Genomic DNA, 57290 nt, shown 5'->3' with positions numbered 1-57290 from the left:
GCAGCTTCGACGGGGCGGACGTGACGATCACGGACGCGAGCCGGATCGTGACCGCGGACCGCTACGGGACGCTCACCGAGACGGTCTTCGCGCTCGGACTCGGCGACAACGTGGTCGGGCGGGACATCGCCTCCGAGTTCCCGGCCGCACAGGACGTGCCGGTGGTGACACCGGGCGGGCAGTCCCTCAACGCCGAGGCCATCCTCGACCTGGCGCCGACGGTGATCCTCACCGACACCAGCATCGGACCACAGGCCGTGCAGGATCAGCTGCGGGCCGCCAGTATTCCGGTCGTCTTCTTCGATCCGACGCGGACCCTCGAGGGCGTGCCCGATCAGATCACGGCGGTGGCGAATGCGCTCGGCGTGCCCGAGCAGGGCCGCGAACTCGCGGCCCGCACCGAGAGTGAGATCGCGGCCGCCCGGAGCCGCGCCCCCCAGGGCGACGATCCCCTGAAGATCGCATTCCTCTATCTGCGCGGCACCGCGATCACCATGATCGGCGGCCCGGGCTCGGGCGCCGACTCGCTGATCGACGCGCTCGGCGCCGTCGACGCCGGCACCGCATCGGGGATCACGCAGCAGTTCGCGCCGATCACCAGCGAGGCCCTGATCGCCGCCGCTCCCGACGTCCTCCTGATGATGACGGGCGGGCTGGAATCGATCGGCGGCATCGAGGGGCTCGAGAAGATCCCCGGGGTGGCGCAGACCCCGGCGGGCCGGAACCAGCGCGTCGTCGACATGCAGGACGGGGTGCTGCTCAGCTTCGGCCCCAACACGGGCCGTGTTCTCGGCGCGTTGGCCGACGCCGTCTACCCGACCGACAATCCATGACCGTCGAAGACCTCCACGCTCCGGGTAAGCCTTCCTCACGCACTCGAACCGGTGCCGTCCTCGTCGGTCTGCTGATCGCCCTTGCCGTCGCCGCCGTCTTCTCGGCCTGCATCGGACAGGTGCCGACCGGCCCCGGGGAGGTTCTCGGCAGCATCCTGCACCGCATCGGACTGGATCTCGGGCCGATGCCCGCGCACCCCAGCGGCGAGGTGACGCTGTGGGAGGTCCGGTTCCCTCGGGTGGTCCTCGCCATCCTGGTCGGGGCGGCGCTCGGATGCGCGGGTGCGCTGCTGCAGGGTGTGTTCGCGAACCCGCTCGCCGAACCCGGTGTCATCGGGGTGTCGGCCGGTGCCGCGGTCGGCGCCAGCGCCGCGATCGTGGTCGGCGGCGCGTTCGCGGCCGGGTGGACGGTGGCCGCGGCCGCATTCGTCGCCGGACTGATCACCACCGTCGCCGTCTACGTCCTCGCCCGGCACGAGGGCCGCACCGAGGTGGTCACCCTCGTCCTCACCGGTGTGGCGGTCAACGCATTCGCCGGCGGCCTCATCGCCTTCTTCACGTTCGTCGCGTCCCCCGCGGCGCGCGATCAGATCGTCTTCTGGCAACTGGGCAGCCTCAACGGGGCCACCTGGAACGCGGTCGCGGTGGTGGCACCGATGACCGTCGCCGGGATCGCCGCCACGATGATGATCGCCGGGAAACTCGACCTGCTGTCCCTCGGCGAGAGCGCGGCCCGGCACCTCGGCCTCGACGTCGAGCGGCTGCGTCAGATCGCGGTGCTGATCGTCGCCCTGCTCGTCTCGTCCAGCGTGGCGTTCACCGGCATCATCCTGTTCGTCGGACTGGTGGTCCCGCACCTGATGCGCATCGCCGTCGGGCCGGGTCACCGGGCCCTGATCCCGGCGAGCGCGCTGTGCGGCTCGCTCGTGCTGCTCCTCGCCGACCTGGGCGCCCGGTCGCTCGTGGCGAACGCGGACCTCCCGCTCGGCATGCTGACGGCCCTCGTCGGCGGGCCGTTCTTCTTCTGGTTGCTGCGTCGCACCCGGGCCAGTCAGGGTGGGTGGGCATGAGTCCGGCATTCCACCCGCTCCGCACCCGAGTCGGCGAGGCGATCGAGCAGAGCCTGTTCCGGCGGACCGACCCGGTGCCCCCGCCGCGCCCGTCGGGGTCCGTGACGCTGCGGGCGCACGGGATCGCGGTCACCCGGGGTGGCAGGCCCGTGCTCGACGACGTGTCCGTGGACGTGCGGATCGGCGAGGTCCTCGTTCTCGTCGGCCCCAACGGGGCGGGCAAGTCGACGCTCCTCGCGGCGCTGTCGGGCGATCAGGATGTGCACGCGGGCAGCGTGCACCTCGACGACCGGGACCTCGGCGAGTGGACGGCGCTCGAGATGGCCCAGCGCCGGGCGGTCCTCCCCCAGCAGAACACGGTCGGGTTCTCGTTCACCGCACGTCAGGTCATCACGATGGGCCGGTCCCCGTGGGCACGCACGCCGCGCTCCGACGACGACGCCGCCGCCATCGCCGAGGCCATGCGCATCTGCGATGTCGTGGCGTTCGCCGACCGGCCGTTCACCGCGTTGTCGGGCGGCGAACGTGCCCGGGTGGCTCTGGCGCGGGTGCTGGCGCAGCGCACCGAGACGATCCTGCTCGACGAACCCACTGCCGCCCTCGACCTCGGGCACCAGGAGACCGTGATGCGTCTCGCCCGCTCCCGCGCGGAGCAGGGAACCGCGGTGGTGGTCGTCCTCCACGACCTCGCGCTCGCCGCCGCGTACGCGGACCGGATCGTGGTCCTCGAGCAGGGCCGCGTCGCCGCCGACGGGCCTCCCGCAGACGTCCTGTCCGAGGACCTGCTGACTCGGGTGTACGGGCACCCCGTCGAGGTCATCGAGCACCCGGTGACCGGCGCGACCCTCGTCCTCCCCCGCCGCGATCGGCGTTAGACCGCCGCGGTCACAGTCCGTCGATGACCGCCCCGAGACGGCTGAGGACCGCCCGCACGGTGATCCCGTCCTCCGGCGGCCCTGCCCCCTGCGAATCGGGGTCGGACACGGCATCTCGCACGACGGCGACGATGCTGCGTTCATCGGTCAGGTCGATCTCCCGGACCGAGCGCCGCGCCGACGCCACGATGTCGTCCGGAGCAGGGACCTCGGTTTCCACGTCGGCGCGGTAGACCTCGACGTGCATGGTGCTCTTGCGCACCCGGAATGCGTAGGAGTTACCTTCTGCGGTCCGGCCGAAGCCGTGTGCGTGCGGTCCGACCGAGATGTCTTCGACGGTGAACGTCGGTGTTTCGGGTGTTTCCACGGTCTTCTCCTCGATGACCTGGGCCGGCGGTCGGAAGACCGCCGGGCGCGGGGTCGATGTTTCTCACGGTATCGCCTCGGCACCCGCTGGGCACCGACCGCATTCGTGGGCGTTTCGCGGATCAGGGATGCTTGTAGGCAGTTGTGCAGGTGTAGGTCGATGAGAGAACCCCGAGGAGCAGCACATGGGTAGACCGGGAGCGCGCGTCGTCGCCTCGTGTATCGGAGTGGCATTTCTACTGGTCACCGGCTGTTCGTCGAACTCCGACGAGGATCAGGCGATCACGATCGCCCCCGCGAGTGCCGCGCAGTCCCCGGCCCAGAACATCACGCCCGCCGGTGTCGTTCACCCTGTCGGCCTGCCGATCGAGTCCACCACATTCGACCCCGAGACCCGCACGACAGTCGTCCTGGGAGGCGGAGGCAACCAGATCCTGCTGTTCCCGGCCGGGGATTTCACGGCGGTTCCGCGGGTGGTTCCGCTGGACGACACCGTCGCCCAGGTCGCCCTCGCCCCCGGCGGTGTGGCGTTACTCGCGATGAACACGCAGGTAGGACGCCTGGACCTGCGCACGGGCGAGGTGACGTTCGTACCGGCCGGCGGTGACGTCCGGTCGGTCGCCCCACTGCCCGACGGGCGGCTGGCGATGGGCCTGGGCAATGGCGAGATTCACATCGTGAACACCGAGACGAACGAGTCACAGGTGATCGGCGGACTCACGTCCGTCGACGGGCTTGCCGTCGTCGGCGACTCGCTCACCGCTCTCGACCGTGGTCAGACGTCCGTGACCGCCATCGACGTCCCCGGTTCCGCGCTCGGTGTCGCACTGCGCGCCGGTGAAGGCGCCACACAACTCACGACCGACCACTACGGGCGGATCCTCGTCACCGACACCACCGGCGACGAACTGCTCGCCTACACCACCGACACACTGATGCTCCGCCAACGGTTCCCCGCCGGGCTCGCGCCGTACGCCGTCGCCTACGACGACACCGCCGACCGGGCGTGGGTCACGCTGACCGAGACCAACGAAGTGGTCGGATTCGACCTGTCGAGTGGAGTGGGCGTGGAAACGGCACGGTATCCCACCGTCCGGCAGCCGAACTCTGTCACTGTGGATACCGTGAACGGTGACCTCCTGATCGGTTCCGCGACGGGAGACGGCCTGCAGCAGATCCCGACGAGGAGTTCGTAGATGGCATCGCATTCACGTCGACTCCCCTCCGGGTGGGAGATCGAATCCGAGGACTTCGAGTACGTGCCGCTTCGGCTGCCCCCCGACGTCACCCGCATCAGCGCCTCGATGAGGTTGGCCATCCAGGCGGAGTTCGGTGGCTGGGAGCTGTCCCGAGTCCGCCTGTACTCCGACGGAAGCCGCCGTGTGCTGCTCAAACGAAGGAAAACCGCTCACCATGTCCCCGACCCCGCAATCTAGGGAGACCTCCTTGTACCACCTGCTGTTACAGGTGATGTTCCGCGTTCCTCCGGAGCGGATTCATCACCTGGCCTTCGCTGCGATGCGCCTGGTCACGCGGTTCTCGCCGCTGCGTCAGCTCGTCGGCAAGGTTCTCGTCGTGGACGATCCGGCTCTGCGGAACACCGTGTTCGGACTCGACTTCCCGGCGCCGCTCGGACTGGCCGCCGGGTTCGACAAGGATGCGACCGGCGTCGACGCGTGGGGTCCCCTCGGCTTCGGGTTCGCCGAGGTGGGCACCGTCACTGCCCAGGCGCAGCCCGGAAACCCGGCTCCCCGCCTGTTCCGGCTGCCCGCGGACCGCGCCCTGGTCAACCGGATGGGTTTCAACAATCACGGCGCAGGCAATGCCGCCAACCATCTCCGTCAGCGCCGGGCCGGTGTCCCGATCGGCGCGAACATCGGCAAGACGAAGATCGTCGACGCCGCGGACGCCCCGGCCGATTACACGGCGAGCGCGCAACTGCTCGGCCCGCTGGCCGATTTCATGGTGGTCAACGTCAGCTCACCGAACACCCCGGGACTGCGGGACCTGCAGGCCGTCGAGTCTCTCCGCCCTCTCCTGCGTGCGGTTCTCGACTGCGTGACCGTCCCGGTTCTGGTGAAGATCGCCCCCGACCTGTCCGACGACGACGTCGACGCGGTCGCGGATCTCGCGCTCGAACTCGGCCTGGCCGGCATCGTCGCGACCAACACCACCATCCGCCGGGACGGGCTGAACACCCCGGACGACGAAGTGGCGGCGATCGGTGCGGGCGGGTTGTCGGGTCCTCCGGTCGCCGAACGATCCCTCGAGGTCCTCCGCCGCCTGCACGCGCGGGTGGGTGATCGCCTGGTGCTGATCTCCGTCGGCGGCATCGAGACGGTCGACCAGGCGTGGGAACGGATCCTGGCCGGGGCGTCCCTCGTGCAGGGTTACACCGGCTTCATCTACGGCGGGCCGTTCTGGGCGCGCCGCATCCACAAGGGGCTGGCCCGGAAGGTGCGCGCGGCCGGCTATTCCTCCGTCGCCGATGCGGTCGGCGCAGGCGCCGTGCGCTGACACGGACCGCACACAGACCGGTGGCCGGCGAATCCCGCGGATTCGCCGGCCACTCGTGTCTTCCGGAGCTATCGAGCTACTGCTCGTACGTTCCCTGGATCTTCGCGCGAGCGATCGCATGCGAGAACAGGTTGAAACCCAGGAACGCCGGCGTCGAGTCGGCGGTGACCCCGTCGAGGGTCTCCACGTCGAGCGCGTGGACCACGAAGATGTAGCGGTGCGGCCCGTGTCCTTCCGGCGGGGCCGCGCCGAGGAAGCGACGCAGTCCGGCGTCGTTCTTCAGCGTGATCGCACCGCTCGGCAGCCCGGTTCCGTCGTCGTCGCCTGCCCCGCTCACCAGCGTGGTGGTGTCGGCCGGAATGTTGGCGACCGCCCAGTGCCAGAATCCGGACGCCGTCGGCGCGTCGGGGTCGTACACCGTCACCGCGAAGCTCTTGGTCTCGGCGGGGAACCCCGACCACGACAGCTGCGGTGAGTTGTCGTAGCCGCCGGCGCCGAAGATTCCGCTGACCTGTTCCTTGTTCAGCGGCTGCCCGTCGGTGACGTCGGTGGAGGTCAGCTCGAAACTCGGCAGGTCGGGAAGGGCCTCGTACGGGTCGTGTGACATGCGGTTCCTCTCTTGTCGCGTATCGGTTCTCGGATCAGCTGTGGAGCAGAAAATGTTCCAGCACGCGTGTACCGAACAGTAGTGCGTCGACCGGTACCCGTTCGTCGACACCGTGGAACAGCGCGCTGAAATCCAGGTCGGCGGGCAGCTGCAGCGGAGCGAACCCGAAGCACCGGATGCCGAGCTTCGCGAACGCCTTGGCGTCGGTTCCACCCGACAGCATGTAGGGCACCGTCCGGGCACCGGGATCGTGCGCGAGGATCGCGTCGTTCATGGCGTCCACGAGATGTCCGTCGAACGTCGTCTCGTAGGAGTCGAGTTTCGTGATCCATTCGCGCTGGACGTCCGGCCCGATCATCTCGTCGACCGTCGCCTCGAACTCGGCCTGCCTGCCGGGCAGGATCCGGCAGTCGACGACGGCCTCCGCGGTCTGCGGGATGACGTTGGCCTTGTAACCGGCCGAGAGCATGGTCGGGTTCGCGGTGTCCCGGAGGGTGGCGCCGATGATGTTGGCGATGGTGCCGAGTTTCGCGAGGGTGCCGTCGAGGTCGGGCGACTTCGGGTCGAAGTCGAGTCCGGTCTCCTCACCCGCCGCTTCGAGGAATTCGGCCACCGAATCGGGGATGACCAACGGGAACGTGTGCGCACCCAGCCGGGCGACCGCCTGCGCCAGGATGGTGACGGCGTTGTCGGTGTGCAGGAACGAACCGTGCCCGGCCCGGCCCTTGGCCGTCAGCCGCATCCATCCGAGACCCTTCTCCGCGGTCTCGACGAGATAGAGCCTGCGGTCGGTGCCGTCCGGTCGGGGAACGGTCAGGGAGAAGCCGCCGACCTCGCCGACAGCTTCCGTCACACCCTCGAACAGATCGGGACGATTCTCGACCAGCCACTGGCAGCCGTACTTGCCACCGGCCTCCTCGTCGGCGACGAAGGCGAACACGAGGTCGCGAGGAGGAACGATTCCCTCGGCCTTGAACTGGCGGGCGACCGCCAGGATCATCCCGACCATGTCCTTCATGTCGACGGCACCGCGTCCCCACACGTAACCGTCCTCGACAGCTCCGGAGAACGGGTGGACGCGCCAGTCGGCCGGCTCGGCGGGAACGACGTCGAGGTGGCCGTGCAGCATGAGGGCGCCGCGGTCGGGGTTCGAGCCCTTCAGCCGCGCGAACACGTTGCCGCGGCCAGGTGCACCCGACTCCACGTACTCGGTCTCGTAGCCCACTTCCTGCAGCTGGGCCGCCACCCACTCCGCACACTCGCGTTCGCCCTTCGTCGTGGCGAGCTCTCCGGTGTTGGACGTGTCGAAGCGGATCAGCGAACTGACGAGATCCACGACTTCGGCTTCGGCGCGACCCTGGCCTGGGGTTTCCTGTGTAGTTGGCACTCCACTTTCCTACCACCGCAGCAGCGGAAACGCTCAGGTGAGAGGGGCGATTTGGGCCGTGGCGGTTCATCGGTTAATCTTTTGCAGCACCCAGGAAATGGGGGCAAGCAAGTCCGAGTGGCGGAATGGCAGACGCGCTAGCTTGAGGTGCTAGTGTCCTATTAACGGACGTGGGGGTTCAAGTCCCCCCTCGGACACTCTGAGTTGAGACAGACGAAAAGGCCCCGGTTCATCGAACCGGGGCCTTCTTCGTGAGAGGGCGAAGTTCGATGGGTGAAACAACGACGACGATCGATCCGGCAGATCTCGAGATCTGCCTGAAGGTTCTCGATCAGGCGGCGGAACTCGACGATGCGGATCCCGATTCCGTCACGGTCCAGCGCGCTGTCGGTCACCTCTTCAAGAAGTTGAAGAAGCGCCGGCGGATCGCGGCCCGCGACGCCGTCTCCGAGGCCGACCGTCAGGTCGTCGCCGCGACCGCGACGGGTTCCCCCGATCGGATCGACGACGAGACCGCGGGCATCCCGCTCACGTCGAACGCCGACGGCGCGTCCGCGGGCACCCTGATCCGGCCCCGCCCGTGCTACATCTGCAAGCAGCGCTACACCCGGGTCGACGCGTTCTACCACCAGCTGTGCCCCGACTGCGCGGCAAAGAGCCGCGCCAAGCGGGACGCACGCGCCGACCTCACCGGCCGCCGGGCGCTGCTGACCGGTGGTCGCGCCAAGATCGGGATGTACATCGCCCTGCGGTTGCTCCGCGACGGAGCCCACACCACGATCACGACGCGTTTCCCCAACGACGCCATCCGCCGGTTCAAGGCCATGGAGGACAGCAGCGAGTGGATTCACCGGCTGCGCGTCGTCGGCATCGATCTGCGCGACCCGGCGCAGGTCGTCGCGCTGGCCGACTCCGTTGCCGCACAGGGCCCGCTGGACATCCTGATCAACAACGCCGCACAGACGGTGCGACGCTCCCCCGGCGCCTACAGCGCGCTCGCGGATGCCGAGTCCGGCGCCCTTCCCTCCGGCGACCTGCCCGACGTCCTGACGTTCGGCAAGACCAGCGACGCCCACCCGGCAGCACTCGCCGGTTCGCTGTCAGACGTGTCCGCGATGGCGGGCGCCGCACTGTCCCCCGACGCGGTGAGCTCACTCGCACTGGTCGCAAAGTCGGCTTCCCCCGATCGCATCGACCAGGGTCTGGCGATCGACGCCGGCGGACTCCTGCCCGACCTCGCGCACACGAACAGCTGGGTCCAGACGGTCGAGGAAGTCGACCCGATCGAGCTGCTCGAGGTGCAGTTGTGCAACTCGGTCGCCCCGTTCATCCTCGTGTCCCGGCTGCGGCCCGCGATGGCGGCGGCAGGCGCCCGCCGCAAATACGTGGTGAACGTCTCCGCGATGGAGGGCCAGTTCAGCCGCGCCTACAAGGGTCCGGGGCATCCGCACACCAACATGGCGAAGGCCGCACTGAACATGCTCACCCGCACCAGCGCCAAGGAGATGCTCGACGACGGCATCCTCATGACCGCGGTGGATACCGGGTGGATCACCGACGAGCGGCCGCATTACACCAAGATGCGCCTGGCCGACGAGGGTTTCCACGCCCCCCTCGACCTCGTCGACGGCGCCGCCCGCGTCTACGACCCCATCGTCCAGGGCGAGCAGGGCGTCGATCTGCACGGCTGCTTCCTGAAGGACTACGAGCCCTCACCCTGGTGATCGAGCACCGCTCGGATCCACCTACGAGAGCATCGACACAGCCGGAGCACTCTCCGGCGCGGGGATAATAGGGGTCGTACCGATACCTGAAAATGGAGGCGCTTCATGGCGATAGCCGTTGTCCACCGAGACAGCCCGGAAGGCCGGGCGGCCATCGTCCACGCCGCCCGCGAGGCTGTGCAACGACGGGAACAGCTGCTCGTCCTCCACGTCCTCGACGACGACCCCGGGCAGGACGCCGAGTCCGACCGCTCCGCCCTCCGCGCCGAGATCCAGGCGACGCTCGAGAGCGGCGGAGTCGGCGAGTCGTCGTGGGAACTGCGCACCAACGAACACGACGGCGATCAGGTGAGCGCGCTGCGCGCGCTGGTCGACAGCAGCGGTGCGGATCTGCTGGTCGTGGGGACCCGGCGCATGTCCCCGATCGGCAAGTTCCTCCTGGAACGATGGCTGCAGCGCCTCCTCCTCGAGGTCGACATTCCGATCCTGGTGGTCAAGGAAAACGTGCGCGGCACCGCCTGAGCCCGTTACCCGGCGGACCCGGCCGAGCGACGCCTACGATGGCGTATGGGGGAACTTCGGATGTCAGGGGTGCATCGATGGGGAGCGTCTTCTACGAGGTCGTCGCCGACGCCACTGCCGTCGCGCACTTGATCTTCATCCTCTACGTCGTCTGTGGCGGGTTCCTCGCCTGGCGCTGGCCTCGCACGATCGCACTCCACCTCGCTGCGGTGGCCTGGGGATTCACTGGCCTGCTGGTCGGCATCGACTGCCCGCTGACACACGTGGAGAGCTGGGCCCGCGTCCGCGCCGGGCAGGACCCGCTCCCCTCGTCCGGGTTCATCTCCCACTACCTCACCGGCGCCGTCTACCCGGAATCCGCCGCGGGAGCGATGCAAACTCTCGTCGCGCTCGGCATCGTCACCTCGTGGGTCGGCTACGTCGTCCTGCGGGTCCGCACCCGGGTACCCCTCGCTCCGACCCACCCCGGCGGTACCGGAGTCTGAGCCCGTCCTTCCCTACCGCCGAGTAGGGTCGTGCCATGACAGACAGCGCACGTGAATTGGATCTCGTCGTCTACGGGGCCACCGGCTTCGTCGGCAAACTTCTCGCCGACTATCTCGCACAGCACGCCCCGGACGGCGTGCGGATCGCGCTCGCGGGGCGCACAGCCGCCAAGCTCGAAGCGGTGCGGTCCGCACTCGGACCGCGGGCGGCGCAGTGGCCCCTCATCGTCGCGAACTCCGACGACGCCGCTTCGCTCGCAGCCCTCGCGGGACGCACCCGCGTGGTCGCGACGACGGTCGGCCCCTATGCCAAGTACGGACACGCCCTCGCAGCGGCCTGCGCCGAGGCGGGCACCGACTACGTCGACCTCACCGGTGAGGTGCTGTTCGCCCGCGAGAGCATCGACGCCAACCACGACCGGGCCCGCGAGACCGGCGCCCGGATCGTCCACTCCTGCGGGTTCGACTCCATTCCGTCCGACCTCGGGGTGCACGTCCTACACGAGAAGGTCCGGGAGGACGGCGCCGGCGAACTCACCGACACCACCCTGGTGGTCACGTCCGTGCGCGGCGGCGTCAGCGGCGGCACGATCGATTCGCTGCGCACGCAGGTGGACGTGTCGAAGAAGAATCCGGCGTCGCGGCATCTCGCGGCTTCGCCGTACTCGCTGAGCCCCGACCGCTCGAAGGAACCGGACCTCGGCAAGCAGTCCGACATGAGCGTGGTCAACGGCGAGGACATCGCACCCGGCCTGAAGGGGTGGAAGGCGCCCTTCTTCATGGGGCCCTACAACACCCGGGTCGTGCGGCGCAGCAACGCGCTCCGCGACTGGGCCTACGGTCGGGAATTCAAGTACCGCGAGGTCATGAACGTCGGAAGCTCCCCGATCACACCGGTGATCGCGGGTGCGGTGGCGGCCGGCCTCGGCGGAATGATCGTCGGAATGGCCCTCCCGCCCACCCGGTACATCCTCGACCGCGTTCTGCCCTCACCAGGCGACGGCCCCAGCGAAGAGGCGCAACGCAAGGGTCACTTCACCATCGACGTGTACACGACCACCACCACGGGCGCGCGCTACACGTCGCGAGTGAAGGCGAAGGGCGATCCCGGATACCGCGCCACCGCGGTGATGCTCGGCGAATCCGCGCTGAGCCTCGTCCTCGGCGGCGATGCGCTGCCGGATTCGGCCGGCGTCCTCACCCCCGCGACGGCACTCGGCGACGTCCTGGTGACACGTCTGCGCGACGCGGGCTTCGAGATCTCTGCGCGAAAACTGTGAGCGGTTGGGCGCGTGTGAAGATGACACGCGCCCACCCCTCCCGCTACTGTCGAACCTTGTGCGCGGACGGCCGCGCACGCGACGAGAGATGTGGGAGTTCGAGTGAACGGCACGAGCGCGCAGGCAGGCCCCGCGGCCTCGCTCGCCCTCATGCCCTTCTGGCCCTCCCGCCGAGGCCATGCCTTCGACCAGGGATGTTGCTGACCAGCCTGCTCGCTGGTCTTTGCTGCCCTGACGGTTCGCTCTCTCGGTCGGAGTCTCGATGTTCAAGCTCTTGATTTTCACGCTGGTCGGCGTGGGTGCCCAGTTGGTCGACGGCGCTCTCGGCATGGCCTTCGGCGTGACTGCGACCACCCTGCTCGTGTTCAGCGGCGTCGGACCGGCACACGCCAGCGCAGCAGTGCATTTCGCCGAGGTCGGTACGACGCTCGCCTCCGGTGCGTCGCATTGGCGGTTCCGCAACATCGACTGGGCCCTCGTCCTGCGCCTGGGCGTCCCCGGCGCCATCGGCGCGTTCCTCGGTGCGACGGTGCTGTCCCAGTTGTCGACGGCCGCCGCCGTCCCCGTGACGTCGACGATCCTGCTGGCGATCGGTGTCTACGTGCTGCTCCGCTTCTCGATCCGCCCTCCCGCCGTCAACGACGCCCGGACGTCGCCGCACACGGCGAAGTTCCTGTCACCGCTCGGACTGTTCGGTGGATTCATCGACGCGAGCGGCGGCGGCGGCTGGGGGCCGATCACCACCAGCACGCTGCTCTCGCGCGGCAAGACCGCACCGCGCACCGTCATCGGTTCGGTCAGCGCGTCGGAGTTCCTGGTGTCCGCCGCGGCCAGCATCGGGTTCATCTTCGGTCTCGGCAGCGACTTCTTCGACAACATCCCGATCATCGCGGGGCTGGCTCTCGGCGGCATCATCGCCGCACCGCTCGCCGCCTGGCTCGTCAGCCGGGTGCCCGCGACCCTTCTGGGAACCGGTGTCGGCGGCATCATCATCATCACCAACGCGCAGAAGCTGTTCAAGACGTTCGACGTGACCGGTGTCGCTGCGACCCTCGGGTACCTCGCTCTCGTCGCGGTGTGGGCCGGACTGCTCGTCGTCGCCTGGCGTCGGTCGCGTCTCAGCGCTGCCGAGGCCGCAGGCGATCTGCACCGGATCGACGCCGAGAACGACACACCGATCGAGTCGGAAGCCCCGTCGCTCGAGCCGTCCACCGGTGAGAAGGCCTGACCTCACCTCCCGCCCTCACCGTGGGAGCGAGCCCTCACGACATCCGCCACACCGCATCCTTACCAGCGGGTAACATTGGGTGCGGTTCATGGCACCCCTGCGGTGCTCCGAGAGCGGAACAGTGAGGCATTTCATGACTGAGCGTGTTGAGGTCGGCGGTCTGCAGGTCGCGAAGGTGCTCTACGACTTCGTGAACGAGGAGGCACTGCCCGGGACCGGGGTGTCGGTGGACGGGTTCTGGTCGGGTGCGGCCAAGGTGATCGGGGATCTGGCGCCGAAGAACCAGGCGCTGCTCGCCACCCGCGACGACCTGCAGGCCCGGATCGACGCCTGGCACCGGGACCGGGCCGGCACCGCGATCGACCCGGCCGAGTACACGGCGTTCCTCACCGAGATCGGGTACCTGGTGCCCGAACCGGCCCCGTTCGCGGTGTCCACGGCGAACGTGGACACCGAGATCACCGCCACCGCCGGCCCGCAGCTGGTGGTCCCGGTCCTCAACGCCCGCTTCGCGCTGAACGCCTCCAACGCCCGCTGGGGGTCGCTGTACGACGCCCTGTACGGCACCAACGCCATCCCCGACGACGGCGGCGCGGAGGCGGGCGACACCTACAACAAGGTCCGCGGCGACAGGGTCATCGCCTGGGCCCGGCAGTTCCTCGACACCGCCGCCCCCCTCACCACCGGCTCGCACGCCGACGCCGCCCGCTACACCGTCGACGGCACCACCCTGCGGGTGCAGCTCGCCGACGGCACCATCACCGGCCTCGCCGAGCCGGGCAAGTTCGTCGGCTACCTCGGCACCCCCGACGCCCCGACCGGTGTGCTGCTGCGCAATCACGGATTGCACGCGGAAATCCAGATCGACCCCACCTCCCCGATCGGCCGAACGGACGCGGCCGGGGTCAAGGATGTGGTGCTCGAGTCCGCGGTCACCACCATCATGGACTTCGAGGACTCCGTCGCCGCCGTCGACGCCGACGACAAGGTGATCGGCTACCGCAACTGGCTCGGGCTGAACCGCGGCGACCTGGCCGAGGAGATGACCAAGGGCGGGACGGCGTTCACCCGCCGCCTCAACGGCGACCGCACCTACACCGCCCCGGACGGGTCCGAACTGACCCTGCACGGGCGGTCGCTGCTGTTCGTCCGCAACGTCGGCCATCTGATGACCACCCCGGCGATCCTGCACCCGGACGGCACCGAAATCCCCGAGGGCATCCTCGACGCCCTGATCACGTCCCTGTGCGCCGTCCACGGGCTCGGCACCTCCGAGGCGACCGGCCCGCTGGTCAACTCCCGCACCGGGTCGATCTACATCGTCAAACCCAAGCAGCACGGCCCCGACGAGGTCGCGTTCACCACCGAACTGTTCGGCCGCGTCGAGCAGGTGTTGGGCCTGCCCGGCAACACCCTCAAGGTCGGCATCATGGACGAGGAACGCCGCACCACCGTCAACCTCGCCGCCTGCATCCGGGAGGCGTCGGAGCGGGTGGTGTTCATCAACACCGGGTTCCTCGACCGCACCGGCGACGAGATCCACACCTCGATGGAGGCCGGGCCGATGATCCGCAAGGCCGAGATGAAGAAGCAGACCTGGATCACCGCCTACGAGGACTGGAACGTCGACGTCGGCCTGGCGTGCGGGTTGCAGGGGCGGGCGCAGATCGGCAAGGGCATGTGGGCGATGACCGAGCTGATGGCCGAGATGCTCGAGCAGAAGATCGGCCACCCCAAGGCCGGCGCGAACACCGCGTGGGTGCCGTCCCCGACCGGGGCCACCCTGCACGCCACCCACTACCACCAGGTCGACGTGGTCGCCGTCCAGAACCGGCTGACCGGCACCCGGCGGGCCACCCTCGACGAGATCCTCACCATCCCCCTCGCCCCGAACACCGACTGGTCCGAGGCCGAGAAGCAGGAAGAACTCGACAACAACTGCCAGTCCATCCTCGGGTACGTGGTCCGGTGGATCGACGCCGGCGTCGGCTGCTCCAAGGTCCCCGACATCCACGACGTCGCCCTGATGGAGGACCGCGCCACCCTCCGCATCTCCTCCCAGCTGCTGGCGAACTGGATCCGGCACGGCGTCGTCACCGCCGACCAGGTGGTGCAGTCGCTGCAACGGATGGCCCCGGTCGTGGACCGGCAGAACCAGAACGACCCCACCTACCGGCCGCTGGCCCCGGACTTCGACACCAACATCGCCTTCCAAGCCGCCAAGGAACTCATCCTCGACGGCACCCACCAGCCGTCCGGCTACACCGAACCGATCCTGCACCGCCGCCGCCGCGAATACAAAGCCGCCAACGCCTGACCGAAAGCCCCCCACGTGAGTGGCGAAGCGTGCCCCGGCACACTTCGCCACTCACGTGTCAGGCGAGGTGATCCTGCGCATCACTACACTGCGAGGGTCAACGTCAACTCGTCGGACAGGGGCTGGAAAGCACGTGGGGCAGCATCGCGGCGAATCGCGCGCCAGGGGTATCAGCAGAGGGCCTTTGATCGTGCTCGGTCTCGTCGTCGTGATCGTGCTGGGTGTGTTCGGCTGGTTCCAGTTGCGTGACCGGATCAACGATCAGGGAGTGGCAGCCGCGGGCGCCTGCGTCGAAGGCGAATCCGTGCTCGCGGTCGCGGCGGATCCCGACATCGCACCCCAGCTCCAGACTCTCGCCGACCATTTCACGGAGACGGCGCCGGTGATCCGCGATCAGTGCGTGTCGGTGACGGTCACTGCCGTCGCGTCCGACACCGTGCGCGACGCCTTGTCCGCGGGGCCGGACGGCCCTTGGGACGCAGCGGCACTCGGTCCCCGCCCCGCCCTGTGGATTCCGTCCAGTTCGCACTCCGTCAAGCAGGTTTCGGCAACCGGCGTCATCAGCGGCGAAGCCCGGCCCCTGGCGACCAGCCCCGTGGTGCTCGCCGTCCGGACGGCGTTCGCGAACGCACCGGGCACGACGGCCATCGACTGGAAGGATCTGCCGTCGCTGCAGACCGGCCGCGACTCCCTCGCGACGCTCGGCCTGCCGGGCTGGGGCAGCCTGGGCGTGCCGCTCCCCGTCGGCCCCGGCGCCGAGAGCACGGAGATGGCAGTCGAGGCGGTCGCGGCCGCGGTCACGGGAAGCAGCACGGGGCCGGTGACGGAGGAGCAGGCACGTTCCGTACCCGTCACGTCGGCGCTCACCGCTCTGGCGCTCGGCTACGAGGCGTCGTCGGGGACGAAACCCGCGACGACGCGGGAGGCACTCACCGCGCTGGCCGAGCAGGGCGATCCCGCCACCTCCGGCATCCACGCGGTCGCGGCCACCGAACAGCAGGTCTACCAGGCCCTGCGCGACGCACCCGGAGCCGACATCACCACCTCGATGCCGAAGGGTCCGACACCCGTGGCAGATCACCCGGCGGCCGTCCTGGCCGGCCCGTCCGTCGACGAGACGCAGAGCCGCGCCGCCGCGCAGTTCGCGGAGTTCGTCCGTCGGCCCGAACAGGCACAGGTCCTGGCCGACGCCGGGTTCCGAGTCGAAGGACTCGCCCGGCCCGACGACACCCCGTTGGCCTTTCCCGGTTTCGAATCCACCCTGGTTCCCGCGGATGCAGCCGCTGCGGCCGAGCTGATGCAGGTGATCCGGAATCCGATCACGCCACGCACCTCCACCGTCCTGCTCGACCTGTCCAGCTCGATGGGCGAGCGTGAGGGGACGGCGACGCGCCTGGCGAACACGACGGCAGCGCTCGCAGCCCACGTGGACCGTTCTCCGGACTCGTCGAATCTCGGGCTGTGGGAGTACAGCACCGCGCTCGACGGGTCCCGGCCGTATACGACCGTGGTCGCGACCGGTCCCCTCTCGGCGGGCGGTTTCACCGAGGGCACCCGCAGGCAGGCGCTCGACGCCCGGCTCGCCAAGGCGACACCCGCCACGGGGTCCTCGACCTACACGTCCCTCGAAGCTGCCTACACGAGCGCGGTCGACGGATACACGCCCGGCCGCACCAACTCGGTGCTGCTCGTCACCGACGGCGCCAACGACGACTCCGTGGCGCGCGCTGATCTGCTGTCCGCCATCGCCGCGGCCTCGAGCACGTCGAAGCCGGTGCGCATCGACGTGGTGACGATCGGCGAGAACTCCGACCTCAACACGTTGCAGGCGCTGGCCGATCGCACCGGCGGGTCGCTGGAGAAGGTCGCGTCCTCGGACGGAGCGGCATTGCCGACCGCGATCAGCAAGCTGCTGTCGTGACAAGGCTCCTGGTCTTCGCGGTCTTCCTCGCAGTCGTCACCTGGTGGCTCCACCGGCGACTCGTCCGGGCCACCGGACTCGGTCGCCCCTGGTCGGTGGTCGTCGACGTGACTCTCGTGGTCCTGTGGGTGCTCGCCGTCATCGGAGTCGGCAGCGGCGAAGCCTTCGACCCGGGATGGGCGCGTCCCCCCGGGTGGGTGGGCTGGGTGTGGCTCGGCGCGATGTTCTATCTGGTGCTCGGGCTTCTCCTGGTTGCGTTGATGTCGCTGCTGACGCGGCTGTTCGGCCGCCTGCGCGGCACCGCGAACGGCGAACGGGTCGACCTGTCGCGGCGGCGAAGCCTGCGCATCGCCACCACCGTCGTCGTGGTGGGTGCCGTCGCCGCCGCCGGCTACGGGGTGTCGGAGGCCGCGCGGCCGCGGATCGTGCGGGTTCGGGTGCCGCTGACACGTCTCCCCGCCGAGTTCGACGGTGTGCGGGTGGCGCTCGTGTCCGACCTCCACGTCGGCCCGGCGCGAGGAGTCGATTTCACCCGTCGCGTCGTCGACCTGGTGAACGCGGAGCAGCCGGATCTCGTCGCGATCGCGGGCGATCTGGTCGACGGGACCGTCGCGAAGGTATCGCCCGATCTGCAACCGCTCGCCGACCTCGAGGCCCCACTCGGGGTGTTCGGTGTCAGCGGCAACCACGAGTTCTACGCCGACGACGGTGGCCGGTGGCTGGACGTGTGGGACCGACTGGGCATCCGGACGCTGCGCAACGAGCGCGCGACGATCACCCGCGGCGGCGCCACCATCGACATCGCGGGCATCCACGACTATTCCTCGCCGGCCCCCTACGAACCCGATCTTCCCGCCGCGCTCGCCGGACACGATCCGTCGACGTTCGTCGTGCTGCTCGCGCACGAACCGCGGCAGGCACTGGAAGCGTCCGACCTCGGTGTCGACCTGCAACTGTCGGGGCACACGCACGGCGGGCAGATGTGGCCGCTGGGTTATCTGGTGCCGCTGCAGCAGCCGTCGGTGACGGGACTGGACCGCATCGGGAACACCGTCCTGTACACGACCCGCGGTGTGGGCACGTGGGGTCCGCCCGTGCGTGTGGGCGCCCCGCCGGAGATCACGATCCTCGAGCTGGTGCGCGAGGACTGAGCGAGCGATGCCCGCCCCGCGTGAGCGGGACGGGCATCGTCTGTGTCAGGCGCCTTCGAACGCGGAGATCGGCGGGCAGGAGCACACGAGGTTGCGGTCGCCGTGCGCACCGTCGATGCGCCGGACGGCCGGCCACACCTTCGGCCGTGCCTTGCCGCGGGGGAACACCGCCGTCTCACGGGTGTACGGGTGGTTCCATTCCGCTGCCAGGCAACCGGCCGTGTGCGGGGCACCGCGCAGCGGGTTGTCGTCCACCGGCCACTCCCCCGCGCCCACCCGGTCGATCTCGGCGCGGATCGCGATCATCGCCTCGCAGAACGCGTCGATCTCTTCGAGGTTCTCGCTCTCGGTGGGCTCCACCATCAGCGTGCCCGCCACCGGGAAGCTCATCGTCGGTGCGTGGAATCCGTAGTCGGCGAGGCGCTTTGCGACGTCGTCCACGGTCACACCGGTGTCCTTGGTGATCGGCCGGAGGTCGAGGATGCACTCGTGGGCGACCATTCCACCCTCGCCGGTGTAGAGGACGGGGAAGTACTCGTCCAGGCGGCGGGCGATGTAGTTGGCCGACGCGATCGCGGTCAGGCTTGCCCGGCGCAGTCCGACGGCGCCCATCATCCGGATGTACGCCCACGTGATCGGGAGGATCGACGCGCTGCCGTAGGGGGCCGCGGAGATCGGTCCGCCGGTGCCGAGTTCCGGTGCGAGCGGATGTCCGGGCAGGAACGGCGTCAGATGGGACCGCACACCGATCGGACCGACACCGGGGCCACCACCACCGTGCGGGATACAGAACGTCTTGTGCAGGTTGAGGTGGCTCACGTCGCCGCCGAACCGGCCGGGACGGGCCAGGCCGACCAGGGCGTTGAGGTTGGCGCCGTCGACGTACACCTGGCCGCCGGCGTCGTGGACGGCGGCGCAGATGTCGGCGATCTCGTGCTCGTACACACCGTGCGTGGACGGGTAGGTGATCATGATCGCCGCGAGGCGCTCGGCATGGTCGGCGATCTTCGCCCGCAGGTCGTCCAGGTCCACGTCACCGTTCGGGCGGCAGGCGACGACCTCGACGCGCATCCCGGCCATCACCGCGGATGCGGCGTTGGTGCCATGGGCGCTCGACGGGATGAGGCAGGTGTCGCGGTGGTCGTCTCCGCGGCCTAGGTGGTAGTTGCGGATCGCGAGCAGTCCCGCGTACTCGCCCTGGCTACCGGCATTCGGCTGCAGGCTGACCGCGTCGTAGCCGGTGACCGCCACGAGCCAGTTCTCGAGGTCCTTGATGATGCGGAGAATTCCCGGTGTGTCCCCGGTCGGAGCGAACGGGTGCAGCCCGGCGAACGCGGGCCAGGTGATCGCTTCCATCTCGGCGGTGGCATTGAGCTTCATCGTGCAGGAACCGAGCGGGATCATGCTGCGGTCGAGTGCGATGTCCTTGTCGGACAACGCCCGCAGGTAGCGCAGCATCGCCGTCTCGGTGCGGTACCGGGTGAAGGCCTCGTGCTGCAGGTAGTCGGATCCGCGGAGCTGCGCGTCGGGGACGGACGTGCCCGCTTCGTCGGTCACCGGGCCTTCGCCGCCGAACGCCGCCAGCACGTGCGTGACGTCGTCGGTGGTGGTGGCCTCGTCGCACGCGATGGCGACGTGATCGGCGTCGACGAGCCGCAGGTTGATGCCGGCGTCCTTCGCCTTCGCCACCACGTCCGCCGCCCGGCCGTCGACACGCACGAGAATCGTGTCGAAGAAGTGCTCGTGGACGACGACTGCCCCGGTCTTGCGGAGCGCCGCAGCCAGGGAGCGCGCCGTGTTCGCCACGCGCAGGGCGATCGCCTTCAGTCCTTCGGCACCGTGGTAGCTGGCGTACATGGCCGCCAGAATCGCCAGCAGCACCTGAGCGGTGCAGATGTTCGACGTCGCCTTCTCGCGGCGGATGTGCTGCTCGCGGGTCTGCAGCGCCAGTCGGTAGGCCTTGTCACCGTCGGCGTCGACGGAGACGCCCACCAGACGGCCGGGGAGTTGGCGTGCGTGCTTGGTGTGCACGGCGAGGTAGCCGGCGTGCGGGCCACCGAAGCCCATCGGGACACCGAACCGCTGCGTGGTGCCGAAGCAGGCGTCGGCCCCGATCTCGCCGGGCGGGGTGAGGAGAGTGAGCGCCAGCAGATCCGCCCCGACCGCGACCAGTGCGCCGCGCTCGTGGGCGGCGGCGATCACGTCGGTGTAGTCGACGATGCGACCGGACCCGCCGGGCATCTGCGCGAGGACACCGAAGAAGTCACCGTCCGGGAGGCCGGCGGACAGGTCGGCCACCACGATCTCGATGCCGAGCGGCTCGGCCCGGGTCTCGACGACGGCCAGCGTCTGCGGGAACAGGTCGGAGTCGACGACGAACCGCGGGGACTTGCTCTTGCTCGCCCGGCGCAGCAGCGTCATCGCCTCGGCGGCGGCGGTGGCCTCGTCGAGCATCGACGAGTTGGCGACCTCCATGCCGGTCAGGTCGGCGACCATCGTCTGGAAGTTGAGGAGGGCTTCGAGGCGGCCCTGGCTGATCTCGGGCTGGTACGGCGTGTAGGCCGTGTACCAGGCCGGGTTCTCGATGATGTTCCGGATCAGGACCGGCGGGGTGAGGGTGTCGTAGTAGCCGAGACCGATCATGGACGTCGCCACGGTGTTCTGCGCGGCGAGTGCGGACAGTTCGGCGAGCGCCTCGTGCTCGGATACCGGTGCGGGCAGTGCGTCGAGGCCGTCGGCGATGCCGCCCGTGACCCCGTCCAGGATGACGGCGGGGACGGCCTTCGACGCGAGGTCGTCGAGCGAATCGGCTCCGACCAGTTCGAGAATGTGCGCGAGTTCCGCAGCGTTCGGGCCGACATGACGATCGGCGAATGTACGGCTTCCAGCGTCGATCACGACAACTCCCAAGCAGTTCGGAGGATCAGGACACGCCCCGCGTAGCGGAACGTCCCTCCCCCTCTGTCGCCTGCTCGAGTCGAGCGCCTGAGAGATTCGGTACCGTCGTTCGCGTGTGAAGACGGCCCTTTCCCCGTGGGCGGGTGGGTGCTCCCACCGCTTTCCAGAGACGTCGGAGCCCGCACGGTCCTGTCTGCCTGAGAGATTGACGGGGAGGTGTTGCTCCTTCGGCGCCCGAACTCCCGCACACACGATGTTTCTGTGCTTGCAGTGCCCGGAACTCTCCCGCACGGCGTCGACGCACCGCCCAGTCTATGTCACGGCTGCAGATGGCGGCGCAGGCAGCGCCGCCGCCGACGGATACGGGCTAGCCTGTCTTGCGGCTCGCTCGGTTCTTGCGCCGCGACGCCAGTTCGTCCTCGGGGCTCTGCTCGCTCTCGCCGCCGTCGGCGCGCTCTGCCGGGAAATCGGCGATGGTGCCGGTCAGTTCGCGCATCGCACCGCTCACCGCGATACCGAAGACACCCTGCCCGCCCTGGAGCAGATCGACGACCTCTTCCGGGGACGTGCACTCGTAGACCGTGGTCCCGTCCGAGAAAAGTGTGATCTTGGCCAAGTCCCGCACTCCGCGCTTACGGAGGTGGTCGACGGCCACTCGGATGTTCTGCAGGGATATTCCGGTGTCGAGCAGTCGCTTGACGATTTTGAGGACGAGGATGTCTTTGAACGAGTACAGCCGTTGGCTGCCCGAGCCTGCTGCGCCACGAATGGACGGCACGACGAGGGATGTGCGAGCCCAGTAATCGAGCTGGCGGTAGGTGATTCCCGCGATCTGGCAGGCGATGGGGACGCGGTATCCGACGAGGTCGTCGGGCACGGAATCGTCCGGGAAGAGGCCCGGTTGGATCTCCTCGGAGCTGAATTCGGACTCGGCAACGTTGTCGCCGGGCGCAAGATTCAGCGCATTCTCCTGCGGCCGATCTCCCACTGACTACTCCCTCTCGCATGTTGCACTGAACCCGACGATCAGTGCGCCTGTGACGCGCGTCGCCAGTGTCCGCGGCACAGCCGCAGCACATCGGGCGGCGCAAGCGCCACCAGTGACATCGAGCTAGTCCGTACCCTGAACCTACTCAGCGTACGCCCGATACAATCTGCAGGGCAGAAAATCACTGCACCGAACGCTATGACTCCGAAGAGACCGGGTCAACGCAACGCGCCGGGAGAACGTCAACCGTTACCGCGCCCGAGGCTTTTCTGCAGGTGCACATCAGCCGTCAGTGGCCTTGAAATCGTCCGGCGACACGGACTCGAGGAATTCCTTGAACTTCTCGACCTCGTCCTCGCGCTCGTCGGGCATGACCAGACCGGCCTCCGTGAGCACCGCTTCCTCGGCGAAGATCGGAACCCCGATCCGGAGTGCGATGGCGATCGAGTCGGACGGGCGAGCCGAGACGCGGGTGTTCTGGTCGAATACGAGGTCGGCGTAGAACGTGCCCTCGCGGAGGTCGACGATGCGGACTTCCTTCAGGGTGCGGCCGAAGGCTTCGATCAGGTTCTTGATCAGGTCGTGGGTCAGTGGACGCGCCGGCTCGACGCCCTGCTGTTCGAGTGCGATAGCGGTGGCCTCGGTCTGGCCGATCCAGATGGGCAGGTACCGCTCGCCGTCGGTTTCCCGCAACAGCAGAACAGGTTGATTTTGGGGCTGCTCGACACGAACTCCGATCACGTGCATTTCGCTCATCGCGTCTGCCTCCACCCTGCAATGGTCCGTCCGCGGCACACAATGCCGTACCAGGATTCTATTCGATTCGTGTCTGCTCTTCGACCGTACAGCCGTTCGAGCGCAGCGTCGTTGGGAACTTCCGAGGTGGGACGGTCGGCGAACGCACGTCACCGATCGAGCGCACCCCGGACTGCCGACTTCACCAGGCAGGTGTGCAACGTGAGGGACAACGCGGCCAGTTCGCGCACCATCTCCTCGGCGCGATCACGTGCGCCGGCGTCACGGCCCTTGGCGACGGGCCCGGCGATCTGCGCGACCAACCCTGCCTCGCGGTCGGCCGCCAGCTTGAACGCCCTCAGGTGCCGGACCTCGAGTCCGAACTCGGACATCGCCCTCGCTGTGCGCGCCAGTGTCACCGCGTCCTCGTCGAAGAACCCCGCCGGTCCGGGAACGACCAGGCCCCCACGGGTCAGTTCGCCGAGGAACTTCTCGTCGATTCCCGCCCGGGAGATCAGGTCGTCGCGGCTGATCCGCACCTCACGGTCGGTGAGGAACTCCTCGGGAGACACCTCACCCGGGGCCACGGTGAGCGCGCGCGGCCGGCGCGGCGAAGAATCGCCTGCGCCGACCGTGGCCACACCTCTGTCGATGGCCTCGAGCTGCTCCTTGATGACCTTCAGCGGCAGATACTGATCGCGCTGCGCAGTGAGGACATAGCGCAGTCGTTCACAGTCGGCGATCGAGAATCGCCGATACCCCGAGGGAGTGCGCTGGGGGCTGATGAGACCCTCGGCTTCGAGGAATCGGATCTTCGAGATCGTCACATCAGGAAAATCGGGGCGGAGTCGATCCAGCACGGAGCCGATCGACATCCCCGATTGCGCCTGCTGCTGCCGCACCGCGGTCATTGGCTACCCGCACCAGCTGACGTCTCACCGATCTGCGAGCCACCGGCCGTGGTCCGGGGTCCGGTCAGGAAGACCAGCCGGAACTTGCCGATCTGGACCTCGTCACCGTTGGCCAGGACAGCCGAGTCGACCGGCTCGCGGTTGACGTAGGTGCCGTTGAGGCTGCCGACGTCGACCACCTGGAACTCGTCGTCCTCCTGGCGGAACTCCGCATGACGACGGCTGACGGTCACGTCGTCCAGGAAGATGTCGCTGTCGGGATGCCGTCCCGCGGACGTCGTCGGCTGGTCGAGCAGGAAGCGCGACCCTGCGTTCGGTCCACGCTTGACGACGAGCAGAGCAGAGCCCGCGGGCAGTCCCTCCACACCCGACACCGGAGCTTCCGGGGCCTGGGTTGCAGAGGAGTTGTCGAGCTCATTGAGAAAGTCCGCGCGGAAGACCGACGTGGTTTCCGCCGGCGTCTCCCCATAGACCGCGTCGTTGCCGTTCTCGCTCACCGTTTCTCCTCCTAGTTCGATCATCCAGCAAGATTCGCTGGACTACGCAATGCCACTCGGTACTACATAATTCGGTTCCCGTGCACATTAACTTCTGTGCAAACTCCCACGATCACATTCAAACTACGGACCTGCGCCCCGACACGGCACATGCGTTCAACATCGACCGTACCCTGCGCACGCCGGTGCGTGTAGTGAGACAGGCCGCCAGCACATTACGAACCGGTATTCCGACAGCGGATTTCTCCGGCAACCCGGTTTTCCGGGCTGTCGGCACCTTCCGAAACTATCCGATTACCGCTTCGCGTGTTCTCGGGAAATTATCCTGCCGTGATGTCTGCATAGCCGGCGGCGTCCAGCATTTCGGCCAGTGCCGAATCGAGGGTCGCCTCGTCGTCGACACCGAGGTCCACCAGCCACCCCTGCCCGTACGGCGCGGAGTTCACGAGTTCCGGGTTGCCGTCCAGATCGGCATTGGCGGCAACGACTTTCGCCGTCAGCGGGGCGAAGATGTCGGAGACGCTCTTGGTGGATTCCACCTCGCCGAACGATTCGCCCGCCGTCACGTCCTCGTCGACCGCCGGAAGCTGGACGAACACGACGTCGCCGAGCTGGGACTGCGCGAAATCGGTGATGCCGACGCGTACCGTCGTGGGCCCCGTCCGCTCGACCCACTCGTGTTCGGCGGTGTACCGACGATCGGCGGGGATTTCGAGCTCACTCACAGTGGCTTCCTTTCGATGGCAATCCGCGGGCGGATGCGAAGATCAATTTCCGGGCTGAGCGTATTGGCGAGGTTTCGCCTCCCGCAAGGCGGAGATCGTGACCTGCTGCGATTGTTCGATCGTCAGCTGTCCGCCGCTGCGCGCGACCGTGTCGACCACCCCGCCGGGAATGTTCAGGGCCGCCGCCAGAGTCGGCGGATCACCGATGGCGACCACCCCGTAGGGGGCGTTCACCTTCCGGCCGTCCACCGACACGCCGCCGGCCGAACCGGACACCCAGGAGTCGACGCCGATCCGGATGGGCGGGCCCTCCGCACCCTGGATCTGGACGGCTTCGGCGCCGGCGGCACGCAATTCCTGCACGAGGTCGAGCAGAACCTCGGAGCCGACCCCCTTGTTGGGGTCGGTGATGCGCATCGTCACCCCCGGGCCGGTAGCCGGTGCGCTGCCGACCTGGATCGACAGTGCCGTCAACCGGGCCTGCGCCTCGTCGAGCGCCGCCCCGGAACTGCCACTCTGTTGCAACGTTGCCAAGGTCTGTTCCAGCGATGCGATCTCCTGCCGCAGAGCCGCCTCCCGCTGGTTCAGCGTGTCCAGGACGACCAGCAGATCCGCCGGGCTCGCCGAGTCGAGGGTGTCGCCGGACCCGGTGTTCTTCACCTGCGTCACGATCGCGATTCCCAGCCCGCCGAGCAGGAGCGCGGCCAGCAGCGCGAAGACGACGTGTGAGCGCTGCGACGTCGCCGGTTCGTTCCCGTGCAGTTCGTGTCTTCCCTCGTGTCCGCTCACGCCGCGATCACGCCCCGAACAGTCGTCGCCGGAGCGCGGCCGCGTTGCCGAAGATGCGGATGCCCAGCACGACGACGATCGCGGTGGACAACTGGGTCCCGACACCGAGTTGGTCACCGAGCCACACGATCAGGGCCGCCACCAGGACGTTGAACACGAACGAGACGACGAACACCTTCGAGTCGAAGATCTCGTCGAGGTACGCGCGCAAGCCGCCGAACACCGCGTCGAGCGCGGCGACGACGGCGATGGGCAGGTAGGGCTGCACGGCGTCGGGCACTTGCGGGCTGAACACCACGCCCAGCACGATGCCCACGATCAGGGCGAGCACCCCGTAGATCGCGGATCCGCCCTTCAGTGCTGCCTTCATTCGTGTGACGCCTCCATTCGACTCCGCCGTTGTCATCGTGTTCCCACTTCCCGGGCAGCCCGCACTTCCCGCGCCGGGGCGGCGGGCAAGTGGAGATCGTCGGCCTCCGCCACCGCGAAGCCGATGCCGTACAACTGCGCCACGCTGGACATCCGCAGGTAAGCGTCGCTCACCACGAATCCGGTCTGCATCGGCCCTTGCGGGCCGATCGCTGAGACCACGTACGGCGAGAACACCGGCTGATTGTCCACGAGCATCGCGCCACCCGCCTGCCGGATCGTCACCGACGGCCCGATCCGCACGTCCCCGACCGCGATGGCCTCGGCGCCGCTCGCCCACAGCGAATTGACCACCGACTGGAGGTCGCGGTCGAGCACCACGGCCTTCCCCCCGACACTGCGCTGGGACGAGTCGGACAGGTTGGGCTTGGCCGCGGGGTCCGTCAACGTCACGGTGAGCCCGGGACCGTGCACGGCCTCGACTCCGGCGTCTCCCTCGAGGCCACGAAGCTCGTCGAGCAGTGCCGCACCCCGGGCGTCGCCGGCCAGCGCGGTGGCGCGCGCGTCGTCGGTCTGTGTCGACAGCGTGTCCCGGGTGGCGGCGAGGGCGCCCGCCCGGTCCTCGGCGTCCTGCACCTTGCTCAGAAGCTCGGACCGCACCTGCTCGGTGCCGGGAAGCCGTTCGGTCGCCTGCCGGTAGGCGACCGACAGCACCAGACCCACGAGCAGCGCACCGATCGCGACCCACACCTGCTGACCGACCCGCGTCTGCCGTGAATGTCCCTGTTCACGATCCTCCGCCGCACCCTCGTAGCCGGGGTCCAGATGATCGTTCATCAGAGACCGCAGCAGGGACGGCACCGGATTCCTGCGGATGCCGGAATCTGTCCGTTTCATCAATGGACCTCGCGTTCCTCGCCGCCCGGTCCTCGCACGGGAACGGTGCGCGCGACGGTCAGCGCGTTCACGGTGTAGAGCAACCCGGTCCACACGTACAGCACCGTGCCCCAGATCAGGAGCGCCGCGCCGAGCGGCTCCGCCACGGTCGCGATGCTCCAGTCACCGTGCGCCGCGAGGGTCATGGGCAGCGCGAACATCAGCAGGAACGTGGCACCCTTGCCGAGGTACATCACGTCGGGGGGTGGCAGACCGCGGCGTCGGTAGATGAGCAGCGTGAGCGCGAGAACGGCGTCGCGGCCGATCAGGATGGCCGCCACCCACCACGGGATGAATCCGCGCAGGACGAACGTCACCAGCGTCGTGACGACGTAGAGCCGATCGACGAAGGGGTCGAGCAGCGCACCCAGCTTCGACGATTGGTCCAGGATCCGCGCCAGCTTGCCGTCGAGCCAGTCGGTGAAGCCGCTGATCATGAGGATCGCGAGCGCCCACCCGTCGGAATGGGTGACGAGCAGCAGGTACACGAACAGCGGCACCCCGAGGAGTCGAACCACGCTCAGGAGGTTCGGGACGGTCACGATCCGGTCCGACCGCGCAGTGTCCCGGTCCACCGAATTCACCAAAATCTCCCCAGCGTCGAGTGCGGACCTGTCTTCGGGCGCTCGTCGCACCGCTCTCGCCACTCTTCCACAACCGGGATGGTGTTCAGTCGATCGTCCCGTCCGTCCGGCCGTGTCATTCGCCCCGCGCGACGCCCGGTCGCGGTGGGGCCGGAACCCGCGCTACGGCGTCCGCGGTCAGACTTCCCAGGTACAGCCACCCGTCGTGTTCCCGCACACCGGTGACAGGTGAATAGCTGCCCTTGCCTCCGCGCAGGCTGTGGACGATCTCGCCGCGGTGATCGAGGGCGATCACCCAGCCGGCGTGCTCCGGATTCGGTTGCACGGCCTCCGGCAGGTTCGCTGCGACGATGCGCAGCGTGGGGTACGGCGCGAGCAGGTCCAGCAACCGCATCCGCGGGCTGTAGAGCGCCACCCAGAACAGCCCGTCACGTGTCTGGGACGTCATGTTGTCCGGTATGCCGGGCAGATTCGCGGCCCACACCGACGCCGCACCCTGCGACGGGCCGGTCAGGTCGACGCGGGAGATCTGGTACGAGCCGGTCTCGGCGACGAGGACGAACGATTCGTCCGAGGCCAGTCCCACGCCGTTGGCGAACTGCAGTCCTTCGGCGAGGAGGTCGGTCTCCCCTGTCCGCGGGTCCAGGCGCAGCAGGCGGCCGGTCCCCCGGTGCTCGAGAAGGTCGTAGCGGTGGTCGGCGATCGTGAAGTGCGCCGAGGAGTCGGTGAAGTACACGATGCCGTCCCGGCCGACCGCCGAGTTGTTGCACGCCACGAGCGGGCGCCCGGCCGCGGCGTCGGCCAGCACGTCGACGCGCCCCTTCTCGTCGACCCTCAGCACACCGCGCTCGGCGTCGCAGACCAGGAATCGGCCGTCGTCCAGGACCTCGACTCCGAGGGGGCGCCCGCGGGTGTTCGCGAGTTCGGTGGCACCGCCTCGGCTGTCGAACCGCCAGATCCGGCCGTCGTTGCCTCCGGTGACCACCCGGCCGTCGTGATCGACGGCAACGTCCTCCGGGCCTTCTCCGGTAGGGAGCGTCCAGCGGTGCGCGCCGTCGAGCACACCGTTGGGAGCGAGCACTCCCGTGAGGGGTGGCGGCGGCGGGGCGTGCCAGACGACGGGGTCGACACCGGTGCGGTCGAGCTTGCGGGCGAGAGACTCGAAGAGGGTCACGAACTGTGAGATTAGTCGTGCCCGCCGGTCGATGGGGTCTCGCTAACGCCAGGCGAAGACCGGCTGGTCGAAACCGTCGATCCGGGTGTGCCTGCCGTGCAGCGCGACCTCCCGGAACTGGTACACGACTGCGCCTGTCGGGGCGTGCACGAGGTGACGCCGGAACGGCCATTGGATCACCGGTTTCGACGATTCGGGGATCTCGACGAACCGCGGCTCCGCGTCGATTTCGGGAACGCCCACCGAGAACACTTCCGCCACTTCCTCGCGGTTGGGGACGAGCGACGTGATCGGCTGGTCCGACCACACGACGAACGGTGTGATGACGTACCCGGAGCGGGTGACATAGTCGTCGAGCCGGCCGAGCACCGCGGACGGCTCCACGTCGAGGCCGAGTTCCTCGTGCAGCTCGCGCCGGGCGGCGTCCTCGCCGGTCTCCCCCGGATCCACTCCGCCGCCGGGCAACGCGAACTGCCCCGGGTGCGCGCGCATCTTGCTGGGGCGCATGGTCAGCGGAACGGCCTGACCGTCGGCGCCGTCGTTCATCACGGCGATCACGACCGCCGCGGACCGCCGATTCGTCGGGTCCACGATCCGTGGTTCGAAGCGCGCCAGCGCGTCGGCGAGCCGGTCCCTGCTCAGTGCGTGCCCATTCACCATCACCCGACAGTATCGCCAGTCGCGGCGAAACCCACGCTTCGATCCTCCGCGTTTCGAACCCCGCGCCGGCCGTCAGCCGAGCAACTGCTGCCTGATCTCGTTCTTGAGGACCTTCCCCAGCTTGGAACGAGGCAGATCGGGCCAGACCAGGATTTCCTTCGGGGTCTTCACACTGCCGATGCGCGCTTTCACGAACGCCGTGAGTGCGTCGGCCTCGATCGGTGTTCCGGCTCGGGACTGGACGACGGCGACGACACGTTCACCCCATTTCTCGTCGGGGAGCCCGATCACCCCGCAGTCCTGGATTCCGGGGTACGCCATGAGCGCCTGTTCCACTTCGACGGAATAGACGTTGAACCCGCCGGTGATGATCATGTCCTTGGCCCGGTCGACGATGTACAGGAAGTTGTCGTCGTCGAGGTACCCGATGTCGCCCGTGTGATGCCAGCCGTGCGCCGACGCCTCCTGCGTCGCAACGGGATTCTTGTAGTACCCCGTCATGACGAGCGAGCTGCGCACGACCACTTCGCCTCGCTCACCGGCAGGCAGCAGCGTCCCCTGCCCGTCCATGATCGCGACGGTGACCAGCGGGGAGGGCCTGCCCGCGGAGCTCAGCCGGGCGGTCGCGACCGAGCCGTCCGCGTGGAAATGGTCTTTCGGCGCCATCGTCGCGATCATCATCGGCGCCTCGCTCTGCCCGAACAGCTGCGCCATCACCGGCCCGATCCGGGTCAGCGCCTCGTCGAGCCGGGTCGGCGAGATCGGCGCCGCGCCGTACCAGAAGCACTGCAGCGAGCTCAGGTCCGTCGTCTCCAGGTCGGCGTGGTCCAGCAGCATGTAGATCAGGGTCGGCGGGAGGAACGTGTGGGTGACGCGGTTCCGGTCGATGTGCGCGAGGAACTGCCCCAGGTCGGGCGCGGGCATGATGACCACCTGCCCGCCGAGGGCGAGGATCGGAAAGCACAGGACGCCGGCCGCGTGCGTCAACGGCGCGAGTGCGAGGTAGACCGGTCTGCCGTCGAACGGGTAGCTCATCAGGGTCAGCGCAGACATCGTCTCGATGTTCCGGCCGGTGAGCATCACACCCTTCGGCTTCCCCGTCGTCCCGCCGGTGCCGACGATCAGCGCGAGGTCGTCGACGGGCTCGGCGTCGAGACGTTCGGTACCCAGCCAGTCGTCGAACGGGTGGGCGTACTCCTCGTCGCCGTCGAGACACACGAGGGTCGTCAGCAGCGGCAATTGCTGCCGGATCCGATCGACCAAGGGCGCGAACGCCTTCTGGAAGATCAGGCAGCGACAGTCGAAGAGGTCGAGCAGGTCCCGATTCTCCGCGGCCTCGTTCCGCGGGTTGATCGGGCACCACACCGCCCCCGCCCGGCTGATCCCGAACACGCAGGAGAACGCGGTCGGGTCGTTGCCGGACAGGACGGCCACCTTATCGCCCGCGGCGATCCCCGACCGTGCCAGCGCGGCCGCGACGCGCCGGCTCAGGTCCTGGACATCGGCGTACGACAGTGTCCGGTCGCCCATCGTCAGGCACGGCTCCGACGGTCCGAGCGAGGCACCCTTGTCGAGGTAGTCGGTCAAGCGCATCGTGCGGTCCTCCTCGAAGTCGCGGCCGGGACGATCAGCTCTGCACGGTGAGAACCGGCTCCATCACGAGGCCGAAGCTGCGCAGGATTCCGAGAAGTTCGCGATGCCCGAACGCCTGGCACGCCGACGCGAGACCCGTCCGCTTCGGAGGCTGCTGCAACAGGGAGTACGCGGCGTACGCCTGCAGGAGCCCCGTCTGTTTGTAGTTGCAGTTTCCGTGGATGACGCAGTGCGCCCGACCCAGCGGGCCCGACGCGTACACGGAGTCCAGCGACGTGTTGACGCGCGGGTTCTCCCTCGGCGGCATTCCCGCCTGCACGGAGCCGGCGATCTCCGCGAGGGCCGCGTCCTGCTCGTCCGCGGGAAGGGTCTTGATCTGCTCCTCGACCATCTTCTGCGTCGCGACGACACCCTCCATCACGGAACGGTCGAACACGCCTCCTGCCGCCTTCACGTTCGCCACCCGCGGATCGTCCTTGAACCACACGGGATGGCAGGTGCCGCCCCACGGCAGCGCGAGGGCCATCTGGTGCTGTCCCGGCACCACGACGTCGAATGTGGTACCAGGGTCCCACTTCTCGTACCGGTTCTGTTCGAGGTAGTACCAGTCGGCCTTGAGGATCGTGAAGATCGTCTGCGTGGACGCGTAGGTGGGAAAGCCCTTCCACAACACCAGGATGTCGAGAGTGTCCAACCCCGGCGTCTCCAGCGCGATGTTCGCGGCGATTTCACCGGTGGTGTACATCTGCGCGACGCCCGGAGACAGCAGCAGCCCCTTCTCCGCGAACTTGTCGCCGAACTTCGCCTGCACGTCCAGAACCCAGTCCTGCTCACCGGTCGTGTCGGTGTAATGACAGCCCGCGGCGAGAGCCGCCTCGACGACGACGGCGCCGTGCTTGATGAACGGGCCGACCATGTTGCTGACAACCCGTGCGCCGCTGAACAGTTCGGTCAGCGCCGGCACAGTGTGCTCCACCTCGACCACCTCGTGGTCGACGGTGTCCAGCCCGGGGATGCGGTCCAGCACTTCCTGGATCCGCTTCTTGTCCCGGCCCGCGGCGACGAACGGAATGTTGAACTCGCGCAGGTATTCACACACGAGCCGCCCGGTGTAACCGGAGACTCCGTAGACGATGACGGGCTTCTTGTCGGTCATGACGTGCCTTTCAGAATGTGAGAAGAGTCCGGGGAGATCGGTTACATGCCCATGCCACCGTCGACCGGCAGGCCGATTCCGGTGACGAAGCGAGCGGCGTCGGAGGCCAGGAAGACGACGGTGTCGGCGATGTCCGCGACCTCGCCGAGTCGCCCGAGCGGCGTCAGGCCGATCACGTCGGCCACCGCGGCGTCGGCGCTGGGCCACAGTCCGAGCCTCTCCATGTCGGCGGCCAGCCCGAGTCCCATCTCCGTGGCGACCAGCCCGGGGTACACGCAGTTCACGCGGACGCCGTACCCGAGTTTGCCTGCCTCTTGGGCCGCGACCCGGGTCAGCCGGTCGACGGCCGACTTGGTGGCGGAGTACCCGGCGATACCCGGGAACGGGATCGTCGCGGCCACCGACGAGACGTTGACGATCGCCCCGCCCGCTCCCGCCGCGCCTCCGGGACGCATGGCGCGCAGACCGTGTTTCAGACCGAGCGCGACACCGAGAATATTGACGTCGCACATCCGGCGGATGTCGGCGGGATCGATGTCGACCACGAGTGACGAGATCTCGATGCCCGCGTTGTTGACGAGGAGGTCGAATCCGCCGAGTTGCTCCACGGTGGCGGCGACGGCGCGCTCCCAGTTGCCGTCGTCGGTGACGTCGAGTTTCACGAATCCGGTGTCGACGCCGGACTTCCCGACGGAATCGGCGGTCGCGTGCCCCTCCTCCTCGAGGACGTCGCCGATCACGACCGCCGCACCGGCGTCGGCGAGGGCGGCAGCCATACCGGCGCCCAACCCCTTCGCACCACCGGTGACCAGCGCTTTCCGTCCTGCAAGATCACTCACGCTCATTCCGACCTGCCTTCGTACGAGACGATTCGCGGAAACCACGTCACGAGACCGAGCCCTGCAATGTGGTGTGGATCACAGAGTATTCGACTTTGGACGACTGTCAAGAATTCTCTTGACGACTGTCAAGTTTTTGTTACACAGTCGTCAAGGAACGCGAGCTAGACTGATGCACACCGTGCTGGACCATGCGAGCCGAACAGGAATCATTGCCGTGACACCCGTCGCCGAGAAGAACGCCGATCGGGTCTCGCGCCGCCAGGTCGACAAATTCGCCGAGCGCCGGGATCAGCTCGCCGAGGCCGCGTTGCAGACCCTCTCGGAACTCGGCTACGCCCGCACCAGCCTCCGGGAGATCGCCCAGAACTCCGAGTTCTCCCACGGCGTCCTGCACTACTACTTCAGCGACAAGGTCGATCTGATCACGCACTGCGTCCGGCACTACAAGGCCCGGTGCGTCACGCGATACGACGGCGTGGTCGCCACAGCGCAGACTCCCGAGGAGTTGAAGGCGGGATTCGGCCGGGTGCTGGTGGATTCGCTCCGCGACGAGGCCACCATGCATCGCCTCTGGTACGACCTCCGCTCGCAGTCGCTGTTCGAGGAGTCGTTCCGCGCAGACGTCGCCGCGATCGACAAAAGTCTCGAAAACATGATCTGGCGCATCGTGTCCCGGTACGCGGAACTGGCGGGGCGCACGATCACCATCGCCCCGGCCACCATGTATGCGGTCTTCGACGGACTGTTCCAGCAGAGCCTCGCACGGTATCTGTCGGGCGACGACACCGCGGCGGACAGCCTCGCGGACAACGTCGATCAGGTACTGGAGCTCGTCATTCCGGCACGGTAAGGCCGGTCACTTCTCCGCGGCGGCCTTGATCCGCTGCGCGAAATCGGGTGCGTCCTTCCGGGCCGCCCGAAGGGCGAGAGGTGCGATCAGCTTTCCTATTCCGTGCCCCTCCAGCACGTTGAAGATCGTCACCTTGGTCCCTGCGCCCGAGGGTTCGAGGTCGTAACCACCCTCTTTCGCGGTGATGGAATTCTTCGAACGCTCCGCCCAGCGAATCTTCCGTGGCACCTCGAATTCGGTGATCTCGAACTCCCGCTTCGTGGTCATCCCGGCATCCTTGACGGTGCTGACGAAGATGGTCCCGACGCCCGGCGGACCGTCCGTCTTCTTCACGATCTCCTGCACCCGGGGACTGAAGTCCCGGTCGTTGACCCCGGCGGCGAGGTACGCGAACACTTCCTCGATGGGGCGATTGATCACAACAGTGCCTTCGAACCGTCCAGCCATGCCAGCCTCCCGTTTCCGTGACCTGCCGGGTTCCGACAGTACTCGCGACGCAGCCGCGGCGCGGTCACATCACCGCCGGGCCGTCGGTCATAGAAGTGACGGACGACCACTGCGGCGTCCTCTGCACGAACCCTGAGCACAGAAAGGCTTCGACATGGACATCTCGGTCGGCGATACCTCCCGGGCCGGACGATCGACCCCGGCACGCCCGTTTCTCTCCACCGCCCGCGGCACTCTCACGCTGGCGCTGTTGTGCGCCGTGGCATTTCTCGACTTCGTCGACGCATCCATCGTCAACATCGCCCTGCCCGACATGCGCAGCGACCTGGACATCTCGGTTCAGGAACTGCAATGGGTCCCGAGCGCCTACCTCCTCACCTACGGCGGATTCATGCTGCTCGGCGGCCGCCTGGCCGACCTGCTCGGTCGCCGTCGCGTGCTCGTCACCGGCACCGTCGTGATCGGGCTGTCATCGCTGATCGGCGGGTTCGCCGGAAACGCGGAGATCCTGATCGGCGCACGGCTCGCGCAGGGTGTCGGTGCGGCACTGATGCTTCCGGCCGCGCTGTCGATTCTGACGACGACGTTCGAGGAGGGCCCCGAGCGGCATACCGCACTGGGTGTCTGGGCCGGGGTGGGCGGTCTCGCATCCGCCGTCGGTGTGTTTCTCGGCGGCGTGCTCACCGAGGGGCCTGGCTGGCGATGGGTGCTGTTCGTCAACCCACTGGCGTGCGCGCTCGTGCTTCCGGCGGTCTTCGCGCTCATTCCCGGCGACCGGCGCCGCGCCCGGTTCGCGAATTTCGACGTCGCGGGCAGTGTGCTCGGCACCGGCGGGATGCTGGTGCTCGTCTACGCCCTGGTGAAGGCACCCGACCAGGGATGGGGCAGCGCCCGCACGATCGCCGAGTTCGCCGGCGCATTCGTTCTGATCGTGGCGTTCGTGATCAACGAGCAGCGCAATCCGCACCCTCTCCTGCCGCTGTCGATATTCCGCGTCAAAGGGCTTGCCGCCGCCAATGTCACAGGGCTGATTGCTTTTGCGGGTCTCATCGCGATGTTCTTCTTCCTGACTCTCTACATGCAGAACGTTCTCGGCTACTCCCCCATCCAGACCGGTGCCGCCTACCTGCCGCTCTGCCTGGGTGTCGGTGTCGCCGCCGGGATTTCCTCCCAGGTGCTCACCCGGACCGGACCCCGTCCCGTCATCGTCGCGGGCGCGCTGGTGGCCTCGGCCGGCCTGTACCTGCTGTCCCGGATTCCCGTCGACGGGTCCTATCTCGACGATCTGCTGCCCGGACTGATGATCGTGTCGTTCGGTCTCGGCGCCGTCTTCGTCGGTGTGACGACCGCGGCCAACGCCGGTGTGCCTGCCGGCGAGGCAGGGCTCGCGGCGGCGTTGTTGAACGCCTCCCAGCAGGTCGGCAGCGCACTCGGTCTCGCGATCTTCGCCGCGATCGCCACCTCGCATTCCCAGCATCTGCTCGCAGCGAATTCGCCTGTGCCCGAGGCACTCACCCTCGGCTTCCAGCGAGCGCTGCTGACCGGCAGCATCTTCCTCGTCGCCGCGGCCCTGATCGGCCTGCGCACCGGCAACGCACACGGAGACGGCGAGCACCGCACGAACTGACCACGCTGGGCTCGTCAGTCGAGGTTCTCGACGACGAGCCCGGCGAGGCGCTCGCGGTCGGCGAGGATGTCGATCTCGACGATCTTCCCCCGCCGGATCGTGACGCCCATGACCGACAGCAGCTGCCCGTCGGAGATCGCGACCACCCCGGCGGCACCGTTGACGAGCGCCGGATGCGCGAATCGAGCCAGCCGAGCGAACCCGAGGACCCGGCCCGCGACGGTCTCCGAACCGCGCACCGTCGTGGAGGCGCCCACAGGCAGTGCTCCGGTATCGGCGCGGAGCACGACATCCGGATCGAGCACCGCCACGAGCGCGTCGAAGTCGCCGCTCCGCGCGGCCGCCAGGAACGCGTCGACGACCGCCCGCTGGCGGACCGGATCGGTGTCGGGAACGGGGGCTCCCTGCAGACGCCGCCGTGCGCGGCTGGCCAGTTGCCGGGCGGCCGCCGGGGTTCGCTCCACGATCGGGGCGATGTCGTCGAACGGCACCGCGAACATGTCGTGCAGCACGAACGCCAACCGCTCGGCAGGAGCGAGCGTGCCGAGGACCACGAGCAGCGCGAGACCCACCGAATCGGCCAGCACCGCCTCGTGTTCGGGGTCGCTGCCGTCCGCCCGGGTCACGATCGGGTCGGGCATCACCGCGTCCAGGGGATCTTCACGCCGCGACCTGCGTGACTGCAGCATGTTCAGGCACACCCGCGCCACCACCGTCGTCAGCCAGCCGCCCAGGTTCTCGACGGTGTCGGCGTCGGTGCGGCTCAGTCGCAGCCAGGATTCCTGCACGGCGTCCTCGGCCTCGCCGATCGAGCCGAGCATCCGGTAGGCCACCGCGCGCAAGTGCGTGCGATGGGCCTCGAACTGCTGCGCCAGCACGTCGTTCTCGTTCACCGGTCACATCCTTCCGTCGCGGTCTGTCACCTATGTGACCGGCGAAACGCGGCCGATGTGACGACGTCGCGTCGCCCGTAGCTCTCTGATGCGCACAATGCATCCAGTTTCCCTGGTTCCGCTGTCGGATATCGCCGTGGTTAACTGAAATGACGCTCACAGTCGCTGAAGGGCTGGACGTCATGTCGAAAGCGCAGCAGGTCGGACGTCTGTTTCTCGTCTCGGTACTCGCGGCGCTGGCCGTGTGCGCAGTGAGCGCCACCGCGGCGGCGCAGGCCCCGGCCGTCACCGGGAAGATCATCACCCCGGCACTGTCCCCCGCAAGCGGTCAGGTCGTCGGCATCGCGCACCCCGTCGTCGTCCGGTTCGCGTCACCGGTGTCCGATCGCGCACTCGCCGAACAGGGTGTCCGGATCATGCCGTCGACACCGGTCCCCGGGCAGTTCTCCTGGATCGACGACCGCACCGTGCAGTGGACCCCGGAGCACTTCTGGCCGGCCCACACCCGGGTGACCGTCGAGGCGGCGGGCGCGAGATCGCAGTTCCAGGTGGGTGACGCACTCGTCGCCGTCGCCAACACGACGACGCACCAGTTCACCGTCAGCATCAACGACCAGGTCGTTCAGACCATGCCCGCGTCCATGGGCAAACCCGGATACGAGACACCGCTCGGGACGTTCCCCGTCATCGAGCAGTTCCGCGACATGATCATGGATTCGTCGACGTACGGCGTCCCGATCGACTCGGAGGAGGGCTACCGGCTCTACGTCGAGTACGCCACCCGAATCACGTGGGGCGGGATCTTCGTGCACGCCGCACCGTGGTCGGTGAACTCTCAGGGCTTCGAGAACGTCAGCCACGGCTGCATCAATCTCAGCACTGAGAACGCGCAGTGGTTCTACGACAACGCGAAGATCGGCGACCCGGTCATCGTGACGGATTGAGTGCCCGAGACACAGAAAAGGCGGTTTCCCGTTTCCGGGAAACCGCCTTCGCTGATCATCTGGTCGGGCTGACAGGATTTGAACCTGCGACCACTTGACCCCCAGTCAAGTGCGCTACCAAGCTGCGCCACAGCCCGTCCACACCCTCGTTCAGGTGCTCGATGAGATTACATCAGGGGCAGTCCGTAACGCTAATCGCCTGGTCAGAGCGCATTCTGTCGGATCAACGACTTCGCCGCTCACGCTTTTCCCGCACCCGCACCGAGATGCGGACGGGGCTGCCGTCGAAATTGAACTCCTCGCGCAGACGCCGCTCCAGGAACCGGCGGTAGCCCGCCTCGAGGAACCCGGTCGTGAACAGCACGAACGTCGGCGGACGCGTTCCGGCCTGCGTGGCGAACATCACGCGAGGCAGTCGGCCACCGCGCATCGGTGGCGGAGTCGCGGCGACGACTTCCTTGAGCCAGGTGTTGAGCCGGCCCGTGGGAATGCGCTTGTCCCAGGATTCCAGTGCGGTGTCCAGGGCGGGGACGAGCTTCTGCACCGCGCGCCCCGTCTGCGCCGAGATGTTGACTCGCTGTGCCCACGGCACCCGCACCAGGTCCCGATCGACTTCCCGGTCCAGCTGGAGTCGCCGGTCCTCGTCGACGAGATCCCACTTGTTGAACGCGATGACGAGGGCCCGCCCGGCGTCGGCCACCATGCTCAGCACGCGCAGGTCCTGCTCCGAGATCGGCTCGGATGCGTCGATCAGCAGAATCGCGACCTCGGCGGCCTCGATGGCGCTCTTCGTCCGCAGCGATGCGTAGAATTCGGCGCCGCTGGCGTGGCTGACCCGCTTGCGCAGACCGGCGGTGTCGACGAAACGCCACGGCCTGCCGCCGAGCTCCACGATCGAGTCGACCGGATCGACGGTGGTCCCCGCGACATTGTGGACCACCGAACGCTCGTCGCCCGACAGCTTGTTCAGCAGGCTCGACTTCCCGACGTTCGGCTTCCCGACCAGAGCCACGCGTCGCGGCCCGCCGCCGGGGATGCCTTCACGCGGGGTTTCCGGGAGGGCGGCAAGCACCTCGTCGAGGAGATCGCCGGTACCGCGGCCGTGCGTCGCACTCACCGAGTGCGGCTGTCCGAGACCGAGCGACCACAGTGCGGCCACCTCGGATTCGGTTCGGCCGTCGTCGACCTTGTTGGCCACCAGCAGAACCGGGGTCTTGGACCGGCGCAGGACCTTGGCCACAGCCTCGTCCGTTGCGGTGGCGCCGACGACGGCGTCGACGACGAGGAGAATCGCGTCCGCGGTCTGCATCGCCAGTTCCGCCTGCCGGGCCACCGACTGCTGCAGGCCCTTGGCGTCGGGTTCCCAGCCGCCGGTGTCCTGCACCATGAAGCGGCGGCCACTCCAGTTCGCCTCGTAGGAGACACGGTCGCGGGTGACACCGGGGATGTCCTCGACCACGGCTTCGCGTCGGCCGATGATCCGGTTGACGAGCGTCGACTTGCCGACGTTCGGGCGACCGACCACTGCGAGGGTGGGGACCGGGACGTGGGACTCTCCGTCGCCACCGTCTTCGAGGTCCAGGACCTCCCAGTCCGATTCCTCACTCCAGGTGCCGTCGCCTGCGAACTCGGTGGTGAATTGTTCGGTCACTGCCCTGCTCCCCTTCTTTCGCTAACCACCAGCAGCAACCTGCCGATCACGTCGTCGATTCCGAGTTCGCTGGTGTCGACCAGCACGGAATCGTCGGCCGGCCGCAGCGGCGACACGGCGCGCGTGGAGTCGAGGTGGTCACGACGCTGCACGTCGGCCAGCACGGCCGCGTAGTCGTCACCTCGTCCTTCTGCGAGATTCTGCGCATTTCTGCGCTGTGCCCGGGCTTCCGCCGAGGCGGTGAGATAGATCTTCACGTCGGCGTCCGGGATGACGACGGTGCCGATGTCCCGGCCTTCGACGACGATCCGTTCGGCCTCGCCCGCGAGACGACGCTGCGCCGCGACAAGCAGTTCACGCACCGCCGGCACGGCGGAGACAGCCGAGACGGCCTTGGTCACCGCGTCGCCGCGGATCTCCTCCCCCACGTCCTCCCCGTCGAGCAGAACCTGCTCGCCCGCCGGGTCCGTGCCGATCGACCACGGCAGCCCTGCGGTCGCGTCGGCGATCGCGGCGGGATCGGTGAGGTCCACGCCCTTACGCAGCGCATGCAGCGTCGCGATCCGGTACATGGCGCCGGTATCGAGGTACCGGGCGTCGAGCCGCTGCGCGAGCATCCGCGAGACGCTCGACTTCCCGGTTCCGGACGGGCCGTCCATCGCGACGACCAGCGGCGAGGTACTCACAGGCCCACCGCCCCGTAGAGACCGCCGACCTCGCCTCGACCGAGTACGCGGAGCGTGCCGGGACGCTGGTCGCCGAGAGCGACCGCGCCGATGTCCGTCCGGACGAGCCGGATGACGGGGTGTCCCACGGCGTCGAACAGGCGGCGCACGATGTGCTTGCGGCCTTCGTGCAGCGTGACACGGACGAGCGACTTGCCCTCGTTGATGTCGAGCAGGGTGAACGCGTCGACCTTCGCCGGTCCGTCGTCGAGCTCGACACCCTCCTTGAGCTTCTTTCCGACGCCGCGCTCGAGGGCACCCGACACAGTCGCCAGGTACGTCTTCGACACCTCGAAGGACGGATGCATCAGCCGATGCGCCAGATCACCATCGTTGGTGAGCAGCAGCAGTCCCTCGGTGTCGGCGTCCAGTCGACCGACGTGGAACAACCGCTGACCTGCGGCGACCCGCTCGGAGACGATGTCGCCGACGCACGGGCGACCCAGGTCGTCCGACATCGTCGACTGCCAGCCGCGGGGCTTGTTCAGCGCGAGGTGGACCAGGTCCTTCTGCACGACGACGCGGACACCGTCCACGCGCACCACCGCGTTCTCGGGGTCGATGCGCAGTCCCTGTTCGATGACGATGCGGCCGTCGACCTCGACTCGCCCCTGCGAGATCAGTTCCTCGGCCGCACGGCGCGACGCGACACCGGCCTGGGCGAGAACCTTCTGCAGTCGCATGCCGTCGCCCTGCGGCGGGCCGGCGGGCCGATCGGCGGCGTCGGCGTACTGGTGCCGGGCCGGCTTGGCGTTGCTGATCTTGGGCGCGTGGGCCTGGGCGCGCTGCGGCTTGGCCGACTTGGGTTTGCCGCGCTTGTTCTTCGCGGCCGCGGCGTCGGGCCTGCCCGGCTTCCCCTTGACGGCGTCCGACCTGGTCGGACGCCGATCGGTCTCGGAGCGGCTCGGTCGCCCTCCAGCTTCCGACCTGTCCGAGCGACCCCCGGTCTCCGACCTGGTGGGGCGCTGCTTCTTGTTGTTGTTGCGATCCGGTGTGCCATCTCGGCGAGCGGGTTTCTTCACTTTTGTACTATCCCTGTCAGTCTTCGGTGTCCAGCCCGGTGTCCAACTCTTCTGTGGAAGCCGTAGCTTTATTCATTCTCGCAAATCGTGGGTCAGATTCCAGACTGTCACTGATGTCATCTATCAGATCCACATCCGGCAACAGCGGAGCCAAGGCGGGAAGATCGGCGAGAGACGCCAAGCCGAGCCGTTCCAGGAAGAGCTCCGTCGTCGAATACTGCGTGGCGTTGGTATCGGGATCGACGCCGGCTTCGGCGATCAATCCGCGAGCGAGAAGTGTGCGCACCACACCGTCCACGTTGACGCCACGCACCGCACTGATCCGTGCGCGGGTCAACGGTTGACGGTATGCCACCACGGCCAGAGTTTCCAAAGCCGCCCTCGTCAGTTTGGATCGTGCGCCGTCGAGCAGGAGCCGTTCCACGTAGGGCGCGTACGCGGTGCGTGTGTAGAGACGCCAACCGTCACCGGCATATCGGAGGTCCATCCCGCTCCCGCGGGCGGTGAGCTCGGCGGACATGCGGTTCAGCACGTCCGTGATGCGATTCACAGAAGCGCCGGTCGCGGAGGCGAGCTGTTCGGCTCCGGCGGGAGAGTCGACGATCAGCAGGAGCGACTCGAGAACGGCTTCGAGTTCGGTGTCCGACAGCTCGGGATCTGCGTCGACGGCGCCCTGGTCGTCCGACTCGTCGAACGGGACCGAACTCATCCGTAATCCTCCTCGGTCACCGGGGCGTCTGTGCCCTCCCCGGTCCAGCTCACCAACAATTCCCCGAGCGGCTCGGGCTGTTCGAACAACACCGACTGCTCGCGATACAGCTCGAGCAGCGCGAGGAATCTTGCCACGATTTCGACCGTCACCTCGCACTCCGAGACCAGGTCGCCGAAGGTCGCCCATTCCCCGGCCCCTCGTTCGCGGAGCAGTTCCAGCATCCGCGCCGCCTGTTCGGGCACCGACACCGCGTGCATGTCGTGCAGATGGTCGAGTCCCACGGTCGGCTTCGGGCGCGGAGTGAACACGGTCGCGGCGATCTCCGCGAACCGTTGCGGGTCGACACCGAGCAACACTTCCGGAAGCAACTGGGTGAACTGGTCCTCCAGTGCCGCCGAACGCGGGTACCGGCGCAGCGCGGCCGCCTCGAGCTCACCGAACAGTTGCGCCACCTGCTTGTACGCGCGGTACTGCAGCAGCCGGGCGAACAGCAGGTCGCGCGCCTCGAGAAGCGCGAGGTCCTCGGCGTCTTCCACCTGTCCTGCCGGGAGCAGACGCGCCGCCTTCAGGTCGAGCAGCGTCGCCGCGACCACCAGGAATTCGGTGGTCTGATCGAGTCCCATCTCCGCGCCCAGGGTGCGGGTGTAGGCGATGAAGTCGTCCGTCACCTGGTGCAGCGCCACTTCCGTCACGTCCAGCTGTCGCTGGTTGATCAGGGTCAGGAGCAGGTCGAACGGTCCCTCGAAATTCCGCAGGGTCACCCGGAAGCCGGGCTTGACCGCGGTCTGTGTTTCCGCGGCGTGCGATACGGGGGTCTGCGGGTCCTCGGTCTGCGGTGGAGCCGGAATGTCTTGCGTATTCACCACTTACCGGCCGGACCGGTGAATGACCTCGCGTGCCAGAGCACGGTACGCTTCGGCGCCGGTCGATTTCGGCGCCCAGGTGGTGATCGGTTCCCCGGCGACCGAGGTCTCGGGGAAGCGCACGGTGCGGTTGATCACGGTGTCGTAGACGAGATCCCCGAACACCTCCACCACACGGGCCATCACCTCGCGCGCGTGCAGGGTCCGTGCGTCGAACATCGTGACGACGATGCCGGCGAGTTCGAGCCGCGGGTTGAGCCGGTCGTGGACCTTCTCGACCGTATCGTTGAGCAGCGCCAGGCCGCGCAGGCTGAAGTACTCGCACTCCATCGGGATGATCACCGAGTCCGCGCAGGCCAGCGCGTTGACCGTGAGCAGTCCGAGGGACGGCTGGCAGTCGATCAGGACGTAGTCGTACCGGTCGAGCACCGGGTGCAGCACCCGTCCGAGCGTCTGTTCCCGCCCGACCTCGGTGACGAGCTGGATCTCCGCCGCCGACAGGTCGATGTTGCTCGGCAGAAGGTCGAGGCCCTCGACGCGTGTCCGCATCAGGACGTCGTCGATCGCGACGCGGGGTTCGACGAGCAAATTGTGGACGGTCAGTTCGAGGTCGTGATGCGCGACGCCGAGGCCCGCGGACAGCGCCCCCTGGGGATCGAGGTCGACGAGCAGGACACGCCGACCGAATTCGGCCAGAGACGCTCCCAGGTTGATCGTCGACGTCGTCTTGCCGACGCCACCCTTCTGGTTGCACATCGCGATGATCTTGGCCGGGCCGTGCGAGGGCAACGGGGCGGGTTCCGGCACCTCACGCGTCGGCCGTCCCGTGGGGCCGAGCTCTTCCTCCACGACCACGGCAGCGTCCTCGAACAAGGCTGCGGGTTCGGTCTGCCGCACGTCGAACATGTCGCCCTCCTGTTGCGAGTGCTCTGACTCCGCCGCTGGCGGCTGCGGTGTCACCACGGTCCGATGATCCCCTGTTCTCTCGATGATCGCTGCCGATCCCACATCGTTATACGAACGCTACCGCCTCGTACCGTGAATTTTCCCCTCGACACGCTTTCCGTCACCTAGCCCGGGGATGCGCTCCGGCCCACACCTCGCGCAGCGCACCCACTGTCACCAGCGTATATATCTGGGTGGTCGTCACCGAGGCATGTCCCAGCAGCTCCTGGACGACGCGGACGTCGGCGCCCCCGTCGAGCAGGTGGGTCGCGAACGAGTGGCGGAGCGTGTGCGGTGACACCGCCGAAGAGATGCCCGCGGCGTCCGCGGCGGTCTGCAGCACCGTCCACGCGCTCTGGCGGGACAGCCGTCCGCCGCGGACATTGAGGAACAGCGCGGGTGTTCCGCGTGATGCCAGCGCCGGCCGGCCCCGGATCAGGTAGGCGTCGAGGGATTCGACGGCGGGCCGGCCCACCGGCACCACCCGCTGCTTGCCTCCCTTGCCCCGCAGCAGCACCGACCGGGTCTCGGTGTCGACATCGTCGACATCCAGGCCGACGGCTTCGGAGATGCGGGCGCCCGTCGAGTACAGCAACTCCAGCAGCGCGCGGTCGCGGACCGCCCGCGGTCCGTCGGCGGGTCCGCTGCCTCCGACTGCCTCCAGCAGTGCCAGCACCTCATTGACCGGAAGCGATTTGGGGAGCCGTTTCGCCGGCGACGGCGGCCGCACGTCCCGGGCGACGTCGACGGCGGTCATCCCCTCCGCCGCGGCGAACCGGTGGAATCCGCGCACCGCGATCAGGGCGCGGGCCGCCGAGCTCGCGGCCAGCGGCGGCAGTTCGCGTTTCGGATCGCCGGTTCGTAGGGCGATCACGAAGTCGCTGACGTCTTGTTCGCGGATCCGGCCGATGTCGGTGACCTCCCGCTCGGCGAGGAACTGCGTGTACCGCTCGAGGTCGCGGCGGTACGAACCGAGAGTGTTGCGGGCAGCTCCGCGCTCGACGGCCAGGTGGTCGAGGTACGAATCCACCTGCCGCGCAATCACCATGTCATGCCCGCGCGGCCTCGTCCCCGGCGGCGCGCGAGCGTTTCCTCTCACTGAACCTGGCGGGGCGATCGACCCAGGGCGCGGTCACGTCGCGGAGTTCGCCGAGACCGCCCGGCCGGGACCGGGCAGCGGCGAGGGCCATCACCCCGGCCACGGCCGTGGCGTTGACGATGGTCCCGTTCAGCACCATCGACACCACGTCGTCGAGCGGAATCCGCTCGATCTCGAGGTCGGCTTCCTCGTCCTCCGGGTCCGGCCGGTCCACCTCGTACAGGTCCTCGGCGAGGAACACGCGCACCGACTCGTCCGTGAACCCTGGCGAGAGAACGACGTCCACCAGAACGGACCAGCGACGGGCCCCGAGCCCCGTCTCCTCCGCCAGTTCGCGGCCGGCGGCGTCGACGGGGTCCTCCCCCGGCTCGTCCAGCAGGCCGGCCGGGATCTCCCACAACCGGCGCCCCACCGGGTGCCGGTACTGGTGGATCAGGACGATCCGGTCCTCGTCGTCGAGAACCACGACGGCGACGGCGCCGTGGTGCTCGACGACCTCACGTTCGGCGGTCCGGCCGTCCGGCATCGCGACGTGATCCACCCGCAGGGCGAGGATCGCGCCGCTGTACACGGCGCGCGAGTCGAGAGTCTCGAATTCGTGCCGGCCGGTGTCGGTCATGGTCGGTCTCGCCCTATCCCGCGCTGTCGACGGACGCGACCTCGTCGCGGTCGGCGGAGTCGGCGAGCTCGTCATCGGCGGCGACGGCGGCCCGCTCCTCACCGTGCACGTCGACGGGAAGCCGCTCTTCGAGCTTGTGCTTCAGCGCCGCGTCGACGAACGCCGCGAACAGCGGGTGCGGACGCGTCGGACGGCTCTTCAGCTCGGGGTGCGCCTGCGTCGCGACGAAGAACGGGTGCTGGTCGGCCGGGTATTCGACGAACTCGACGAGGTGACCGTCGGGCGAGGTTCCGCTGAATCGGAGTCCGCTCTTCGCGATCCGGTCGCGGTACGCGTTGTTGACCTCGTAGCGGTGACGGTGACGCTCCGACACCTCTTCGCTGCCGTACGCCCGGGCGACGACGGACCCCTTCGTCAGGACGGCGGGGTACGCACCGAGGCGCATCGTGCCGCCGAGGTCCGCCTCGCCGGCGATGACGTCTTCCTGATCCGCCATCGTGGAGATCACGGGGTGCGTGGTCTCGGGCTCGAACTCGGCGGAGTTGGCGTCGTCGAGACCCACGCTGCGCGCGGCTTCGATCACGACGCACTGCAGGCCGAGGCACAGGCCGAGCAGCGGGATCTTCCGGTGACGGGCGTAGCGGATCGCGCCGAGCTTGCCCTCGATACCGCGGATTCCGAAGCCACCGGGAATCAGCACGCCGTCGACGTCGCCGAGGGCGGCCTGCGCGCCCGCCTCCGTCTCACACGCGTCGGACGGCACCCAGGAGATTTCCACCTTCGAGCGGTTCGCGAACCCGCCTGCACGCAGTGCCTCGGTGACGGACAGGTAGGCGTCCGGCAGGTCGACGTATTTTCCGACCAGGGCGATCCGCACGGTCTCGCGCGGCTGGTGGACGCGCTCGAGCAGGTTGCCCCACACGGTCCAGTCCACGTCGCGGAACGGCAGACCCAGCTGACGCACGACGTACGCGTCGAGGCCCTCGCTGTGCAGCACCTTCGGGATGTCGTAGATCGAGGGTGCGTCGGGGGTCGAGATGCAGCCGTCGACGTCGACGTCGCACATGAGTGCGATCTTGTTCTTCAGCGCCGGGGGAACCTCGCGGTCGCAGCGCAGGATCAGCGCGTCGGGCTGGATACCGATGTTCCGCAGTGCCGCGACCGAGTGCTGGGTGGGCTTCGTCTTGAGCTCACCCGACGGCGCCAGGTACGGCACCAGGGAGACGTGGAGGAAGAAGACGTTGTCCCGCCCGACGTCGTGGCGCACCTGACGGGCGGCCTCGAGGAACGGCTGCGACTCGATGTCACCGACGGTGCCACCGATCTCCGTGATGACGACGTCGGGCTGATGGCCCTGGAGGTCCGGTCCGCTCATGGCCAGGATCCGGCTCTTGATCTCGTCCGTGATGTGCGGGATGACCTGGACGGTGTCGCCGAGGTATTCGCCGCGCCGCTCCTTGGCGATGACCGTCGAATACACCTGGCCGGTGGTCACATTCGCCTGACCGGACAGGTCGCGGTCGAGGAAGCGCTCGTAGTGGCCGACGTCGAGGTCGGTCTCGGCGCCGTCCTCGGTGACGAAGACCTCACCGTGCTGGAAGGGGTTCATCGTGCCCGGATCGACGTTGAGATACGGATCCAGTTTCTGCATGGTCACGCGCATCCCCCGCGCGGTCAGCAATTGCCCGAGGCTCGAGGCTGTGAGGCCCTTGCCGAGTGAGGAGGCGACGCCGCCGCTCACGAAGATGTGCTTGGTAGCGGTACGCGAATGAGTGCGTGACTGTGGCAAAGGGGCTCCCGTGACGACTGTGCAGGGCTTGGTCTGTTCGAGCAATGCTGGGGCCTGCCGACCCACGGGACTTCACGGTAACACCTTGTCGTACGTCCCGGAAACAACGCGCCGCGATTGCCCGCCCCGATGTGATGCGCGCTACGCCGGTGTGGCCCCCACGGTGACACCGGTGGTGCCGGGCCCCGTGCCGTACCGGCCGGCACCGCCGTTCAGTTGCTCCTGCAGCGCGAGCGGAACGGTGATCTTGCCCGCTTCCCGGTCGATGTTGTCGATAGTGGTGAGCGCCGCGGAGAGAGCCGCGTCGGCCCGCGCCACGGCGACCGCACCGTTGCCCTGCGCCGAGGCCGGACGCCCGGCGAGAACCGCCCCGGCCCCTCGCGAGTCCAGCGCGCCCGCGAACCGGGCCACCACCGCACCGCGGTTGCCGCTGACGCCGTCCTCCACGTCGCGGTCGCCGGTCAGCACCACCGCGACCTGTGCCGGTTGGACCGCGCCGTCGTCGTAGCTGACGAATCCCGCCCCGCGGAGGGTCTCGAGGGCGAGCGCCATCTCCTGCGCGGAACTCTGCGGCTGACCCGTCTCCTTGCCGAGCATGAGGACCGAGCCGAGCAGGTCGCCTGCGAGGCTGCCCTGGTCGACGGCCCCGGTCTTCAACGTGACACCAGCGGGGATCACGTTGTTGACGACCGTCCGCAACCGGTCACCGCCGGTGGCGTCCACGAACGAGTCGGTCAGCGACACCCGCCCGGTCACCGACCCGCCGGCCTGCGCGATCATGCGGTTGACCCCGTCCAGGTCGGCGGGGTCGGCATCCGGGGTCGTCACGACCATCACGGTGCGTTGCGCGAGAGAGTCGGCCACCACGCGGCCGCCGACCGCGGAATCGAAGCCGTCCGCCGAGTTCAACTGCTCGGTCAGCTGGTTGTTGCGTTCGGTCGCCTTCTCCATATCGGTCTGCAGGTCGGCCTTGTCGTCGCGCAGCCCCGAGACGAGACCGCTCGACAACAGGCCGGAACCCATCACCACGCCGATTGCCAGAGCCAGGAAGATCGCCGCTATGGAAATGGCATGTTGACGCAGAGAAATCACTTGAAGAACCCCTGAACCCACAACGCAAAGCTGTTCCACGTCGCGACGGCCCAGTCCAGTGCCTCACCACCGATGTTCGACACCACCAGGGCCACGATCACCGCGACCAGTGCGGCCAGCACGAGCAACGCGATCGCACCGCCCGACACCCGGCTCCGGTACAGGGTCGCCACGGCCTTCGCGTCCACCAGTTTCGGCCCGACCTTCAGGCGGGTCATGAATGCCGACGGGTTGCTGTCGCGGCGGCCGCGGTCGAAGAACTCGTCGAGGGAGACGGTGCTCCCGACCGTGACGATCAGCGACGCGCCGTGGTGATCGGCCAGCAGCAGCGCCAGGTCGGACGGGGACCCGGACGCCGGGAACGTCATCGCTCCGATGCCGAGGTCCTGGATCCGTGACAGACCGGGGGCGTGACCGTCCTGGTCGGCGGGGAGAACCACCTCGGCGCCCGACTTCAACGTGGCGCTCGTGATGTCCTCGGGGTCGCCGACGATGAGATCCGGGCGATAGCCCGCCGACTTGAGGACGTCGGCGCCTGCACCGACGCCGATGAGGATCGGCGAGTACTCCTTGATGAACGGCTTGAGGTTCTTCAGGTCGGATGCGTGGTCCGGGCCGTCGGACACGATCACGACGTGCCGTTCCTTCATGTCGACGTCGACGTCGGGGACTCCGACACCGTCGATCAACAGCGGACTCTCGGTGCGGATGAACTCGATGGTGTTGCCGGAGAACGCCTCGAGGTGGTCGACCAGACCGGTTTTCGCCTCGATCATCCGGTCGGAGATCTCCGCCTCGGTCTGTTCGTCGCCCTTGGCGATGCGCCGTTCCCCGGAGTAGACACCGCCCCCGTTCACCCGGACCTTGCTGCCGTCCTTGATGCTCTTGAAGATGTCGGCGCCGGCCGAATCCACCAGGAGGATCCCGTTGGCGACGATCACCTCCGGACCGAGGTTGGGATAGCGCCCCGAGATCGAGGGCGACGCGTTGATCACTGCGAGAACGCCGGCCTTCACCAGGGCGTCCGCGGTCCCGCGATCGAGGTCGAGCTCGTCGAGAACGACGATGTCACCGGGTCCGACGCGTCGCAGCAACTTGGCCGTGTTGCGATCCACCCTGGCGATGCCGCTGACCCCAGGCAAAGTTTCGGTGTTACGTGACAGCAGTGCCGGCATCTTCATGAGTTCGATGATGGACCGGAAGCAGGACCGACCTGTGGAGGCGCGCCGAACCGTTTACCACATCAGTCACACCATTACCACGGGTGCGGCCGACGGTCCGCCGGGCGGGGTTCAGGCGGAACGCTCGGCGTTGGCCGTGGCCAACAACTCCTCCGCGTGGGCGCGACCGGTCTCCGTGTCGTCGAGTCCGGCGAGCATGCGGGCCAGTTCCACCACCCGCTCGTCGTCGGTGAGTGTGTGCACACCACTGCTGACGACGCCATCCGCGTCGTCGACCTTGTCGACCACCAGGTGAGTGTCTGCGAACGCCGCGACCTGCGGCAGGTGCGTCACGACGATGACCTGGTGCGTCCGGGCGAGCCGGGCCAGTCGCCGGCCGATCTCGACCGCGGCCCGACCGCCGACACCGGCGTCGACCTCGTCGAACACCATCGTCGCGCCCGAATCGGACCCGGCGAGCACCACCTCGAGGGCCAGCATCACCCGCGAGAGTTCACCGCCGGACGCGCTCTTGCTGATGGGCAGCGACTGTGCGCCGCTGTGCGCCGACAGCCGGAATTCCACTTCGTCGACACCGGACGATCCCGCGTGCAGTTCCGTACCGTCGACGGTGAGCGGTGCCGTGTCCTGGGGTCCGGCGATCCGGGGGCGGACCGACACCTCGAGGGCGGCCCGGCCCATCGCCAGACCTGCGAGTTCCGAACTGACGGCCTTGGCGAGCTTGGCCGCCGCCTTGACGCGGGCCGCGGTCAGCTTCGACGCGGCCTCCGCGGTGGACGCCGCAGACTCCTCGACCTGCTTCGTCAATGCCGCCAACGCATCGGAGGACACATCGATCTTCTCGAGCCTCGCACGGGCGTTGTCTGCCCATTCCAGTACGCCGTCGACGTCGGCGGCGTACTTGCGGGTGAGGTTCTTCAGTTCCGCCTGCCGCGACAGCAAGGAGTCCAGTGCCCCCGGGTCCGCCGGAAGCCCGGCGAGATACGTGGTCAGGTCGGCGGAGACGTCGGTGACCACTGCGATCGCGTCGGCGAGACGCGGTCCGAGCCCGTCGAGTTCGGGGTCGGTGGCCGATTCGATCCGGGCCCGCGCCTCGGACAGCAGATCCAGCGCGGGTGCGCCCACGCCGTCGCCGTCCATGTCGTCGCCGCCGGCGAGCGCGGCGTGCGCTTCCTCGGCAGCCGAGCGCAGCGAGTCGAGTTCACTGAGTCTGCGCACCTCCGACACGATCGACTCGTCCTCGCCCGGGGTGGGGGCGATGCCGTCGATCTCGTTGAGGGCGAACGTCAGCTGGTCGGCTTCCTGCGCGAGTTCCCGGGTGCGCCCGGTGCGTTCGATCAGCTCGGATCGTGCGGTCACCCATTCGTCGCGGTGCTTGCGGTACCGCGCCAGCAGCGGGCCGACCGTCTTGTCCGCGAACCTGTCCAGCGCGGCGCACTGCTGGTCCGGGCGGAGCAGCCGCAGCTGATCGTTCTGCCCGTGCACGGTGAGCAGCGGATCGGTGAACTCGGACAGCACGCCCGCCGGAACGCTGCGCCCGCCCAGGTGGGCGCGGGACCGTCCGTCGCTGCCGACGGTCCGCACCGCGATGATGGTGCCGTCCTCGTCCCGCTCGGCGCCGGTCGACTCGAGCAGCCGGGACACGGCACGTTCGACGTGCTCCGAGCCCTCATCCGTCATGAACCGGCCCTCGACCACGGCACGGGGCGCGCCGAGACGCACCCGGCCCGCGTCCGCTCGTGCACCGCTGAGCAGGTGCAGGCTCGTCACCACCATCGTCTTGCCCGCGCCGGTTTCACCGGTGAGCACCGTCAAGCCTTCGTGGAATTGCGCCGACGCCTCGGAGATCACACCGAGGTTGTCGATCCTGATCTCTGCCAGCACGTCTAGGGCTTCCTTCCTCGCCACCCGGTGACGGGCAGCTCGAACTTTCGCACCATCCGGTCCGCGAACGGCGCCGAATCCAGTCGTATCCAACGAACGGGTTCCTTGCCACGCACCACTTCGACGCGGGCGCCCGCGGGCAGCTCGAGGGTCCGGCGACCGTCGCAGAACACCAGGCCGTCGTGGCTGCCTGCCACCGTCTCGACCGCGATCAGCGAATTCGGGCTCGTCACGAGGGGGCGCGCGAACAAGGCGTGCGCGTTGCTCGGGACCACCAGCAGGGCCTCGAGTTCGGGCCACACCACGGGGCCGCCGGCCGAGAACGCGTACGCGGTCGACCCGGTCGGGGTGGAGATGAGGACACCGTCGCAACCGAAGGCCGACACGGGGCGGCCGTCCACTTCGAGCACCACTTCGAGGACACCGAGCCGGGACCGGTTCTCGATGCTCGCCTCGTTCAGCGCCCAGCCGCGTTCGATGATTTCGTCGTCCACCCGGACCAGCACGTCCAGTGTCATGCGGTGTTCGATGCGGTACTCACGACGCACTACCTGGGCGAGCGCCTCGTCGAGGTGCTCGGCCTCGGTTTCCGCGAGGAACCCGATCCGGCCCAGGTTGATTCCCAGAACCGGGATGGACGCGGCCTGGGCGAGTTCCGCTGCCCGGAGGAACGTTCCGTCCCCGCCGAGGACGAGCACCATCTCGCAACCGAGGGCGGCGTCGGGACCTGCCTGAACAATGGTGACTTCCAGCCCGGGAACCAGGAATTCGTCGGCTGCCATGCCGTCCATCGGTTCGATGCGGGTGCTGTCGACCTCGTCGACGAGGACGCGCAGCCCGATCCCGGCACGCTCGAAGATCTTGCCGACGCGTCGCGCGGTCTCCGTGATCTCGGCGCGGCCCGGGTGCGCCACGAGCAGGATCTCCCGCTCGCCTTGCTGGGTGCCGCTGCTTCCCCCGCTCACTGTGGTCCCTCCTGCACCGCGGTGCGGATCAATTCTTCTACCGACTCGACCGGTACATCATCCGTCCCGGGTGTGACATCCGCGCGGAGCCACAGGAAGTATTCGACGTTCCCCGACGGTCCCGGCAGCGGACTGGCCACTGCACCGACGGTACGCAGTCCCAGCGATTCCGCCGTCTTCGCGACATCCAGTACCGCGGCGACACGCAGCTCAGGGTCACGCACCACTCCACCGGAACCCACGTGGTCCTTTCCGACCTCGAACTGCGGCTTCACCATCGGAATCAGATCCGCGCCGTCGGCCACGCAGGCCACGAACGCCGGGAGGACGAGCTTCAGCGAGATGAACGAGAGGTCCGCGACCACCAGATCGACCGGGCCGCCGATCTGCTCGGCGTCGATCGATCGCACGTTGGTCCGGTCGACGACGTGGACGCGGTCGTCGGACTGCAGCCGCCACACCAGCTGGCCGTAGCCGACGTCCACCGCCACGACCTCCCGCGCGCCGTGGTGAAGCAGCACGTCGGTGAAGCCGCCGGTGGACGCGCCGGCATCGAGGCAGCGCTTGGTCTCGACCTGGAGCCCACGGGGCCCGAAGGCCTCCAGCGCACCGAGGAGTTTGTGCGCACCACGCGATGCCCAGGACACTTCGTTGTCGACCTCGACCACCCGCAGCGGAGTTCCCGCTTCGATCGCGGTGGCCGGTTTGGTCGCTGCCGCACCCGAGATCAGTACGCGGCCGGAGGCGATGAGTTCTTGCGCGTGTTCGCGGGACCGGGCCAGTCCCCGCCGAACGAGTTCGGCATCCACCCGTGCTCGACGGGCCACGTCAGATCTTGTCCACGGTGGCCAGCGCCTCCACCAGCACGTCGTGCGCCTTCTCGAGAAGATGGGCTTTGCGTGGGATGACCCCGGCGCCGTGCTCGTCGTCAGGATCCGGTTCGACGGCTCCGAGCCGCGACAACAATCCGTCGACCTCCGTGTGGATCTTCTCGGGGTCGACACTCTGAGGAGGCCCAGGTAGATGGGCTCCCGGGCGCGGTATTGGCGTGCTCATCGGGCACAACGCTAGTCCATCGCGTTCCGATACGCATACAGCGAATCGCGTGACGAACAACGCGGGTCTGCCGGGTTTCAGGCACCCCAGCCTGAGACGACCGCGCTCACCGCGGGCGTCTTCGACGTGATCCGCGCGAAGTCGGGGAACTTCCAGGCGCCGACAGCCACGGCCCGTAGCAGCGCAGCCGAATCCACCGGCGCGGCGGAATCGGTGGTCGGTTCGATCACCAGATCGGTGCCGTCGAACTCGACGGACCACCGGCTGTCCTCACCGATGAGGGATTCCTCGGCGGGCCGGTTGAGGGCGTCCAGTTCGGACGCCAGATAGGTGGGCCGTAGCTCCGGCGCGGCGCGCAGCACGTCCACCGCGGTGCTCACGCCGGTGAGTACCAGCAGCGAGTCGAGACCGACATTATTGGCACCTTCGATGTCGGTGTCCAGCCTGTCGCCCACGACGAGCGGGCGCACACACTTGCTGCGGCGCATCGCATCCTCCATCAGCGGCGCGGCCGGTTTACCCGCCACGAGCGGTTCCCGGGACGTCGCCGTGCGTAGCGCTGCGACCATCGACCCGTTGCCGAGGACGAGTCCGCGTTCGGTGGGGAGGGTCGAGTCCAGGTTCGCCGCCACCCAGACCGCGCCGGCCCGGATCGCGAGGGTCGCCTCGGCGAGTATCGCCCAGTCCGTCGTCGGCGAATGACCCTGGACGACAGCCGCCGGCGCGTCCTCGAACGACCGCACCGACCGCAGTCCGACGTTCCGGACTTCGTCGGCGAGCGCTTCGGTGCCCACGATCAGGACCGGCGAATCGGGGGCAACGTTCTCCGCGAGAAGCCTGGCCGCGGACTGCGAACTCGTCACCACCGTCGACTCGTCGGCGTCGAATCCGAGTTCGGTCAGGTGTTCCGCGACCTCCCCCGGGCTGCGACTGGCGTTGTTGGTCACGTAGTAGCAGGACTGCTCCCCGGCCGCCAAAGCCTCTCGCGCACCGGGGATTTCCTGCGGCCCCTGGTACAGGGTGCCGTCGAGGTCGAGCAGCAGGGCGTCGTAACCGTCGCGCAGAACCGTCACTGATCGTCTCCGGTCAGCTCGGCCACACGCTCCTCCGCGTCGGTGTCACCCTCGAGATCCGCCGCAGCGGAATTGAGGAACCACTTGAGTCCGTCCTCGATGCGACCGGCCGCCACCAAGGCATCCGCGTACGCGTAGAACAGGCGAGCGGCACCCGGACCGGTCCGCGAGGCGTCGAGATCAGGGGTCTGCAGGGTGACCACGGCCTGGTCGAACTGACCGAGGTCCATGCGTGCTCCGGCGACCACCATGCGCAGCTCGGCGGCCTCGTCACCGGACAGCGCTGCAGCTTCCTCGCTCCGCCCGAGTTCGATCGCACGCTCCGGGCGGCCCAGTCCACGTTCGCAGTCCGCCATCACCGCGAGCAGTCCAGGACCGCCGGCCATGCGACGAGCAGCGCGCAACTCCGACAACGCCTCCGCCCATTCGCCGGCGTGATATGCGGTGATACCCGCGGCCTCACGCACGATGGCGATACGGCCCGCACGCTGGCGCGCGGCGCGGGCATGCGCGAGCGCAAGACGCGGATCGTCGTCGACGAGCTTGCCGGCCATCACCAGGTGACGCGCAACCGTGTTCGCGTTCGTCTTGTCCAGGCTCAGCAGGTCGCGGCGTACAGCGGGATCGAGCTCGCCGGCCTCGACGTTCTCGGGCAGATCCGGTTCGTCCGGACGGGCCTGCTGCCGCTGCGGACGGTCGCCTTCACGTCCGCGAGGCGCGAAGCCGCCCTCGCCGCCACGACGGGGTCCGCCACCGCGACGATCGCCACCGGCACCGCCACGATTGTCGCGCGAATCGCGACGGGGACCACCGGTCGAGCCACCACGACCCGAACCACCGGCGCCGCCACGGTCGCTGCTGGACGCACCGCCTCGATTGTTGTTGGAGGCACCGCCTCGATTGTTGTTGGAGGCACCGCCTCCGCGGAAGGACCGACGTCCGTCGTCACTCTCCGACACAGTCATTCCTTTCACACAAACCACGAAAGGGGACCCAGTATATTGGGTCCCCTTTCGGTAACGGATGTTCGGCGGTGTCCTACTCTCCCACACCCTGTCGGGTGCAGTACCATCGGCGCTGGAGGGCTTAGCTTCCGGGTTCGGAATGGGACCGGGCGTTTCCCCTCCGCTATGGCCGCCGTAACTCTATGAAACTGTCACACACTCATTTCGTGTTGTTCCCTCAACTCGGGCACCCTGCTGGGTGACCGGTGGGGTTGAAATGAGTATCTGTGTGTTGTTTCAGATACTGCACAGTGGACGCGTAGCTTCTTTGTGGTAAGTCCTCGGCCTATTAGTACCAGTCACCTGCATCCGTTACCGGACTTCCAGTTCTGGCCTATCAACCCGGTGGTCTGCCGGGGGCCTTACCCCCTCGAGGGGGTGAGAAACCTCATCTTGGAACAGGCTTCCCGCTTAGATGCTTTCAGCGGTTATCCCTTCCGAACGTAGCTAACCAGCGGTGCTCCTGGTGGAACAACTGGCACACCAGAGGTTCGTCCGTCCCGGTCCTCTCGTACTAGGGACAGCCTTCCTCAAGTTTCTAACGCGCGCGGCGGATAGAGACCGAACTGTCTCACGACGTTCTAAACCCAGCTCGCGTGCCGCTTTAATGGGCGAACAGCCCAACCCTTGGGACCTACTCCAGCCCCAGGATGCGACGAGCCGACATCGAGGTGCCAAACCATCCCGTCGATATGGACTCTTGGGGAAGATCAGCCTGTTATCCCCGGGGTACCTTTTATCCGTTGAGCGACACCGCTTCCACTTGCCGGTGCCGGATCACTAGTCCCGACTTTCGTCCCTGCTCGACCTGTCAGTCTCACAGTCAAGCTCCCTTGTGCACTTGCACTCGACACCTGATTGCCAACCAGGCTGAGGGAACCTTTGGGCGCCTCCGTTACATTTTGGGAGGCAACCGCCCCAGTTAAACTACCCACCAGGCACTGTCCCTGAACCAGATCATGGTCCGAGGTTAGAGGTCCAATACGATCAGAGTGGTATTTCAACAACGACTCCACACTCACTGGCGTGAGCGCTTCACAGTCTCCCACCTATCCTACACAAACCGAACCGAACACCAATACCAAGCTGTAGTGAAGGTCCCGGGGTCTTTTCGTCCTGCCGCGCGTAACGAGCATCTTTACTCGTAATGCAATTTCGCCGAGTCTATGGTTGAGACAGCTGAGAAGTCGTTACGCCATTCGTGCAGGTCGGAACTTACCCGACAAGGAATTTCGCTACCTTAGGATGGTTATAGTTACCACCGCCGTTTACTGGGGCTTAAATTCTCAGCTTCGCCACCGAAGTGGCTAACCGGTCCTCTTAACCTTCCAGCACCGGGCAGGCGTCAGTCCGTATACATCGTCTTACGACTTCGCACGGACCTGTGTTTTTAGTAAACAGTCGCTTCTCACTGGTCTCTGCGGCCCCACCCAGCTCACACTGCAAGAGTGATCACCGGACGAGGCCCCCCTTCTCCCGAAGTTACGGGGGCATTTTGCCGAGTTCCTTAACCATAGTTATCTCGATCGCCTTAGTATTCTCTACCTGACCACCTGTGTCGGTTTGGGGTACGGGCCGTGTGAAAGCTCGCTAGAGGCTTTTCTCGGCAGCATAGGATCACTGAATTCGCCTCATTCGGCTATGCATCACCTCTCAGGCTGTGTGAATGGCGGATTTGCCTACCATTCGCCCTACAGGCTTACACCAGT

General features: G+C 67.9%; 53 protein-coding genes, 2 tRNA genes, 2 rRNA genes, 1 pseudogene and 1 riboswitch (2 of these 59 cut by a window edge). Of the genes and pseudogenes, 18 read left to right on the top strand and 40 right to left on the bottom strand.

Annotation, left to right across the window (positions count from 1 at the left end; all coding sequences use genetic code 11):
• The 3 genes in view from OYT95_RS34435 to OYT95_RS34425 are tightly spaced (each overlapping or abutting the next) and all read left to right on the top strand, a layout consistent with a single transcriptional unit that may run on beyond the window.
• Positions 1–833, top strand: the 3' portion of a protein-coding gene (locus OYT95_RS34435; RefSeq protein ID WP_268790156.1) for a heme/hemin ABC transporter substrate-binding protein. The gene continues 199 nt to the left of window position 1, outside the view; only the last 833 of its 1032 coding nucleotides appear in the window; its start codon lies off the left edge, out of view; its stop codon occupies positions 831–833.
• A complete protein-coding gene (locus tag OYT95_RS34430) occupies positions 830–1903 on the top strand; it encodes a FecCD family ABC transporter permease (protein WP_268790155.1) in 1074 nt (357 codons plus the stop codon). The genes OYT95_RS34435 and OYT95_RS34430 overlap by 4 nt, the downstream gene beginning before the upstream one ends.
• Positions 1900–2778 (top strand): heme ABC transporter ATP-binding protein, encoded by an 879-nt coding sequence (locus tag OYT95_RS34425; protein ID WP_037229712.1) that lies wholly within the window; start codon positions 1900–1902, stop codon positions 2776–2778. The genes OYT95_RS34430 and OYT95_RS34425 overlap by 4 nt, the downstream gene beginning before the upstream one ends.
• Positions 2779–2788: 10 nt before the next feature.
• On the opposite strand, the gene OYT95_RS34420 is transcribed toward OYT95_RS34425, so the two are convergent.
• Positions 2789–3145, bottom strand: coding sequence for a hypothetical protein (locus OYT95_RS34420; RefSeq protein WP_037229441.1), 357 nt, complete (start codon positions 3143–3145; stop codon positions 2789–2791).
• Positions 3146–3329: 184 nt separating this feature from the next.
• Between OYT95_RS34420 and OYT95_RS34415 the strand changes: the two genes are divergently transcribed.
• From OYT95_RS34415 to OYT95_RS34405, 3 genes are read left to right on the top strand one after another with little or no spacing between them, the layout of a single operon-like run.
• Positions 3330–4340, top strand: a complete 1011-nt coding sequence (locus OYT95_RS34415; RefSeq protein WP_037229439.1) for a hypothetical protein — start codon at positions 3330–3332, stop codon at positions 4338–4340.
• Entirely contained in the window at positions 4341–4580 is a 240-nt protein-coding gene (locus tag OYT95_RS34410; protein WP_005243088.1) for a DUF5703 family protein, read from the top strand.
• Positions 4581–4590: 10 nt separating this feature from the next.
• Positions 4591–5661 (top strand): quinone-dependent dihydroorotate dehydrogenase, encoded by a 1071-nt coding sequence (locus OYT95_RS34405; RefSeq protein ID WP_037229437.1) that lies wholly within the window; start codon positions 4591–4593, stop codon positions 5659–5661.
• 76 nt (positions 5662–5737) lie between these two features.
• Here OYT95_RS34405 and OYT95_RS34400 read toward each other — a convergent pair whose 3' ends face one another.
• A complete protein-coding gene (locus tag OYT95_RS34400) occupies positions 5738–6268 on the bottom strand; it encodes a YbhB/YbcL family Raf kinase inhibitor-like protein (protein WP_005243092.1) in 531 nt (176 codons plus the stop codon).
• Between the two features lie 34 nt (positions 6269–6302).
• Positions 6303–7655 carry a M20/M25/M40 family metallo-hydrolase gene (locus OYT95_RS34395; RefSeq protein ID WP_268790154.1) on the bottom strand — a complete coding sequence of 451 codons (1353 nt, stop codon included), beginning with the start codon at positions 7653–7655 and terminating at the stop codon, positions 6303–6305.
• A 111-nt stretch (positions 7656–7766) separates the two neighbouring features.
• Between OYT95_RS34395 and OYT95_RS34390 the strand changes: the two genes are divergently transcribed.
• The 9 genes from OYT95_RS34390 (at position 7767) to OYT95_RS34350 (ending at position 18283) form a co-directional block, all read left to right on the top strand.
• Positions 7767–7852, top strand: a tRNA-Leu gene (locus tag OYT95_RS34390).
• Between the two features lie 72 nt (positions 7853–7924).
• A complete protein-coding gene (locus OYT95_RS34385) occupies positions 7925–9379 on the top strand; it encodes an SDR family oxidoreductase (RefSeq protein WP_112298623.1) in 1455 nt (484 codons plus the stop codon).
• A gap of 105 nt (positions 9380–9484) precedes the next feature.
• A complete protein-coding gene (locus OYT95_RS34380; protein ID WP_037229425.1) occupies positions 9485–9901 on the top strand; it encodes a universal stress protein in 417 nt (138 codons plus the stop codon).
• Positions 9902–9978: 77 nt separating this feature from the next.
• Positions 9979–10386: a DUF2784 domain-containing protein gene (locus OYT95_RS34375; RefSeq protein WP_037229422.1), complete on the top strand. Its 408-nt coding sequence runs from the start codon at positions 9979–9981 to the stop codon at positions 10384–10386.
• Positions 10387–10421: 35 nt separating this feature from the next.
• On the top strand, positions 10422–11666 hold the full coding sequence (locus OYT95_RS34370) for a saccharopine dehydrogenase family protein (RefSeq protein ID WP_037229419.1): 1245 nt from the start codon (positions 10422–10424) through the stop codon (positions 11664–11666).
• Positions 11667–11928: 262 nt separating this feature from the next.
• A complete protein-coding gene (locus OYT95_RS34365) occupies positions 11929–12894 on the top strand; it encodes a sulfite exporter TauE/SafE family protein (protein WP_037229417.1) in 966 nt (321 codons plus the stop codon).
• A gap of 133 nt (positions 12895–13027) precedes the next feature.
• The gene (locus tag OYT95_RS34360) at positions 13028–15211 is read left to right on the top strand and encodes a malate synthase G (protein WP_268790153.1); all 2184 of its coding nucleotides are present in this window, start codon (positions 13028–13030) and stop codon (positions 15209–15211) included.
• A gap of 133 nt (positions 15212–15344) precedes the next feature.
• On the top strand, positions 15345–17132 hold the full coding sequence (locus OYT95_RS34355; RefSeq protein WP_037229410.1) for a substrate-binding domain-containing protein: 1788 nt from the start codon (positions 15345–15347) through the stop codon (positions 17130–17132).
• Positions 17129–18283 (top strand): metallophosphoesterase, encoded by a 1155-nt coding sequence (locus tag OYT95_RS34350; RefSeq protein WP_037229407.1) that lies wholly within the window; start codon positions 17129–17131, stop codon positions 18281–18283. The genes OYT95_RS34355 and OYT95_RS34350 overlap by 4 nt, the downstream gene beginning before the upstream one ends.
• A 45-nt stretch (positions 18284–18328) precedes the next feature.
• On the opposite strand, the gene gcvP is transcribed toward OYT95_RS34350, so the two are convergent.
• From gcvP to OYT95_RS34275, 15 genes are all read right to left on the bottom strand, one after another.
• Positions 18329–21181, bottom strand: coding sequence for an aminomethyl-transferring glycine dehydrogenase (gene gcvP / locus OYT95_RS34345; protein WP_037229404.1), 2853 nt, complete (start codon positions 21179–21181; stop codon positions 18329–18331).
• 174 nt (positions 21182–21355) lie between these two features.
• A riboswitch (glycine riboswitch) is annotated at positions 21356–21479 on the bottom strand.
• 69 nt (positions 21480–21548) lie between these two features.
• Complete coding sequence (locus tag OYT95_RS34340) at positions 21549–22169, bottom strand: MerR family transcriptional regulator (protein ID WP_037229402.1); 621 nt, start codon at positions 22167–22169, stop codon at positions 21549–21551.
• 282 nt (positions 22170–22451) lie between these two features.
• Positions 22452–22925: a bifunctional nuclease family protein gene (locus OYT95_RS34335; protein ID WP_005264201.1), complete on the bottom strand. Its 474-nt coding sequence runs from the start codon at positions 22923–22925 to the stop codon at positions 22452–22454.
• 149 nt (positions 22926–23074) lie between these two features.
• Positions 23075–23815 carry a transcriptional regulator FtsR gene (gene ftsR, locus OYT95_RS34330; RefSeq protein ID WP_005243120.1) on the bottom strand — a complete coding sequence of 247 codons (741 nt, stop codon included), beginning with the start codon at positions 23813–23815 and terminating at the stop codon, positions 23075–23077.
• Positions 23812–24336 carry an oxoglutarate dehydrogenase inhibitor Odhl gene (gene odhI / locus OYT95_RS34325; protein ID WP_370183841.1) on the bottom strand — a complete coding sequence of 175 codons (525 nt, stop codon included), beginning with the start codon at positions 24334–24336 and terminating at the stop codon, positions 23812–23814. Before odhI ends, ftsR begins: the two co-directional genes overlap by 4 nt.
• A gap of 296 nt (positions 24337–24632) precedes the next feature.
• Complete coding sequence (gcvH, locus tag OYT95_RS34320) at positions 24633–25037, bottom strand: glycine cleavage system protein GcvH (protein WP_037229400.1); 405 nt, start codon at positions 25035–25037, stop codon at positions 24633–24635.
• A 42-nt stretch (positions 25038–25079) separates the two neighbouring features.
• Entirely contained in the window at positions 25080–25826 is a 747-nt protein-coding gene (locus OYT95_RS34315) for a DUF881 domain-containing protein (protein WP_037229398.1), read from the bottom strand.
• Positions 25827–25833: 7 nt separating this feature from the next.
• Positions 25834–26196, bottom strand: a complete 363-nt coding sequence (locus OYT95_RS34310; RefSeq protein ID WP_005264197.1) for a small basic family protein — start codon at positions 26194–26196, stop codon at positions 25834–25836.
• A gap of 32 nt (positions 26197–26228) precedes the next feature.
• On the bottom strand, positions 26229–27092 hold the full coding sequence (locus OYT95_RS34305; RefSeq protein WP_037229395.1) for a DUF881 domain-containing protein: 864 nt from the start codon (positions 27090–27092) through the stop codon (positions 26229–26231).
• Positions 27092–27715, bottom strand: a complete 624-nt coding sequence (locus OYT95_RS34300; RefSeq protein ID WP_037229392.1) for a CDP-alcohol phosphatidyltransferase family protein — start codon at positions 27713–27715, stop codon at positions 27092–27094. The genes OYT95_RS34305 and OYT95_RS34300 overlap by 1 nt, the downstream gene beginning before the upstream one ends.
• A 115-nt stretch (positions 27716–27830) precedes the next feature.
• Positions 27831–28889, bottom strand: coding sequence for an SMP-30/gluconolactonase/LRE family protein (locus tag OYT95_RS34295; protein ID WP_037229387.1), 1059 nt, complete (start codon positions 28887–28889; stop codon positions 27831–27833).
• A 42-nt stretch (positions 28890–28931) separates the two neighbouring features.
• The gene (locus tag OYT95_RS34290; protein WP_037229709.1) at positions 28932–29549 is read right to left on the bottom strand and encodes an NUDIX hydrolase; all 618 of its coding nucleotides are present in this window, start codon (positions 29547–29549) and stop codon (positions 28932–28934) included.
• A 72-nt stretch (positions 29550–29621) separates the two neighbouring features.
• Entirely contained in the window at positions 29622–31142 is a 1521-nt protein-coding gene (locus tag OYT95_RS34285) for an acyl-CoA synthetase (RefSeq protein WP_037229384.1), read from the bottom strand.
• Between the two features lie 34 nt (positions 31143–31176).
• Positions 31177–32298 (bottom strand): DUF5938 domain-containing protein, encoded by a 1122-nt coding sequence (locus OYT95_RS34280; protein WP_037229381.1) that lies wholly within the window; start codon positions 32296–32298, stop codon positions 31177–31179.
• Between the two features lie 41 nt (positions 32299–32339).
• Positions 32340–33143: an SDR family NAD(P)-dependent oxidoreductase gene (locus tag OYT95_RS34275; RefSeq protein WP_037229378.1), complete on the bottom strand. Its 804-nt coding sequence runs from the start codon at positions 33141–33143 to the stop codon at positions 32340–32342.
• A 211-nt stretch (positions 33144–33354) separates the two neighbouring features.
• On the opposite strand from OYT95_RS34275, the gene OYT95_RS34270 reads away from it, so the two are divergent.
• A complete protein-coding gene (locus tag OYT95_RS34270) occupies positions 33355–33990 on the top strand; it encodes a TetR/AcrR family transcriptional regulator (protein ID WP_037229707.1) in 636 nt (211 codons plus the stop codon).
• A 6-nt stretch (positions 33991–33996) separates the two neighbouring features.
• Here OYT95_RS34270 and OYT95_RS34265 read toward each other — a convergent pair whose 3' ends face one another.
• Entirely contained in the window at positions 33997–34437 is a 441-nt protein-coding gene (locus tag OYT95_RS34265) for an SRPBCC family protein (RefSeq protein WP_037229377.1), read from the bottom strand.
• A gap of 154 nt (positions 34438–34591) precedes the next feature.
• Here OYT95_RS34265 and OYT95_RS34260 point away from each other — a divergent pair.
• Positions 34592–35812 (top strand): annotated as a pseudogene (locus OYT95_RS34260) (MFS transporter); the annotation flags it as partial.
• 266 nt (positions 35813–36078) lie between these two features.
• Here OYT95_RS34260 and OYT95_RS34255 read toward each other — a convergent pair.
• Positions 36079–36957, bottom strand: a complete 879-nt coding sequence (locus OYT95_RS34255) for a sigma-70 family RNA polymerase sigma factor (protein ID WP_112298633.1) — start codon at positions 36955–36957, stop codon at positions 36079–36081.
• Between the two features lie 182 nt (positions 36958–37139).
• Here OYT95_RS34255 and OYT95_RS34250 point away from each other — a divergent pair, with 182 nt between their 5' ends.
• Positions 37140–37901 (top strand): L,D-transpeptidase, encoded by a 762-nt coding sequence (locus tag OYT95_RS34250; RefSeq protein WP_112298884.1) that lies wholly within the window; start codon positions 37140–37142, stop codon positions 37899–37901.
• Positions 37902–37961: 60 nt separating this feature from the next.
• Here the strand turns inward: OYT95_RS34250 and OYT95_RS34245 are convergent.
• The 20 genes from OYT95_RS34245 to OYT95_RS34150 all read right to left on the bottom strand — a co-directional run.
• Positions 37962–38038: transfer RNA gene (locus OYT95_RS34245), tRNA-Pro, on the bottom strand.
• 86 nt (positions 38039–38124) lie between these two features.
• The gene (gene der, locus OYT95_RS34240; protein ID WP_037229374.1) at positions 38125–39552 is read right to left on the bottom strand and encodes a ribosome biogenesis GTPase Der; all 1428 of its coding nucleotides are present in this window, start codon (positions 39550–39552) and stop codon (positions 38125–38127) included.
• On the bottom strand, positions 39549–40238 hold the full coding sequence (gene cmk, locus OYT95_RS34235) for a (d)CMP kinase (protein ID WP_037229372.1): 690 nt from the start codon (positions 40236–40238) through the stop codon (positions 39549–39551). The genes der and cmk overlap by 4 nt, the downstream gene beginning before the upstream one ends.
• Complete coding sequence (locus OYT95_RS34230; protein ID WP_112298634.1) at positions 40235–41299, bottom strand: pseudouridine synthase; 1065 nt, start codon at positions 41297–41299, stop codon at positions 40235–40237. The genes cmk and OYT95_RS34230 overlap by 4 nt, the downstream gene beginning before the upstream one ends.
• A gap of 16 nt (positions 41300–41315) precedes the next feature.
• Positions 41316–42008: an SMC-Scp complex subunit ScpB gene (scpB, locus tag OYT95_RS34225; RefSeq protein ID WP_268790152.1), complete on the bottom strand. Its 693-nt coding sequence runs from the start codon at positions 42006–42008 to the stop codon at positions 41316–41318.
• Positions 42005–42877 carry a segregation and condensation protein A gene (locus OYT95_RS34220; RefSeq protein WP_268790151.1) on the bottom strand — a complete coding sequence of 291 codons (873 nt, stop codon included), beginning with the start codon at positions 42875–42877 and terminating at the stop codon, positions 42005–42007. Before OYT95_RS34220 ends, scpB begins: the two co-directional genes overlap by 4 nt.
• Positions 42878–43882 carry a ParA family protein gene (locus tag OYT95_RS34215; RefSeq protein WP_037229366.1) on the bottom strand — a complete coding sequence of 335 codons (1005 nt, stop codon included), beginning with the start codon at positions 43880–43882 and terminating at the stop codon, positions 42878–42880. It lies immediately after the preceding gene.
• 58 nt (positions 43883–43940) lie between these two features.
• The gene (xerD, locus tag OYT95_RS34210; RefSeq protein ID WP_112298636.1) at positions 43941–44867 is read right to left on the bottom strand and encodes a site-specific tyrosine recombinase XerD; all 927 of its coding nucleotides are present in this window, start codon (positions 44865–44867) and stop codon (positions 43941–43943) included.
• Between the two features lies 1 nt (position 44868).
• Complete coding sequence (locus OYT95_RS34205; RefSeq protein ID WP_112298637.1) at positions 44869–45537, bottom strand: NUDIX domain-containing protein; 669 nt, start codon at positions 45535–45537, stop codon at positions 44869–44871.
• A gap of 13 nt (positions 45538–45550) precedes the next feature.
• The gene (locus OYT95_RS34200) at positions 45551–47326 is read right to left on the bottom strand and encodes a CTP synthase (protein ID WP_052032982.1); all 1776 of its coding nucleotides are present in this window, start codon (positions 47324–47326) and stop codon (positions 45551–45553) included.
• A gap of 141 nt (positions 47327–47467) precedes the next feature.
• Positions 47468–48418 carry a copper transporter gene (locus OYT95_RS34195; RefSeq protein WP_037229355.1) on the bottom strand — a complete coding sequence of 317 codons (951 nt, stop codon included), beginning with the start codon at positions 48416–48418 and terminating at the stop codon, positions 47468–47470.
• A complete protein-coding gene (gene steA, locus OYT95_RS34190; RefSeq protein ID WP_268790150.1) occupies positions 48415–49599 on the bottom strand; it encodes a putative cytokinetic ring protein SteA in 1185 nt (394 codons plus the stop codon). Before steA ends, OYT95_RS34195 begins: the two co-directional genes overlap by 4 nt.
• Positions 49600–49710: 111 nt before the next feature.
• Positions 49711–51483, bottom strand: coding sequence for a DNA repair protein RecN (gene recN, locus OYT95_RS34185; protein WP_112298639.1), 1773 nt, complete (start codon positions 51481–51483; stop codon positions 49711–49713).
• Between the two features lie 2 nt (positions 51484–51485).
• On the bottom strand, positions 51486–52448 hold the full coding sequence (locus OYT95_RS34180) for an NAD kinase (protein WP_037229348.1): 963 nt from the start codon (positions 52446–52448) through the stop codon (positions 51486–51488).
• Positions 52445–53275, bottom strand: a complete 831-nt coding sequence (locus OYT95_RS34175; protein ID WP_037229346.1) for a TlyA family RNA methyltransferase — start codon at positions 53273–53275, stop codon at positions 52445–52447. The genes OYT95_RS34180 and OYT95_RS34175 overlap by 4 nt, the downstream gene beginning before the upstream one ends.
• 1 nt (position 53276) lies before the next feature.
• Positions 53277–53504 (bottom strand): hypothetical protein, encoded by a 228-nt coding sequence (locus tag OYT95_RS34170; protein ID WP_050785034.1) that lies wholly within the window; start codon positions 53502–53504, stop codon positions 53277–53279.
• Between the two features lie 77 nt (positions 53505–53581).
• On the bottom strand, positions 53582–54577 hold the full coding sequence (locus OYT95_RS34165; RefSeq protein ID WP_268790149.1) for an HAD-IIA family hydrolase: 996 nt from the start codon (positions 54575–54577) through the stop codon (positions 53582–53584).
• Positions 54574–55542, bottom strand: coding sequence for a tetratricopeptide repeat protein (locus OYT95_RS34160; RefSeq protein ID WP_081792279.1), 969 nt, complete (start codon positions 55540–55542; stop codon positions 54574–54576). The genes OYT95_RS34165 and OYT95_RS34160 overlap by 4 nt, the downstream gene beginning before the upstream one ends.
• Positions 55543–55602: 60 nt before the next feature.
• A 5S ribosomal RNA gene (rrf, locus tag OYT95_RS34155) occupies positions 55603–55719 on the bottom strand.
• A gap of 131 nt (positions 55720–55850) precedes the next feature.
• Positions 55851–57290: ribosomal RNA gene (locus tag OYT95_RS34150) — 23S ribosomal RNA — on the bottom strand; it runs 1695 nt beyond the window's last position.

Origin of the sequence: Rhodococcus sp. JS3073 (genome assembly GCF_026810085.1) — a bacterium.
In the GTDB taxonomy this organism is placed as follows: Bacteria; Actinomycetota; Actinomycetes; order Mycobacteriales; family Mycobacteriaceae; genus Rhodococcus_F; species Rhodococcus_F wratislaviensis.
The sequence above is the reverse complement of the archived record's forward strand: the minus strand, read 5'-3'. Positions and strand labels throughout refer to the sequence as shown.

What these genes read in the sequence shown, in the direction of transcription:
- OYT95_RS34430 (WP_268790155.1), top strand. Translation starts at nt 830, where the DNA reads ATGACCGTCGAAGACCTCCACGCTCCGGGTAAGCCTTCCTCACGCACT.
- OYT95_RS34425 (WP_037229712.1), top strand. Translation starts at nt 1,900, where the DNA reads ATGAGTCCGGCATTCCACCCGCTCCGCACCCGAGTCGGCGAGGCGATC.
- OYT95_RS34415 (WP_037229439.1), top strand. Translation starts at nt 3,330, where the DNA reads ATGGGTAGACCGGGAGCGCGCGTCGTCGCCTCGTGTATCGGAGTGGCA.
- OYT95_RS34410 (WP_005243088.1), top strand. Translation starts at nt 4,341, where the DNA reads ATGGCATCGCATTCACGTCGACTCCCCTCCGGGTGGGAGATCGAATCC.
- OYT95_RS34400 (WP_005243092.1), bottom strand. Translation starts at nt 6,268, where the DNA reads ATGTCACACGACCCGTACGAGGCCCTTCCCGACCTGCCGAGTTTCGAG.
- OYT95_RS34385 (WP_112298623.1), top strand. Translation starts at nt 7,925, where the DNA reads ATGGGTGAAACAACGACGACGATCGATCCGGCAGATCTCGAGATCTGC.
- OYT95_RS34380 (WP_037229425.1), top strand. Translation starts at nt 9,485, where the DNA reads ATGGCGATAGCCGTTGTCCACCGAGACAGCCCGGAAGGCCGGGCGGCC.
- OYT95_RS34375 (WP_037229422.1), top strand. Translation starts at nt 9,979, where the DNA reads ATGGGGAGCGTCTTCTACGAGGTCGTCGCCGACGCCACTGCCGTCGCG.
- OYT95_RS34370 (WP_037229419.1), top strand. Translation starts at nt 10,422, where the DNA reads ATGACAGACAGCGCACGTGAATTGGATCTCGTCGTCTACGGGGCCACC.
- OYT95_RS34365 (WP_037229417.1), top strand. Translation starts at nt 11,929, where the DNA reads ATGTTCAAGCTCTTGATTTTCACGCTGGTCGGCGTGGGTGCCCAGTTG.
- OYT95_RS34360 (WP_268790153.1), top strand. Translation starts at nt 13,028, where the DNA reads ATGACTGAGCGTGTTGAGGTCGGCGGTCTGCAGGTCGCGAAGGTGCTC.
- OYT95_RS34335 (WP_005264201.1), bottom strand. Translation starts at nt 22,925, where the DNA reads ATGAGCGAAATGCACGTGATCGGAGTTCGTGTCGAGCAGCCCCAAAAT.
- ftsR (WP_005243120.1), bottom strand. Translation starts at nt 23,815, where the DNA reads ATGACCGCGGTGCGGCAGCAGCAGGCGCAATCGGGGATGTCGATCGGC.
- odhI (WP_370183841.1), bottom strand. Translation starts at nt 24,336, where the DNA reads ATGATCGAACTAGGAGGAGAAACGGTGAGCGAGAACGGCAACGACGCG.
- OYT95_RS34310 (WP_005264197.1), bottom strand. Translation starts at nt 26,196, where the DNA reads ATGAAGGCAGCACTGAAGGGCGGATCCGCGATCTACGGGGTGCTCGCC.
- OYT95_RS34305 (WP_037229395.1), bottom strand. Translation starts at nt 27,092, where the DNA reads ATGAAACGGACAGATTCCGGCATCCGCAGGAATCCGGTGCCGTCCCTG.
- OYT95_RS34290 (WP_037229709.1), bottom strand. Translation starts at nt 29,549, where the DNA reads ATGGTGAATGGGCACGCACTGAGCAGGGACCGGCTCGCCGACGCGCTG.
- OYT95_RS34285 (WP_037229384.1), bottom strand. Translation starts at nt 31,142, where the DNA reads ATGCGCTTGACCGACTACCTCGACAAGGGTGCCTCGCTCGGACCGTCG.
- OYT95_RS34280 (WP_037229381.1), bottom strand. Translation starts at nt 32,298, where the DNA reads ATGACCGACAAGAAGCCCGTCATCGTCTACGGAGTCTCCGGTTACACC.
- OYT95_RS34275 (WP_037229378.1), bottom strand. Translation starts at nt 33,143, where the DNA reads ATGAGCGTGAGTGATCTTGCAGGACGGAAAGCGCTGGTCACCGGTGGT.
- OYT95_RS34265 (WP_037229377.1), bottom strand. Translation starts at nt 34,437, where the DNA reads ATGGCTGGACGGTTCGAAGGCACTGTTGTGATCAATCGCCCCATCGAG.
- OYT95_RS34250 (WP_112298884.1), top strand. Translation starts at nt 37,140, where the DNA reads ATGTCGAAAGCGCAGCAGGTCGGACGTCTGTTTCTCGTCTCGGTACTC.
- scpB (WP_268790152.1), bottom strand. Translation starts at nt 42,008, where the DNA reads ATGAGTTCGGTCCCGTTCGACGAGTCGGACGACCAGGGCGCCGTCGAC.
- xerD (WP_112298636.1), bottom strand. Translation starts at nt 44,867, where the DNA reads ATGGTGATTGCGCGGCAGGTGGATTCGTACCTCGACCACCTGGCCGTC.
- OYT95_RS34205 (WP_112298637.1), bottom strand. Translation starts at nt 45,537, where the DNA reads ATGACCGACACCGGCCGGCACGAATTCGAGACTCTCGACTCGCGCGCC.
- steA (WP_268790150.1), bottom strand. Translation starts at nt 49,599, where the DNA reads ATGAAGATGCCGGCACTGCTGTCACGTAACACCGAAACTTTGCCTGGG.
- OYT95_RS34170 (WP_050785034.1), bottom strand. Translation starts at nt 53,504, where the DNA reads ATGAGCACGCCAATACCGCGCCCGGGAGCCCATCTACCTGGGCCTCCT.
- OYT95_RS34160 (WP_081792279.1), bottom strand. Translation starts at nt 55,542, where the DNA reads ATGACTGTGTCGGAGAGTGACGACGGACGTCGGTCCTTCCGCGGAGGC.